This is a genomic window from Candidatus Doudnabacteria bacterium, from assembly GCA_037200925.1.
In the GTDB taxonomy this organism is placed as follows: Bacteria; Patescibacteriota; Doudnabacteria; order UBA920; family O2-02-FULL-48-8; genus JBDTSL01.
In genome coordinates, this window is record JBBCGO010000001.1 from 562,959 (window position 1) to 619,714 (window position 56,756).

Sequence of the window (56,756 nt, forward strand, 5' to 3'; positions counted from 1 at the left end):
AGCCTACAGGTGAACTGCATATCGGCAACTATCTTGGCTCGCTAAAAAATTTTGTCGAATTGCAAGACAAATTTGAGTGCTATTTTTTTATTGCAGACCTGCACTCGATCACCGAAGATTACGAGCCGGGCGAAGCTAAAACAAAACAGATCTTGGATTTAGTGGCCACATTCCTGGCCGCGGGCTTGGATCCCGAAAAATGTACGATCTTTATTCAATCACAAATATCGGCACACGCTGAGCTTGCCTGGATCTTTAATACTATTGTTCCCATGGGCGAACTTGAACGCATGACGCAATATAAAGACAAAGCTTCCCGCCAGGAAGCTAATATTAACGTTGGCCTTTTCGATTACCCTGTACTTATGGCGGCTGACATTTTGCTTTACAAAGCCACTTACGTACCTGTCGGCCATGATCAGCTCCAGCATTTGGAATTGACCAACACTATTGTCAGAAAATTCAACAATAAATTCGGCCAAACTTTCAATGAGATCAAACCTTACATGCAAAAACCGGTGCGGGTCATGAGTCTTTCTGAACCGGAACGTAAAATGAGCAAATCCGAACCGGGTTCTTTTATAAATATGTTTGACGAACCGGATGTAATCCGCAAAAAACTGGCCAAAGCGGTCACTGCCACCGATGCGCCGGCAGGTAAAATGCCCAGGGGCGTAAAAAATCTTTTTGACCTGCTCCAGGAATTTGCCGATAAAAAAACTGTTGATGATTTTACCAAACAATATCAGGCCGGCGCGATCAAATATTCCGAGTTGAAATCAGAACTGGCCGAATCCCTGATCAAATATTTCGAACCGTTCAGAACCAAAAAGGCGGAATTGGAAAAAGACAGCGCAAAACTGCAGACGATCATTACCGAAGGCGCCAAAAAAGCTCAAATTGTCGCAAACCAAACATTAACCGAAGTGAAACAGAAAATAGGTTTGATATAAACACGCAGTTAACGCGTGTTCGTGTTTTAAGGGGGGTCTATGAAAGTTTGGATCCAGTGCCGGACTGTTGCTGATGCGGAATTTTTTGTGCAAGCAGTTATCGAAGGTTATTTTGGAGATCCTCTGGCTTGCCAGATCAGCCCGCTCAACCCCTGTTCTGTGGATGTGAATTTCCATTCGCACCCACTTGACGATGAAAAGATTCGAATCATATCCTTCCTGGTCGACTGGGACAGGTATGAAGATGAATCTTGCATCGACGAGCGACACATAGTGAAAACATCCCTTTTGTTGCCTCCGGATCTAAGGCGAGGAGTTCTTCTTCCTATGCAAGAGCGAAAAAAGACGAACTGAAAACCAACAAAGACATTCGGCGGAAGTCGAATGTCCTTCTTTTTTTATTTCTGTATTAAATCCAAAAGTTCCTGGGTTTTTTGTTTCAAAGTTTCCGGGTCTTTCGTCTCTAAATTTAACCTGACCAAAGGTTCGGTATTTGAAGGCCTGACATTTGCCCGCCAGGTCGGGTATTCAATCGAGATCCCATCGATGAAGGAGAGTGAGCCATCTCTAAAATTATGTTTTAACTTTTCAATTACAGCATTCACATCCGGCACGCTCACACTTGTCTCGTCGATGGCAAAATATTTGGCGAATAAGGGTTCATAGATCTCGCTTAATTTTTTGCCGGTGTCCGAAAGGATTTCCAAGATCAGCAAAAAAGGGATCAAGCCGTTATCCAGGTAAAAATAGTCTTTGAAAAAATAATGGCCCGACACCTCACCGCCGAACACGGCATCTTCCGCGATCATGCGCTCTTTAAAAAAACTATGCCCGGTTTTATTCGGCAAAGCCGTTCCTCCGGCCGCATTGACCGTATCGATGATAGCCCAATTCAGCTTCATGTCCACCACGATCTTGGATTTCGGATATTTTTTCAAAAAATATCCGGCCAGGATCGCCGAAGTAAAATATCCGGAAAGGAATCTGCCGGTTTCATCGATAAAAAAACACCGGTCCGCATCCGAGTCCCACATTACCCCCAGGTCCGCTTTGTTTTGTTTTACCAAAGCCACGGTTTCGTTCCGATTTTCCGGGATCAAAGGATCCGGCCGGCCTTTGGGAAACTCGCCGTTCGGTTCGGCATTGATCACAGTTAAGTCCATCGGCAACTGCTCGGCCAATTTTTTCAGAACCGGTCCTGTAGTGCCAAAATTGGTATTAGCCACGACACGAAAACGCTTAATTTTAGTTTTATCAATTACGGATAAAACTTTGGCAAGATACTCGTCCAAAATTTCTTTGGGTTCCACTTTTCCTTTGACTTCTGATTGAAATTTATAGTCATTCAAAACCAGATCGCGGATATCCATGATCCCGCTGTCGCCTGAAATAGGAACTCCTTTTGCCCGCACCATTTTAAATCCGTTGAATTCGCGGGGATTATGGGAAGCTGTTACTGTCAGTCCTCCATCGTAACCGTAATTGGCAACCGCAAAATACATCATGTCAGTCGACACAACGCCGATGTCGACGACATTCACTCCGTGATCGATCAACCCCTGCTTAGCCGCTTCCCAAAGCTTGGGGCCTGAAAGTCTCACATCTCGGCCGAGAGCGACTGTTTTCGGATTTATAAATTTTGCGTAAGCCTGTCCGATTTTATATGCCACCTCTTCGTTTATCTGCCCGGGATAAATTCCGCGGATGTCGTAAGCTTTAAAAATTGTCGGGTCAATTTTATTCATAGCATACAAAGTCTATCAAATATGTATGTAAAATGCTAGAATTTGTTCATGTCATTCTCCGTAGGAATTGTTGGCTTACCCAACGTCGGCAAGTCTACTTTATTTAATGCGCTCACGAAGCAGCAGGCAGCTGCTTCGAATTTTCCGTTTACCACGATTGATCCGAATGTCGGCGTGATCGCGGTTCCGGATGAACGTTTGGCGAAACTGGCGGCATTGGAAAAATCGGAAAAGATCGTGCCGACTTCGATTCAATTCGTGGATATTGCCGGATTAGTTAAGGGTGCCGCTCAAGGAGAGGGCTTAGGCAATAAATTTCTCTCACACATCCGTGAAGTGGATGCGATCGTGCAAGTGGTGAGGTTTTTTGAAAGTGAAGATATCATCCATGTCGAGGGAACTGTTGATCCTGCGCGCGATATTGAAGTGATCAACATCGAATTGATGCTTGCGGATCTGGCTACAGTCAATAAACGGCTGGAAAGTCTGGGAAAAGAGATCAAAAGCGGCAATAAGGAAGCATTGATCCTTAAAACAGCTTTAGATAAAATCCAAAAAGCTTTGGAAGCAGGAAAACTTGCCCGCGAGGTCAGTTTAACCGAAGAAGAATTGCGGCCGGTCAAACAACTGCAGCTTCTAACCATGAAGCCGACGCTTTATGTGGCAAACACTAATGCTTCAAAAGTTAACCCAATGAACGGCATTGAATTTTTACCCATTGATGTTAAAATTGAATCAGAATTGGCCGAACTTTCGGATGAGGAGCGTGTGGACTATATGAAAGAGCTTGGCATTTCTGAATCAGGTTTGGATCGCTTGGCAGCCGCTTCTTACAAGTTGCTTAACTTGATCACCTTTATCACGGCAGGGCCCAAGGAAAGCAAAGCCTGGACGATTGTTGCCGGCACCAAAGCCCCGCAAGCCGCTGGCGTCATCCACACTGATTTTGAAAAAGGCTTTATCCGCGCAGAAATAATCCAGTGGGATAAGCTCTTGGAATCCCAAGGTTATGCCGGTGCACGCGACCGCGGCTGGCTGCGCGTGGAAGGCAAAGAATATGTGATGGCTGACGGAGATGTCGCGCATTTTCGCTTCAATGTCTGAACAAAAAACAATCTATGCTCTGGGGATAGTCGCTCATCCGGATGATGAGTCGTTTCTGTTTGCCGGCACTTGCCTGAAACTGGCTGCTGAAGGCAAAAACATGGCTGTCATCTGCGCAACCAAAGGGGAAAAAGGCGCGGACCGGCTCAAGCGCAAACTTTCCATGGCGCAAATGGCAAAACTTCGCCAGCTTGAAGGGAAGAAAGCTGCGAAGATAATCAAATTATCCAAATTAGAATTTTTTAATTACCCTGACGGCGGATTGGATCGGGTAGATTTCTTGAAACTCACTGCCAGGCTTGCCGAAAAAATTGAAAAATACCGGCCTGAAATTATTTTAACTTTCGGCAAAGAAGGAATTTCCGGCCACAAGGATCATATTGTGATCGGTAAAGCGACAATTACGGCGGTTAAAAGATCCAAGTACAAACCGCAAAAAATCCTATTGGCAAGCATTCCCGCCTCGGCCATCAAAGTGTTCAACAAACATTTAATTACCCGGAAAGTTCATCTTTCACATTTTTCGCCGCAAATTCTGAAAGGCGTTCCCGATAATAACCTTCTGAAAATTGATATACGAAAATACGCCAAACTAAAACACATGACATTAAAAGCCCACGAAAGCCAATTCTTGCCCTCTTTCGCCCTGGCCGCACTGCAAAAACAAGAATGCTTTGAAGTGATTGTGCCTTGACGCAAGCTCTTTTACTTGCTAAAATATCAAAGCTTTAACAAATCAATAAATTTAAGCACATATTCGGTCCGGGCTTGGCTTGGGCTGATAAAGAAAGGTTTCTTTATGCCAAAATATGAGCTGATGTATATTTTATCTTCAGCCGTCTCCGACAATGACGTGCCCACTGTCAGTTCAGAGGTCGACAAATTTTTGACTGACAATGGCGCGACGATCCTTACCCAAGAAATGTTGGGCAAGAAAAAATTGGCCTATCCAATTAAGAAAACCCGGAACGGTTTTTATGTTCTGGAAACTTTTAATATGGAAGGGTCCAAGCTGCAAAGCTTGGACAATAAACTTCGCTCCATGGAACCGATCATCCGCTATCTGGCCGTGAACGTGGATGATCAGGAACGGCGCGCGATCAAAGACCGGGGCATTCAAGACAAAATGAAAGCCGCACGCAAGCCTCAAAAGATCGAAACAGCAACGCCTTTGGTGCCGGAAGTCAAATTGACTGACACTGAACTCGAGAGCAAAATTGAAAAGGCAATTGAATCCGAAGATCTAGCTAAATAATTAATTCAAATATATGGACCTGAATAAAGTCATGATCATCGGCCGTCTGACGCGCGACCCGGAAGTCCGCACCACGCCAAGCGGCGCCAATGTTGCTTCGTTCTCAGTGGCGACCAGCTTTAACTGGACCGACCAGCAGGGGCAGAAAAAAGAACAGACCGAATTCCACAATGTCGTGGCCTGGCGCAAGCTGGCGGACATTGTCGGACAATACCTGAAAAAAGGAACCCAGGTCTATATCGAAGGGAGGCTTTCGACCACTTCCTGGGACGATAAGACCAGCGGACAGAAACGCTACCGCACAGAGATCGTGGCTGACAACATGATCATGCTCGCCCGCCCGGGCGGAGCTTCGCAAACGGGTTCGGGCAGTTACACTCCGCCTGCATCTACGCCCAATCAAACACGTTTGGCCGAACAGCCGGAACCCAAATCCGACATTCCGGAAATTCAAATTGACGACTCTGATATTCCTTTTTAATAATTAGAAATTTACATTATGGCAGCCCCAATAAATAATATTAAAAAACCTTGCCTGTTCTGCACGGAAAAGATCTCTTTCGTGGATTACAAAGACACGCAATTCATGCGCCGGTTCATGAGCCCGCATGCCAAAATTTTGTCGTCTAAAAAAACAGGCACTTGCGCCAAGCATCAGCGGATGGTATCAACCGCACTGAAGCGCGCCCGCCACATGGCACTGTTGCCATTCGTGAGCTCTTAAATTAATTACGAAAAAATTGAGTCGCAGTTCCGACTTGTCGGGACGAGAACAATTTTTTCGAGAGGAGCAATATGTAGACCGGAGCATAATCGCTGAAAGCGATTTGCGAAGTGTCTACCAATTGTGACGAAATGGCAGTTTTAGATTTTTCCGATCTCAAAGGGACGGGCCAGATCATCAAATATAACGGCGAACCCTACCAGATCATCTGGTCAAATTTTATGCGCACCGCGCAAAGAAAACCGGTGATCCAAGCTAAACTGAGAAACCTCATGACAGGCAAGGTCATGGAGTACTCATTTAAATACGGCGAAAAGATCCCTGAGGCTGACGTCATCAAACGAAAATGCCAATATCTCTACGCTGACGATGAGGGCGCACATTTCATGAACCCGGAAACCTTTGAAACCATCATGGTGCCGAAAGTCCTGGTGGAGGACCAGGTTAAATTTCTCAAAGAAGGCACAGATACCACGATCATGTTTTTTGAGGATAAGCCGATCGCGCTGGACCTGCCGGTCAAGATAGACCTCAAAGTCACGGAAACCGCGCCCGGCGTGAAAGGCGATACTGCCACGGGCGGCACGAAGCCCGCGACACTGGAAACCGGCCACGTGGTCAATGTGCCGCTGTTCATCAAAGAAGGCGATACGGTCAGAGTAGATACAAGGTCCGGTAATTACGTCGAAAGAGCTTCGCAATAATAATTTAATAAAAAACCGCCTCGTACATACGAGGCGGTTTTATTGCTATTATTAAATACTCAACTGATTATCCATGCGGGTAGTGATCGTTCCGCCGGACGGCAACGAAAGGTCCAAACTGTTCGCCGGTACAACTTCTTTCAGTTTCAATCCCCAGGAATTAAACACATCCATGCTGGGGATGCCGACCCTGCTGCTGTCCTTCGCCATATAGATCGTGCCGTGGTCATTGATAAGCGTTCCGTCCGGATGAGCAATGCTTGAATTTGATATTGGCGGCAAGGTGACCATAAATGAAGTGTCTCCGTCAGCCGCATTGGCAAATGAATAGCCCAATTCCAGGAACGCCGGGGCATTGGTGAAACCCGTGCGCAAACCATTGGTAATCAGATAGATCGTACCGTGGTCATTTATCAAAGAACCGTTCCTTGGCGGTATAAAATAAGTTGTGGTTGTATTTGCTCCTGTGGGTGTGTAAGTTGTCAGAGGTAAACTCATATCATCGGCAGTCGCGATGATGACCGTTTCCCACTGGTTAAAACCATATGACAAAAAAGCTCCGGCAGAAGTATACGGACTTCGGTGACCTGATTGAATTCTGTATACCGTCCCATCCGGTCCTAAGACGTTCGTATTATCGGGATGAGGAAATAAACTCGCCCCGTTCGCGTTCACGGTCAGACTAAATTGCTTTGTCTTCACCAAGCCCATATTATTATCCAAGCTCAAAGTGATATTATACGTTCCGGCAACCGTAGAGGTGCCGGCCAGACTGATATCATTCGTCGCATTGGCGCCTATTATCGTGGTAACAGAAGTGACGGGTGAAGGCCCGTCCACAATCGGCATGCCGATTCCCGGCGGAAGCCCTACATAACGGACAACGATCCCTGAATTGCCGGATTGAGCAAAGGATACGTTAGCTGAATACGGCTGGCCAACCACGGCATTGGGGAGAGGAGAGGAAGTGGTAATGGAAATACTGCCTGAATTCGGTGAAACTCCCGAACTGGATGAAAACGACGAATCGGCTGATGAAATCGTCATGGTCGGGCTGATAATTGAATTAAAACCTTGGGTCTGGACTTGATTTCCGGTATCATCGGAGGCGCTAAGTTGATCCAAGAGAAATTGAAATTGAGAGCCGATTGGTGCATTGCTTCCAAAAAATACCCAAACAACGAAATTTTTGTTTGCACCATTGGCAATAACCCGGGGTGGCGACAAAGTAAACACAGCCGAGCAATTCTCGTCCATACTTACGGTTTGTCCCAATCGGGACGCAGTATCAGCATCGTAAAGAGTTATCAAAGTAGCGTAATTGCAGAATGAAGTATTAAGAGCGTCCAAACCAAAACCGATCTGATTGATGGAAACATTGCCTCCCGTTGCTCTGGCATTAAATTTCAGAATTTCAGTGGACGTCCCTGCAATAATGGAAGCGGATGCGGGACTGAGCGGACTTAAGATGAGGCCGGCAGAAGAAGTTGTCTGAGCTTGCGCTGGCGTCCATCCTGAAATAATCAGCAAAATCAAGCAAGACGCAAAAATTCTGGAAAAAATAAATTTTTTCATTTTAAAAATTATGGGATGACTATCACGGAACCATGGGTTGTCGGATTCAAATGGTCATGGAACCCCCAGGTCCCGAGTTTCGTAAACGTGTAAGAATAGGTACTGCCGGGTGTTACGGGCTGCAAAGCGTCAAAGCCGGGCAGATCAGTATGGGTCGGGTGCGGGTTTGAGGCCGGCCAATGCCCTTCTGAGTCTGTATTTTTAAAAATAACGGTAGCTCCTTGTTTGATTGTAACCGCGGCCGGATTAAACCCTTTTGATGTCATGTCAATTTCCGGAGTTTGGCTCACGGCTTGAGTTGTAGTTTGGGCCTGTTTATTGCATGCAGCCGCCAGAAGCATGAGCCCGAAAACCGCAACAAATATTTTTTTCATTAAATTCCCCTGTCGCGCATGGCTTCCGCTATGCGATTAATCGCCAAAATAAATGCGGCCGTCCGAAAATCTGTATTGTATTTTTCTCTGGATGACAAAACATTTTGCCAAGCTTCTGTCATATAAACTGTCAATTTTTTCAAAACTTCCGTTTTGGTCCAGTAATAGCCGCTTAAGTTCTGCGACCACTCCAGATAGGAGGTCGCCACTCCCCCGGAGTTCGACAAGACATCCGGAATAACCCAGATCCCTTTCTTGTGCAAAATTATATCAGCTTCGGGCGTGGTCGGGCCATTGGCCATTTCAATAATCACTTTGGCCCTGATCTTTTTGGCGTTGCCTTTATGAATTTGGTTTTCCAAAGCGGCCGGCACCAGGACGTCCACGGGCAGTTCCAATAATTTTTCATTGCTCACATCAATTGTACCCGGAAATCCTTGCAGCATACGGTTTTCCTCTTTATATTGATGGATTTTTTTTATATCCAATCCGCGGGGATTATAAATTCCGCCTTTGGAATCTGACAAGGCCACGACTTTAAACGCGGCCGCAGAAGCAAGCTCGGCAAAAAATGAGCCGACATTACCGAAGCCCTGCACAGCCAGACTCGCATTTTTTTTAAGTCCGCCGGCTTTAATTGCCTGTTTCAAGATCTCAACCCCGCCAAATCCCGTGGCCTCTTCCCGCCCCTGTGAGCCTCCCATGGAAATTGGCTTGCCGGTGATCACAGCCGGCGTAAATTTCCCCACCAGCTTGGAGTATTCATCCACCATCCAACCCATGATCTCTGGGGTCGTGTTGACGTCCGGCGCCGGCACATCCACGTCCGGTCCGATATTTTTATAGATTAGATCGATAAATTTCCGGCTCATCCGCTCCAGCTCGGGTTTCGATAATTTTTTCGGATCAACTGCTATTCCGCCTTTGCCCCCGCCGTAAGGTACGCCGACCACGGCGTTTTTAATGCTCATCCAAAATGCCAAAGCCTTGACTTCGTCCAGATCCACCTGGGGATGATACCTAAGCCCTCCTTTGAACGGCCCCCGGGCGTCATTGTATTGCACCCGCAATCCCTGAAAAATTTTCACTTCTCCGTTATCCATCTTCAATGGTATCGAAACTGAAATAACGCGAGTCGGCTGTTTCAGCAAAGCTAAGACTTGCTTATCAAGCTTTAAAACTGCCGCGGCATTTTCCAGCTGCTGCATTGCTGATTTGAAGGGATTGATTTTTGGCATATTCCATTTCTTTCTTTAGTTCGGAGCGCCCTTATCCCTGATCCATATGCAGATATTTTTCCACGTCCATGGCTGCCATGCAGCCCATGCCGGCGGCTGTAACTGCTTGCCTGTAGCGGTAATCGCGCACATCTCCCGCTACGAACACTCCGTCAATGCTGGTCTTGGTTTGATCTTTAGGAACGATATAACCCTTGGCATCCAAATCAATTTGCCCGGCGAAAATTTCCGTGTTGGGTTTATGGCCGATAGCGATAAAAACTCCTTCGATAGGGCGTTCTTCGATTTGACCGGTTTTGATGTCCTTAACTTTCACCCCGGTCAAATGATCACCGCCCAAAAATTCTTCAACTGTTTTATTAAATTCAATGGTGATTTTTGAATTGGTTTTGGCGCGGTCCTGCATGATCTGGGATGCGCGTAACTTATCGCTGCGGTTTAAGACAGTTACTTTCTTGGCAAACTTGGTCAGGTACAAAGCCTCTTCCATGGCCGCATCCCCGCCGCCGACGACAATGATGTCTTTTTCCTTGAAAAAGAAACCGTCACAGGTGGCGCAGGAAGAAATGCCCTTGCCGCGAAATTTTTCTTCCGACGGCAACCCGAGCCAGATGGAAGAAGCGCCCGTCGCCGCGATAATGCTTTCGCCCTGGTAAGTTTTATCGCCGACAGTCACCTTAAAAGGTTTTTGGCCAAAATCAACTTTTGTCGCATCCTCAAAAATTATCTCCGCGCCAAAACGTTTCGCCTGTTCGATCATCTTCTGCATCAGTTCAGGGCCCTGGATGCCGGAAGGAAATCCCGGGAAATTTTCCACATCAGTAGTGATCATCAATTGCCCGCCATAAATAAGCCCCCCGATGACAAGAGGTTTCAGATTAGCCCTGGCCGCATATAAAGCCGCCGTCAGTCCCGCCGGGCCGGAACCGATGATTATTACTTTTCTTGTTTCTGTATCCATATTATTTAACTCTCTTAATTTGCGTCCAATCGCTGGTCAACCCAAAGTTGCCTTTTTTCCTCATCAGCCAATCATAGCACGCCAATGCCGCAGTGGCGCCTTCCCCCGCTGAGATCACCGCTTGCTTGTAGGTGCTGTTCGTGGCATCGCCGGCCGCAAAGATCCCGTCCGCAGAGGTCGCTTGGCTGGCATCCGCTATTATCTGCTCCTGCTCATCTAACTTTACTATATTTTTCACCAAATTGGAATCAACCACATACCCGAGCTCGACAAACAAACCGTCCAAAGGAAGTTCTACCTGCTTGCCTGTTTTTAAATCAAGAAGCTGCAAACCGCTAACCGCGGTTTGCCCCAAAATTTCCTGGATCTGGACGTGCGAAATAAATTCCACATTTTTTTTCTTGAACAAAGTCTTGACCAGTCCTGAATTGCCCAAAAACTTCTCGGTTTTCGATAAAACGTAAACTTTTCTTGCGAACTTCGCGCATAACAATCCCGCGTCCGCGGCAATATCACCGATGCCGGCGATGGCTACGGTTTTTCCTTTGAACAAAGGTGCATCACATGTGGCGCAATAAGAAATTCCCTTGCCTTTCAGCTCTTCTTCCCCAGGCACGCCCAGATCTTTGGGTTTTTTCCCATAAGCCAAAATCAGGCCTTCGGATTTGTACTGCTTACCGTAAGCTGTGACAATGAAACCTGCGGAAGAAGGTTTTATTCGGGAAACTTCCGCTTGAATATACTGTGCGCCGAATTTTTCCGCCTGCTTTTTGACCCCATTGACCAGCTCAAAACCGCCGATCGCTTCTATCCCGGGAAAATTTTGGATCTCATCGGTAAAATTGGCCTGTCCGGCCACATCTTTGCCGATGACCAGGGTTTTTAAGCCCCTGCGGGCTGAATACAAAGCTGCGGCGAATCCGGCCACTCCGGCCCCCACTATAATCACGTCAAACATAAAGCAAATTTCTAATATCTAATTTCTAAATCCTAAACAAATCGCAAATCCCAAGCCTTAAAACTTTTTGAAATATATCTTTTGTCATTTTGAATTTATTTAGAATTTAGGATTTAATGCTTAGGATTTCTTTTTGATATCTCATTCGCCACGACATTTTCCAATAACTTTGCCACTGTAATCGGTCCTACTCCGCCCGGAGTCGGAGTGATCAATGATGCTGTTTTCGCCACGTTTTGAAAATCTACATCTCCATGCATCTTCTTGCCTTTAAATGAAACCCCCGCATCAATGACGATCGCTCCTTTTTTGATCATATTCGCTTTGATCAATTTGGCTTTGCCCACACCGGAGATCAAAATGTCAGCAATAAGGGTAATCTTTCTAAGATTCCTGGTGTCTTTATTGCAGGTGGTCAGCGTCACCGGCATGTGGATCAATAAATTGGTCAATGGCCTGCCGATCAGGTCCCCCTGCCCGACCAAAACAATATGTTTACCGCGAAGATCGATCTTATAATACTTCAAAATTTCCAGTATCGCGCCCGGGCTCGGCGGAGTCAGGATGTTCTCGGCGATCACCAGTTTGCCCAAGGATTCCCAAGTCAAAAAATCAACATCTATCAAAGGATCAAGAGCATTAAGAACTTTTTTCTTATCCAGATTCTTGGGCAGCGGCAGCTGAACGATAATGCCGGACAAGTTTTGTTTCTGGATTTTTTTGATCTCAGCGATCAATTTTCCCTCTGAAATACTGTTTGGGAATTTGTAGAGTGAAAATTTGACGCCGATGCTTAGTGCCGCTTCCTGTTTTTTGCGGACATAGGTTTCCGAGGGTCTGTCATCTCCCACCAAAACCACTGCCAAATGCGGATGCAAACCCAAACTTCGGATCTGATCCTTCAACTTTTTTAAAAGCTTACCCGCGATGGTTTTACCCTCAGCTATTGTCGCCATACAGTTTTTATTGTACCATATTACTTTGGTAACTCTTAGGCTCTTCTATCGATTAATATATGCAAGAAAATGACGTACAAAACCTGATCCGCGCGGCCCAGCAGGGTGATTCGGACGCGTTTGGACAAATTTACAACTTGTACGCCAAACAGATTTATAATTTCTTGTTCAATAAGATCCGCCACCAGCAAACCTGCGAAGATCTGGTCCATACCGTGTTTCTTAAAGCCTGGACGAATTTGCGCTCTTACCAGCCCCGGGCGAATGCCAAATTTTCCACGTGGCTGTTCCAGATCGGCAATTTCACTCTTATCGACCACTGGCGGACCAAAAAAAACACAACCGAACTTTCCTCAGTTGAAAACCTGGCCCAATTTGCGCTGGATTCTCAGCTGTACGAAGAATATGATTATTTATGGTCAGCTTTAGCAAAACTTCCCCTTTTATATCAGTCAGTTTTGGATCTGAGATTCAAGCAGGATCTATCGGTAAATGAAACTGCAAAGATATTAGGCAAAAGCCCGGTCGGAGTGCGCGTCCTGCAGCACCGGGCACTGAAAGCATTGCGCGCCAAACTTAAAAATTTATGATATTTTTTAATTCCAAATCGAAAAAGAAGATGATCAAACTGCTGAAAGATTCAGAGCAGGATTTTCGATTTGACGAACAACGGGTCAAAGACCGGCTGCTGTATAGCTTGCGCGAAACTCCTATTAAAGCACCTGCACGAACATTCTTCACATTTAGATTCATGAAATATTCGGCTTTGGTTGCCGGCCTGGTTATTTTTCTTTCTGCCACTTTTGTGCTGGCGTTAAACGCCAATCCCGGTGACAGATTATTCGGCCTGAATAAATTCGGGGAAAACGTCATCTTAAGCCTGCCTTTGTCCATGGAACAAAAAGCCCAAGTCCAAGCCGGTATCGTGACCCGCAGGCTTGAAGCTTTACAGGAGATTGAAGCGCAACCCGCAGGTCCGGGCCTGGAAACGAAGCAATTGGAAACCATAAAGGAATCGGACGAAAGCATTCAGAATGCGATAGACACTGTCACAGCCAACAAAGTTAAACTTGAAAACTCCGGACAAACGGCCAGTGCCGAAAAACTGGGCAAAGTGCTGGATCAGATCGACACGCTGGCGAAAAAACACGAGGACAGGATCAAGACCATCGAGACCCAGATGCCCGACCAAAAAGCCCAGCAAACAATTGACAATCACCTTAATGGAATTAAAAATTCCCGCCAAAAGGCCAGCATTGAACTGCAATCGCAGAAAACCGATGATCCCGTTGATTCCGCTGACCCTCAGCCGCAAGAGCAGAAAACCGATGATCCGGCTGAACCACAACCGCAACAAATGAAAGACACCAATCCGGTTAAGGGGAGGCAGCAAAAAAAGACGAAAGACAACAATTCAGCAGAACCGCAACCGCAAAAGATGAAACCTGATGATCCGGTTAATTCAAGCGAGCAAAAATCGCAACAGCAAAAACCTGACAATTCAGTCGAACATAAATCGCGAAAAAGGACGAAAGACAACAATTCAGGAAACTAAAAACTGCCTCAGGGGAGATGCTAAAAACTGCCCAGTGGGCAGTTTTTAGCCTTCAAGATATTTTATCAAGCTTGCCAGAAATTCCTTGCGGATTTCCATCTGGCGCTTAACGCCTTCCCAAACCAGAAGCTTGGTTTCATGGTCAAACACGATCTTATCCAAAATATGATCGGCATTGGCCTTGTATTTTGTTCCGGAACCGATATCAACCGTAAAAATTTCAAAATCCTTAACGTTTAGAGAAGTGTTATTTTGCAGCATGGTCAATATTGCGCGATATTCTTCGGGGATTGCCCGCTCGAGGGCTGCCAATGCGCCGACCGCAGTTTGCCATTCGGAAGTGGAATAAACCTCGGATAATTCGGCAATATAGTTCCGCGTCGGTTCTTTCGCCTCGGCCCGTTCGATCTCTTCGGAAGACAGCCCCAGCGCCATAAGCAGTTTCAACCAAAGCTCCCGACCGGTAATTGTGACCGTTCCCCGCTCAATTTTGCGCCCGGCCAGTTCTTCCAGCCGTTTCTGTTCCAGAATTTCCAATGCGCTTTCCGCGGTCGGGTCGTCCGATTCGGACAAATTGGCGATCGCAAAACGCAGAAACCCAGGATCGCCCTCGCGGCTGCCCAAAAACGCCTCAGCTGCCAAAAATCTTTGAAGAATAAACTTTTTTATCTTTTCCGGCCGCACTTTCGCGGTCTTCAGGATCAAGATCTCAGGCATTACCAACATTTGCTGGCCGATATGATCCATCAGCCATTCAATGAACTGTTCCCCGACGAATTCAGCCACCGCCTGTTCGGGATTGTTCACTGTATTAGTGTTGTCAGTCAATTCGTTCATGCCCTAAGTTTAGGCTAATCTTGAGTGGGAATGCAACTGCCCTTTTTTATGGGAAACAACGCGCCTGTTGATTAAAAATTCTTTAATCGCTATCTTTAACATGTTGCGCATTAAAAATCCTTCATGATAGTTGAAATTTTACAGGGAATTTTGAACATAATAAAAAGCGCGTTCATTGTTTTGATCGTTAAAACAAAAACTATTCCTGTAAAACCTCCGGACGATCATAACAATCTCAGCGACCATAAGCATTAGCTTCTCATTTGAAAAAAACTGGTATGCCGCAAGTATCCCGAAAAATCATCAAAAGTCATGATGGCTTAGATCTCTACTATGAAATCCAGGCTGTCGGCGCCGACAAGCCGACTCTGTTTTTTTTACACGGCGTGGGCGGGGACCTGGATGCCTGGCGTTTTATCCAGAACTCTCTTCCGGACCAGGATTTTTCAACCATTGCCATGGATCTGCGGGGCCATGGCCACTCCGGCCATCCGCGTTCACCGGAAAATTACCAAATGGCCAATCTGGTCAGTGATATTATAACGATTATTGATCAGGAAAAATTAGAAAAAATAATTTTGATCGGCCATTCTTTTGGCGCAGTGGTGGCTTATCGTTTTGCCATAGAAAATCCTGAAAAAATCGAAAAACTTATACTAATTTCGCCGCTTTTTACTTCTCCCAGCTACCTTAAGCATCCGGCTGCAAAAAAAATTGCGCACAAGCTGACTAATTTTATTGCGAAAGTCTCGCCAAAGCCTGTCCGGCCGGGACATTCAATATATCCGGTTGGAAAATTTCATAAAGACTATGAATGGGCAGGGCTCATTCGGACCATCTTTCATAATTCATTGAACAGCTACCTTTTAAGTTCCAAATTAATGATCGATATCGACGACAAAATGGCTTTGGAAAAACTTCCGGAAAAAACCTTGATCATAGCTGGTGCGAAAGACAGCATCGCTCTGCTTGCCGATACCCAAAGGATGCAAAAAAGAATTCCCGGTTCCAAACTTGAAGTGATTCCCGAAGCCAATCACGTAGTCATACTCAACAATTCTGCACAAGTATCCGGTTTTTTGCTCGATTTCATACAATAAAGCCTGGTTGACAAAGCCGGCGCTTTCTGGTAAGATTGGCTGTACAATTTAATACAGCCATATGACACGACTTATCTTACTAATCTTACTGCTGACAGTCGTATATTCGTGGGAAGAGTTCAAATACGTCTTGGTTGTAATTTGGTCCAAACTTAGGAAACAAAAACAGAATTATCAGATAAATCCCGAAGCTGACGTTCTTGTGTCAGATATAGTTTTGATCGCCACAATTCCTGCGAGCTTGGCATACTTGATCCTGAACTCGGCTTCTCTCCCGCTAAAACTGCTGGTTCTTCTGGGAGAATTTATTTTCCTGGGACTGATAATAAAAGGAGTCGAACAATATGCCGCTCGCCGGCGTTTCACCCGGCACTATGAAGGCGCTGACAAAGCTATTGCCGTAATCTATAGCCTCTCCGGCCTTGTCTCGCCCTCGTGGAATTTTGTCTCGCAAACTGCCAGATCCACCAGCCGTCTGGGAAAATATCTATTTGCTTTTGCCCTCCCGCTGGCAACCGGGCTGGCTTTAACCATCGCGGTACACAAACTAGGTATGGATGAATTCACGGACCGCCTGGATCAGCTGACAGCGATTGCGGTCCTGGCTTTGACCATGAATGTTACGATCGAAATCCTGGAACAGATATTCAAATCAAATCGCCTGCACTTAACCGCTTTAATGCGGATAGTTTTGGGTATTGCCATCATCTTCATTCTGGGAAGAATGTGAAAAAATCCTGAAAATCTGATGATTGAAAAATCTTTGGAATTTTTGTATAATACCCAAGCTTTCTCAAGTTCACGAAAAAACTGAGTCGCAACCGCCGAAGGCGGTGAGAACAAATTTTTTGAGAGGAGCAGTATAGATTACTTCACAAAACATGAGGCGCAGCGAAGCGAGCACATGTTTTGTGAAAGAGGAACAACATGTCGACCGTAGCGCATCCCCAGCTGGGGATCGCGAAGGTTCGACCGGTTGCGACGAGAGGTCCCATCGTCTAACGGTTAGGACGCCAGGTTTTCATCCTGGCAATCCGGGTTCGATTCCCGGTGGGATCACCAAGAAAGAAATCCAGCTCGTATGGATTTTTTTCTTGGTCCGGGAATCGAACGGGCAGCAGTGAGCTAGCACATCAGTGCGTAGCGAACGCCGATGGAAGCGAGTGCCGCAGCTTCCGGCGCTGCCCCGGACGCGAGCGCATAAGCGCGAGCCTGAGATTCCCGGTGGGATCACCAGATACTAGAGATAAAAAAACACGGATATTTGATCCGTGATTTTTTTCGTCACCATATTATTCCACCATTATATGCACGTCAGTCCGTTCCTGGCCAACACGGATCCAGAGCGCAGTTATGGAACCGATAAACACTAAAATAGCAGCCAGCAGGAATACCTGGGCGTAGGCTGAGACCTGGGCTTTGAGGATGATCAGTTCAATAAAAGTTTTATAGTCCGCCGGATTGGTGCTGTGCAGAACGCTGTTGCGGCCAAGATTTAAAACATTATGGTTAGTAAGGTTCGTGAGGATGGTTCCAAAAATGGCTATGCCGAAAGCGCCGGCAATATTGCGGACCAAAGCCAGTACGGAAGATGCGATGCCGATCTCATCCTGCTCTACCACCGAAGCCACTATGTTGGTGCGCTGGGCCATGCCAAACCCTAGCCCAAAGGCCATCACAGCCAATGGCAACATAATATCCAAGGCGGTTGATTTGGGGTCAATAAAAACAGACAGCAGATAAATTCCTAGTGCCGTCACAAACGTACTGGCCGCGATCACAAGTCCCGGCTTGACCCTGCCGATCAAGCTACCGCCGATGGGAGCGGCAAGGATCAGGGCTGCGGCCAGCGGAATAAACAAATAGCCGCTTTGCGTGGCATTGTAGCCTAAATATGTTTGAGCAAAGATCGGGACTAAAAATATACCGCCCATAAGGCCCATGAAGACTATGAAATTGTTCCAGAGCGTGTTGACGAAGGCCGGAATTTTGAAAAATTTCAGATCGACAATCGGGTCGGGCGAACCATGCTCAATGCGGACAAAAATATATGTGAATGCAACGACGGCTATGTAGCACAAAACAGAGTTAAGGGAACTCCAGCCCCAAGCAGTACCCTGGTCAAGGACCAGGACCAGCGCGCTTAGGGCAATCCCTAAAGTTATGGCGCCCCACCAGTCAAAGTGGGTGGTAATTTTTTCCGAAACCGACTCGCGCACAAAAGTAATGGCCATAAAAAGTCCCACAACCCCTACCGGAATGTTGACCAGAAATACGGAACGCCAGCCGAAATTGTCTATCAGCGGGCCGCCGATGAGCGGACCAAATACGGCTGCGGCTGCAAACGAAGATGACCAGATGCCCAGAGCCTGGGCGCGTTCTTTTTGTCCCTTAAAAGTTACGGCCAAAATGGCCATGGCCGTAGGGTAGTCCGCGCTGCCGGCTATGGACTGGATCACCCGGAACACGATCATGGAGCTTAAATTCCAGGCCAGCCCCGCCAAGGCGGAGCCTAAAATAAAAATGGAAAAACCTAAAATATAAACTTTTTTCCGGCCGATAGTATCACCAAGTTTGCCCCAAATCGGCACAAAAATGGCATTGGCCAGAATATAGGCCGTGGCAATCCAGCCGGCCGCGGAAACTGAAATGCTGAAATCATTAATAATCTTCGGCAGAGCCAAATTAACGATCGTCTGGTCAAGACGGCCCAAAAACGTGCCCACGATCACGGTTAACAGGACCCACCATTTTAAGGACGGGGCTTCAGTCTGGATTTGTTCGGGGATCAAAGCCTCGGAATCCATTTAATTATTTGGTGAATATCGTCAGTTTCGCCGACATGCCGTTTTTAAGCTCCGGGTATTGGGTTGGATCAAATCTGACCTTGATATTGAACTGCTGGGTTTCGCGCTGGTCGGAAATATTGAAGACCACGCCGGACTGGTTGGAGGATGGGCTGATTTCATCCACGATCCCCTGGTAATTTTTGGAGCCGTAAGCATCTACTGAAAAAAAAGCTTCCTGGCCGACGCGGATCCTGTTCAAACCTTTGTTTTCGTCAATAGTCCCCACAACCCTCATCTGGTTTGGGTCGATCATAGTTACAACCATCTGGGTCGGATTGACGATCGTTCCTGCATTGTTCTGAATTGAAGTAATGATGCCTGCTATTTTGGTTTTGATCAGTTCTGTGCCGACCAAGGCTACCGGTGTATTGGCCGCAACCTCGTCGCCTTCATGAACGTAAACTTGCTGCAAGACTCCGGAAGCGTTCGGGGAAAGCACAATAGATGGCGCGTTGATTATCGAAGTATCAATGCCGACCCTGGAATTTGACATCTGCAAATACAAAACCCCGGCCGCTATAACCAAAGCCAGCACCACTAGCCCTGAGCTTTGCACCCATTTATTTTTCAGGACGGACTTTTTTTCCTCCGGCGCATTTGCTGTGCCGGCTGTGCTTATATTCTCTTTATCTTGTTCTGCTGACATAAATATTTTTTAAGGATATTTTTACTTCCCGAAATAAATAACCTGGTCGCCCTGGTTCAAGCCTGACGTAATTTCCACCATATTGTCCAAACCCGTAATGCCTGTTTGTACTTGTTGCTGGGTGACTGTGCCGTCCTGATTTTTCTTCAAAACTATTGCGGTTCCGTTTTGGGTAAACAACGCACTGGCCGGCACAGCCAGAACACCGGGATTGGTTTTATCGGTAATCGCTATATTGGCGCTCAAACCGTCTTTAATGCGGGCATCGTCGCTGGTAAATTGTAAGGTAATTTTATACCCCGAAACATTGTTGACAATCGTAGCCTTGGGATCTATGACAGCTACGGTTGCGGGGAACTTAACAGCACTGCCATAAGCGTCCGTGGTAATTTGGGCAGCATCGTTCAGATTGATCTTTCCCAGATCGGCTTCTGAAACATAACAAATTGCCTGAAATTTCTGGGCGGAAATCATGCTTATCTCTATCGTTCCGGCAGTGGCGGTTTGCCCGACCTTGGCCTCGACTTCTGTGACAGTGCCGTTAAACGGCGCGATGATCCTTGTTTTGCTGTAAGTGCTCAGTGCTGTTTCCAAATTCGCCCGCGCAGAATCAATTTGAGCCTTAGCCGCCGCTACATCTTCCGGCCGGGCTGCTGATTGGGTCAATTGCAAATTGGCTTCCGCCTGCGCCTCGGCTGCCTTGGCCGAATTCACTGCCGACTGTGAGGCGGTAACGTTCTGTGTCTGGGTTTGAAGTGCTGCTTGATAGGCGTTATAGTTGGGCACATAAGCCGGTGCGAAAGTGTTCGGAATTGTGACGGTCCAAGTATCCGCGGCAGAAGGAGTACTGCTGAACTGGATATATAAACCTTTTGTCCCGAGCACTGTGGGTGTGGTGGTAGTAGCATTTCCGGAAACCTCTTCCAATCCTAAAGTATGGAACTGTGTACCGCCGCCTGTGGCGTAAAGGCTGATATTGTACACTCCCTCAATTGTGCCGGTATAAGTCCCGGAAACGGTAATGGCCGAGCTATCAACATTGCCGGTGCCAGGAACCGCCGTAATGGAAGTATTCAATAATGCATTGTAGGCGTTTTGCACGGCAGTAGCCTGCTGGGTTTGAGTGGCAGCCAGAGTGTTGTTGGCATTTGCTAACGCGGTTTGAGCACTGGTTACCGTGGCTTGTGCCACCGCAGTCTGCGCATTGGTGGCGCCGGCAAGGACTTTTTGGTAATTGGCCTGGGCTACGGCAACCGCGGCATTGGCCTGATCCACCGAGGCACCGGCATCCCGGGCATTGAGTGAGGCCAGGATCCTGCCAATCTTGACCTGATTGCCCACCTGTACGGGCACCGAACTAATTGTGCCGTTTCCTTGGAAAGACAGGCTGACATTTTGCCCCGCTTGTACAGTACCATTGGTGGAAATCCCCCGCACTACATTGGCAGGCTTTACTTCTATAAAGCCGTATTGCGGACGGCTATTGAGCGCATGGCTTAAATAGATACCCGTTCCGGCAATGATGACAACAGCAACAACCACAAATATAGTGTATTTATTCATAAATATTTAGGCTTTTAGTTTTCTGATTATACACTTTTAACCAGAAAAAAGATAGAGGCCGTGGTTTGACTAACGGCCGTGATTTAATTTCCGATACAATGGGGTGAATTTGTCATACGCAAAGTTCACCAAAAAAATCCGACCTGATGATCGGATTTTTTTTAATATTTATTTTGCTATGTTTGTTTATTTCTCAATCGTAATCGTGGTAACATTTTGGGATTTGTCGCAATCTACGGCAATCTTGTGCGGCAATACCGAGCTCGATAACGTCACAGTGGTAAAATCATATGCGCCGAGGGTATATGTTTTAGAGTCAAATTTTATCGCATGCGATACAGATGCCCTGTTGTCTAGCATAATGGTCGTGCCATTTTTGAATACACCGGCGACGGGGAGAGCCTGGCAATTTTCCTGAAACTGGATCCGATTCTTGCCGTATTTCAGCAAAGCCGCATCGTAGGCCGGGTTACCGTTGGCCGAAGGTGTGGTGGCGACAGGAGTCGGGGCGGGAGTTGGCGTGGTGGTTGTGTTGCCGACAAGTGCCGCATTTTGGGAGTTATTATAACTGACTACCGCCCAAATAATGCCTACGACGACGATGATCCCCAGAACAACCCAAAGTGTTTTCTTATTGTCCATAAGTTTTAATATTAATCATTATGGTCTAATGATAGCGCTTAATTAAAATTCCGGCAATAGGCAATCTGGGCTATAATGTCTATGCGATACCATGAAAAAATCCCTGACAATCTTGGCAATTGAAACCAGCTGCGACGAAACTGCGGCCGCGGTAATTTGCGGCGGCAAAGTTAAATCCAATGTCATCGCCTCGCAAGCGAGGCTACATGCCAAATTCGGCGGCGTAGTGCCTGAGGTAGCGGCCAGATCCCATATCACGGCGATTATCCCGACCATTGACCTTGCCTTAAAACAAGCGAAAACCAAATTAGCTGATCTGGATTATATTGCGGTGACCCAGGGTCCGGGCTTGGCCACTTCCCTTATGGTAGGTATAGACACGGCGAGTGCGCTGGGTGCGGCTTTGGGCATCCCGGTCGTTCCGATCAATCATTTGGAAGCGCATATCTATGCCAACTTCGTTGGTACGCGAATAAAATTTCCGGCAATCGCCCTGATAGTCTCAGGCGGGCATACTTTATTGGTCCAAATGAAAAAACACGGCACATACCATGTTGTCGGCGAAACTGTAGATGATGCCGCCGGCGAGGCGTTTGATAAAACCGCCAAGATGCTGGGTCTTGGTTACCCGGGAGGCCCATTAATAAGCAAATTGGCAAAAAAAGGGAATCCGACCGCTTTTAATTTTCCGCGGCCCATGATCAACTCGAAAAATTTCGAATTCAGTTTCTCCGGACTTAAAACCGCGGTGCTTTATACTCTGCAGAAACGCAGAAAAATATCGCAGCAAGATAAAGCTGATGTCGCCGCATCGGTTCAACAGGCGATCGTGGATGTCCTGATCAATAAACTGGAAAAAACCATCATTCGCTACAAACCAAAAACGATCATGCTCGGCGGCGGCGTCGCTGCCAACGAAATGCTGCGCAATGAATTTACAAAACTGGCAAAAAAATATAAGTTTGCGTATTCCATTCCCAAATTTGAATATTGCACGGACAATGCCGCCATGATCGGCCTGGCTGCTTTTTATAGGCTGAAAAATATGCAATTGCGTGCAATTAATTTCAGCGCTAACCCTAATTTAAAACTAAAATAAAGCGAACTTCGTGCCCTTGTTATTTTTTAGATTTTCGGGGTATAATAAGCATCCGGACCCTGGGAGGCTTTGGTCATGATATTAGGTGTCAAGTTCGAGACGTCGTTCGATCTAATCCCCGAGATTGAGCTGAGAACCGAGCTTGATCTAAGGTTCAGCGGCCCTTTCCCGCTGGCACCTTCTAACCTTGGAGGCGAGGTTGACAGCAGAGAATACCGCAGGCAGAACAATCGATTCGGGCAAGGCGTTTCTGACTTCCTGCTCGAAGAAATGTCCGCCTTGAATTATTCTGATCTGAGAGGCGGCACGCTGCTGCACTTGGGCACAGGAGAGGGACATGACTTGGGGTACATCCCGAAAGCCATGGAAAATTACCTGAATATCATGCTGGTGGACGCGAGTAAAGTTGTATGTAGGCGAACCAAAATGCGTTTGCGCCGCATGCTCTCAAAAGAAAAGCTCCGCCTGGACAGATTCAACCAACCGGAGGTAGTGTTCGCAGATGCTGAAAAGCTCATTTTAGGAGGAGAATTCAGCCCGGGACTGATATCACTCGTCCTCGCATCGAGAATATTCCAGTTGATGTCGCTGGATAAAGTACAGAGGACACTGTTGGGATTAGGGCCTGTGCTCAGTCACAATGGCCGCATCGTGCTGGTCCACCCTTTTCCTGAGGACAACCAGGATATAAAGTGGGGACACACCACGCCTCATCAGCTAGCTGAAATTCTCAAACCATTGGAAGATGGGGCGAGAATGGCAGTGACGGTCGTCCGGGAGAAGAAACTCGTTTATTACGGCCAAGTCTACACAGGGATTGTCTTGGCCGGCGTGCTATAAGAGAGGGCAAGCATCGTCTTTCCCTCTCCATTTTTTTAGATTTATGAAATCATTTATTACAATTTTAAACCAGGCGACACTGGAGCTTCTGGAAAAACGGGATATGAGTTTGGTTACGGAAGTTTTTACCCAGACTGGAATGAAAATTCTGGGTGCTGATTTCGGTTTCATCTGGATAAAAATGCCAAATAATCATGGGCATTATAGCCTGGCTTATAAAAGTCCCGGGACGCCTTATGTTCCTCAACCGCCGCGAACTCGAGGTATCAATGCCCGGGTTAGTAAAAATCGACTTCCTTTTTTTGCAACAAAGATTCCCAAAGAACGCAACCAAAAATATGACGTAGGCGCGCACATGAAAAGTTTTGTGATTATTCCGATCGCGTATAAGAACCATCTGTATGGAAATGCTGTATTTTGTTTTAAAAAAATCCGTTATTTTTCACAAACAGATCGTGACTTGAGTATTGCTTTAGGTAATTCTTTAGCTCAAGCCATGACCATCAATAAATTAAACAGCAGCTTACAAGATATAAAGCACACGCTCGACCATACGCCTCAGCCAATATTAATATTTAACCCCAATACCCTCAAAATATCATATTTTAATCAAGGTTTGCTCAAGCAAACCGGCCTGAATAAATTTATTTTAAGGCGAGCAAGCATAAACCAAATTATTCACCCTTCTTTTCACAAAATATTTGAAAAAAAACTCAAACGTATTTTAAAAGAAAAAATCCTGTCTTCGGTTTTCGAAGTTGCAATTAAAACAATAAATAACCGGAAGCTTCCGGTCGAATCTTTGATCCAATATGTGGAAACGCCGGGACAAAACCCCCATTTGTTGACGATTTTCAGTGACCTTCGGGAACGAAAAAAAAACGAGGAACAAATTAAACGCGCAGCGTTCCACGATACCCTGACCAGGCTGCCAAATAGATTTTTATTCACCCAACGGCTGGATGCATTGCTCAAAGCCAGCGCCCGATATGGTCGAAAATTTGCCGTGATCTTCCTCGACTTGGATCGGTTCAAAGAGATCAACGACACAGCCGGGCACTTGATCGGAGATCTGCTCCTGCGGCAGGTGGCATCACGCCTAAAAAAGAATATTAAGCATAATGATATTATATCGCGCTTTGGCGGCGATGAATTTGTAATTCTTGTGCCCAATCTTAATTCAACTCGCCAGGCGGATCAAGTAGTCAGCCGGATCCGGAAAGCTTTTAAAAAACCATTCGATCTGACACCGCACCAAGAAGCTTATATCAATTTTTCTGCCGGCATTAGCACTTTCCCCAAGAACGGCGTAGATGCAGAAACCCTGCTAAAAAATGCCGATAACGCTTTATATAGAGCCAAGCACCGATATGGCAATAGCTTTGTGCGTGTACATTGACCCAACCTTATACTTTGCTTATAATTTAGACAGGTTTAAATCAGCAATAGCGACCCAGCAAAGCTGTCACTTTGCATGCCCATCAACGGGCTAGCTGCGGGAAGAAATAAGTAGACCCCGCCGGAAGTCCTCCGTAAAAACCGTAATTAAGATAAAGTTAAGATGGCACCGTCCGAGAGGACTCTTAGCACCAATTATTAATGGTGTTTTTTTATGCAAGAAATTCCGAAAACTTACGATCAATCAAAAGAATCCGAGATCTATAAACTCTGGGAAGAGTCGGGTTTTTTCAATCCGGATAATTTAGAAGGCGAGCCGTTCACGATCATCATGCCCCCTCTGAATGCCAATGCCTCTCCTCACGTTGGTCACGCTTTGGGCATGACTTTGGAAGACATTATGATCCGCTACCAGCGCATGCTTGGTAAAAAAACCTTGTGGCTGCCCGGGACCGACCACGCGGGCTTTGAAACCCAGGTGGTGTTTGAAAAAAAACTTGAAAAAGAAGATCGGTCCAGGTTCCAAATGACTCGGGAAGAATTCTACCGTGAAGTCTGGGACTTTGTCCAAACCAACAAACATATCACGGAAGAAGGCATCCGCCGCCTGGGCGCATCTGCCGACTGGTCCAGGAACACTTTCACTTTGGATCCCAAGATAGTAAAAATAGTTTATGAAACATTCAAGCAAATGTACGATGATGGCTTGATCTATCGCGGCAACCGCATCTGCAACTGGTGTCCCAAACACCAGACCGCGCTTTCGGACCTGGAAACCAAATATGAAGAGCGCGAGGACATTCTCTATTATCTGAAATACGGTCCCTTCACCATTGCCACTGCCAGGCCGGAAACAAAATTCGGCGACAAGTTCGTGGTCATGCATCCGGATGACAAGCGCTATGCCAAATATAAAGACGGGCAAAAGATAGATCTGGAATGGATCAACGGCCCGATCACGGCAACCGTGGTCAAAGACGACTCCATAGACATGGAATTCGGCACCGGCGCCATGACCATCACGCCGTGGCACGATGCGGCTGATTTTGACATTGCCCAGCGCCATAATCTTCCTTTTGAGCAGATCATAGACAAAACCGGAAAACTTCTGCCCATCGCCGGCGAGTTCGTAGGCCAGCATATCAAAAAAGCGAGGCCCTTAATAGTGGAAAAACTTCGCGATAAAGGATTGCTTGATGAAAGCAAAACCAATGAGCATTACAAGCACAATGTTCAGGTCTGCTATAAATGCGGCACCATCATTGAGCCGCAAGTCATCCTCCAATGGTTCGTGGCCATGACCAAGGAATTTAACGGCAAACCGAGCCTGCGGGACATGGCGGTCAAGGCTGTGACGGACGGGAGCATCAAGATCATTCCTGCTAACTTTGAAAAGATCTTCATGCATTGGATGAATAATATCAAAGACTGGCCCATCTCCCGCCAGATCTGGTGGGGCATCCCGATCCCGGTGTGGTACAAAGGTGAGGAAATAAAAATTTCAGAAAATTCACCTGGCGAGGGCTGGACACAAGATCCTGATACATTTGATACCTGGTTTTCTTCGGGCCAATGGCCTTATGCAACTCTGATGGCGCACGGAAAAAAAGATTTTGAGACTTTTTATCCGACGCAGGTCATGGAAACCGGCTGGGATATCCTGTTCTTCTGGGTCGCGCGCATGATCATGTTCGGCCTCTATAAAACCGGCAAGGTGCCGTTTGAGAACGTCTACCTCCACGGCCTGGTGCGCGACAAAGACAAACAAAAAATGAGCAAGTCCAAAGGCAATGTGGTTGACCCCTTAGGCGTCATTGACCAATTTGGCGTGGATGCCCTGCGCATGGCTCTGACCGTGGGTAACTTGCCCGGCAATGATTTGCCGCTGTCCGAAGACAAGGTCCGCGGCTACCGCAACTTTGCCAATAAGATCTGGAACGCGGCCAGGTTTGTCCTGCAAAACTCCGATGGTTTTGATTCGTCCGCAACCATTTTGCCTGAGGACCAAAAAATCCTGGATGAGATGGATCAAATCATCTCTGACACCACCAAGCTCATGGATAAATTTGATTTTGCCCATGCTTCGGAAAATCTTTATCATTACTTCTGGCACACTTTTGCTGATAAGATCATTGAAGAATCCAAATCCAAACTGGCAAATCCCGAAACAAAAAAATCAGCGCAACTGATGCTGATTACGGTTCTGGAAACTTCCCTCAAGCTTCTGCATCCGTTTATGCCATTTGTGACGGAAACGATTTGGCAGATGAATCACAAGGATCTTCTGATGATCCAGAAGTGGCCGGGTAAAAAATAACTAAAAAAGAGCCGTAAGGCTCTTTTTTAGTTTTCCATCGTATTCCAGATCCCTTTGAACACCTCGCGCATATTGTGCGCCAGAACCGCATCATGGATCTCCACCAGATAATGCGGTTTTTGATTGGTCACAATCATAACTACGTAATCGCCCATAACCCAGTTCGTTGCCGTAAAATTTTTACTTTGATCCCAAAACTTAATTTGCCGTTTGGCAAATTTTTTCTTTTTGATTTGTTCTTCCGCATTGTTACTGATTAAATGCAATCCTTTAATTTCCGGTTTGGCTGTTTCCCAAGACCAGTCTATCCATTTTTCATAATTTTCTACAAATGTGTGATCCTGAAATCCCCAAAAAAAACCATCGTATTTGTTTATACTCTGATTCCAAGACGGAAGGCGCTTATACAAGAATGCTTCCAACTCAGCTTCCGGAATGAACACAATTTTAGGCAAAGCAAATGTTTGAGTTTTAACTACTGATTGCAGTTCATGGATAGCTCTCTTAGCCAACTCTTTTTTTCCGCGCACTTCCCGTTCTTCTTTTGCAACCATTGTTTCCAGTTCTTCCAATGGCTTGGCGATCAAACTGATTGTCGGGCTTCCCAAGTCTTCCGAAATCAAACCCTTGGCCACCAGCTCTTTGGCAACACTATAAACCGTGGTCCGGTTAAGACCCACGACTTTCGACAAAGCCGTAGGGCTGATTTTGCCCTGTTGTAATACAGTCAGATAAACCTGGATTTCTTTGTCATTCAGGCCGATTTTAGTTAGAAGTTCATTGATCATGCTTATATTATACTCTGTTGTTAGACTATTGTCAACAACAAAATAGTCCATTTATATGGGTATTTTAGGTTATTTAAGCTTTTTTCGTTGAAAATCTATAGACAATCCTCTCTTTTCTTGATAAACTTCCTAGTTAAGCTCGATAACCGAGCTGACAATAACAGCCCAAGGAGGGCAAAATGCAATTCAATGGCCTCAAACCGCCGGCTGGTCCGGGCTTGGTAATCGAAGTTCACGCCGACCTCATTCAGCCAAGCCATGACTTCTCTTCGTTTCTGAGAAGCTGCGGCTTCGAAGACGATCCGTTCAGCATCTTCTTTCCTCGCGAGTACACAGATCATATGACTGGCCGGATACGGGTACAAAAATCCGATCTGCCTCCGGTAGTGGCAGATGTGCGCCGCACAGTCGAAACCATTCTCGCGGCCGCAGGAAACGAGCCTGGAGTCTATATGGAAATCGAACTGGTCAAAGACAAGGTCAGTTTCCCTGCTCCAATCTCAGATCAAACAATGTATGAGATCTTGGAGAGCTTCAATTTCTCAAGCACTGGTCGGTGTGGCGAAGCCAAAGCAGACATCCATGTGAAATTCCTGCAAGGACAGGTTCTGCCAGAGGTTCGGGAGTATCTTGTGCGGAAACACTTCTACTGGGTCGCAACGCCTCCGAATGAACATATCGGAGCCAAAGAAATCTGCACCCTTCAAACGGACACGTACGAAAGCGCTCAAGCAGTCTTCGCCGCGTTATGTCAGCATCCATTGCCGAATTGCATTGGTCTGCATCTTGAGCAAAAACTTGGCATGGTTCCCAATCGAGCCAATCTACCCATGCCCGAAGTAATTGCAGTAAAAAAGATCCGCTAAAACCAAGCGGTATCAACTCCTAAGGTATGAGTATAAAGTGCCTGCCCCGTACTGAACGCTTTAAACGTTTTGGTGCGGGGCCTTTTTATATCTAAAAAATTGTCCAATGTTTTGCTCGTACGAGCAGAAAGTGGGACAAAATAAAAAAACCGCCAATTCGGCGGCTTTTTTTATTTATCAAATCCTACTTAAACCTCACCGGGATTGCGACTGAGGAATCGTTCGCCGGATCGCCGGAAGGGTTGTCTTTGCTGATTATCAGAACTCCGTATGGAGCTGCGCCCGGATCAAAGGTCATAGTGCCGGAAAAATTCACAAAATCCGTGGTCTGCCAGTCGCCATCGGCATGCATCGGGCCTTGGGTTAAGATATTGCCCTGGTCATCTTTCAAAACCGCGGGCATGGTCGCTTCAAAGAACCAGGTGCCGCGGGCTTTGCCCGAAATTTTCATGGGACTGGAAACCAGATCTCCGTATTGGGGAGTATCAAAGGTTACTTCAGGCGCGGGATTTGTATCTTCGGTAAAAGTCTGGCCGTTGAACGTGCACTGCACCGGCTCGCTTTGCAAAAGCTGACCGCCGGCCGCTGAGCACGATTGAAAATCCGTGACTTGCGGCATCGTTTGCGGTTTGCGCTTGATAATAAATAAAGCTACGGCTGCTAAGACGACCAGAACTGCGATTTGTAAATATTTTTTATTATCCATAAAGATAGTATAACGGGCGAATAGAAAGTAGTAAATAGAAGGAATCGCATCTGCGAGCGACTGCTATTTTATCAAGCCTAAGTCTGGGCAGTCGCGTGGCAGTCAAACCCTTGGAATAGATTGCTTCGTCGCCGCCAAGACTAACCCTAACTAAAATAAAAGCGGCTCCTCGCAAATGCGACAGAGCCGATTCTATTTACTATTATTTATATTGCAGCATTATCCGCCACCTCAGCGGCTTCTTTTTCCGCCAAAGCCTCAGGCCGGTAGCCCGTGCCAGCGGGAATGAGCTTGCCGATGATGACGTTCTCCTTGAGTCCCCGCAGATAATCTGTTTTGGCCGTCACAGCAGCTTCTATCAAGACTCTGGTGGTTTCCTGGAAACTTGCCGCGGCCAGGAAGCTTTCAGTGTTTAAAGAAGATTTGGTAATACCCATCAGGAGCTGTTCTACCTCAGCCTTGCGCCCCTTGGGCCCGATCTTGGCATTAGCCAGCATCAACCGGGATTTGTCTATCAGATCCCCGGTCAAAAGATCAGCATCCCCGGGCTCTGTGACGCGCACCTTAGAGAACATCTGCCGGACAATGATCTCAATATGCTTTTCATTGACGTTCTGTCCTTGGGAAGAATAGATCTCCTGCACATCCTTGATGATGTAATCCTGGCAGGCTTCAATGCCGCGCAAGGTGAACACTTGATGCAGATTTAAGTTACCTTCGGTCAAAGGCTGGCCTTTGACGACCAGATCTTTTTCCCTGACCAAAAGGCTGTAGCCTGCAGGCACGGAATATTCCTTAAAGTTTTCTGATTCACGGACCACGGTCAAAGTATCAGATGACAATTTCACGATGCCGGCTGATTTGGCTTTCACGGTTTCGCCCTTAGCGTTGACGAACAGCGGATCGCCTTCGTCCACTTTCTCGCCGTCGGTCAGCTGCAGCTTGGGCGTATCCAATACATATTCATCTTTGGCAATGTCTTTGGCTTCCACTCGGATGGTCGATTCTTTGCTGGTAATTTTCACGCTTGAAACAAACCCGTCAATTTCCGAAACGATTGCCTGCCCTTTGGGCTCGCGCGCTTCCAGCAATTCTTCCACGCGCGGAAGGCCCTGGGTAATATCCAAGCCGGCCACGCCGCCGGTATGGAAAGTTCTCATGGTCAATTGTGTTCCCGGCTCGCCGATGGCTTGCGCCGCCACAATGCCCACAGCCGCGCCCAGTTCCACCGGTTTGTTAAAGCCCAAGTCGTAACCGTAGCATTTGGCGCAAATGCCGCGGGTCAAAGTACAGCGCAGCACTGTGCGCACTTCCACTTCCGAAGCCGTGGACTTTTCGATCTGCAATGCCAGTTTGTCGTCGATCAAAGTCTGGGCTTTCGCGACGACATTCCCTTCAGCGTCAACAACGTCGCGGGCAGCCACGCGGCCAAAGATCCGGCGCGACAAAGGCCTTCCCAAAGCTTCTGAGGAAGCGCGGGTGATCAGGCGCCCTGATTTGGCTCCGCAGTCTTCGGCATTGATGACAATATCCTGCGCCACGTCAACCAGGCGGCGGGTCAAGTATCCCGCATCCGCTGTCCTAAGAGCCGTGTCAGTCATACCTTTTCTGGAGCCATGAGTGGAAATGAAATATTCCAAAATGTTCAGGCCTTCTTTGAACGAATCTCTGGCCGGCAGTTCAATAACGTCTCCGGCCGGGTTGGTCACAAGACCCTTCATGCCTGCCATCTGGGCGATCTGGGACACGGAACCTCTGGCGCCGGAATTCACCATCTGGTAAACTGTGCCAAATTCATCCAATGTCGTAGTGATCGCTTCCGTCACCCTGTCCCGCACTTCCGCCCAGATTTCAATAACGCGATTATAGCGCTCCTGGGCTGTAAGCAGACCCTGCTGGTATTGTTCAAAAGTTTTGAGCACTTCTTCATCGGCTTTTTTCAGCAAGCCGGCCTTGACCGCGGGCACAGTCAGATCATCCATGCCCCAGGAAATGCCGGACTTGGTCACGTAATGGAAGCCCACGCCCTTAATGTCATCCAAAAGCTGAGCGGTGCGGTCAATGCCAAAGTCGCGATAACAAACCTGGACCACCTGCTGCAGCCGTTTCTTATCCATAACGTCGTTCACAAACCGCATGCCTTGAGGCAGGACTTCATTAAAAATGATCCGGCCGACGCAAGTTTCAGTCAGGCCCTTGTCTCCCCACTCGCCGGTGAGGCGCACATGGATCTTAGCTTTCAAAGTGATCAATTCCGACTGATACGCGAGCAGGGCTTCTTCCGCGGAGCCAAAATATTTGCCTTCGCCTTTTTGGTTCGGATGGATCCGGGTCAGCCAGTAACAGCCCAAAACCATATCCTGGTTCGGGCCCATGATCGGTTCGCCTGAAGCCGGCTTCAGAAGATTTTTAGCAGACAACATGATGTTGCGCGCCTCATCTTGAGCAGCAGCGGTTAAGGATACGTGCACTGCCATCTGGTCCCCGTCAAAGTCCGCGTTGAACGCCGGACACACCAAAGGATGGATCTGAATGGCCTTGCCTTCGATCAACACCGGCAGGAACGCCTGGAAACCCAGACGATGCAGCGTTGGCGCTCTGTTCAGCAGGACATAATGGTCTTTCGTGACTTCTTCCAAAATATCATAAACTTCGGTGCGGCCTTGCTCGATCAGGCGGTTCGCGGATCTTACATTATGGGCGTATTCGCGGGAGATGAGTTTGGAGATGACGAACGGCTTGAATAGTTCCAAAGCCATTTTTTTCGGCAAGCCGCACTGATGCAATTTCAGCTTCGGACCGCCGACGATAACGCTGCGTCCGGAATAGTCCACGCGCTTGCCCAGCAGGTTTTGGCGGAACCGCCCCTGTTTGCCTTTGAGCATGTCAGCCAGTGAGCGCAGTTTGCGTTTCTGGCCGGTGGACGCCGTTACTTCCTTGCCGTGGCGGATGGAATTGTCTATTAATGCGTCTACGGCTTCCTGCAGCATGCGCTTTTCGTTCCTGGTAATAACTTCCGGCGCTCCGATTTCCAAAAGTTTCTTCAAACGGTTGTTGCGGTTAATGACGCGGCGATACAGATCATTGAGATCGGATGCGGCAAACCGGCCGCCATCCAACTGCACCATAGGGCGCAGGTCAGGCGGGATAACAGGCAGGTTGGCAATTATCATCCACTCCGGCCTGATCCCTGATTTGATCATGGATTTGACCAGCTTTAAACGCTTGGTCAGTTTTCTTTTATTCACTCCTTCAGCCGGTAAGATCTCTTCCTGGAGCTGGGTGAATAATTTTTCCAGATCGATCTCTTCCACCAGCTGAGAGATGGCCGCAGCGCCAATGCCTGCAGCAAACACAGGGCCGTATTTCAACGACAGGTCGCGGTATTCCAGTTCGGAAATGATCTGATATTTTTTTATGGATTTAAGCTCACTGCGGGCCAGGTCGCGGATGGATTCCAAATGCTCGATCTCTTTGGCCCACATGTCGCGCACGCGCAAAGTTTCAGTATCTTCTTTGGCAGCAGCGACATCCTTGTCTTCCGAAGGCTTAGCCGGCTGTTTCTTCTGATTGAGCAAATTTTCGTAGCGGCTGTCGATCTCGCGGCGCTTGGCTTTGAATTCCCGCTCGATCTGTTCCATGGTGGAAGCGCGCGCCTCTTCGTCAACGCTGGTGATAATATATGAGGCAAAATAAACAACTTTTTCCAGTTCCTGTACTGACAGATCCAGCACTAACCCCAGGCGCGAAGGAACGCCGCGCAAAAACCAGATGTGCGCTACCGGTGCTGCCAGCCTGATATGGGCCATGCGCTCGCGCCTAACCGCTGCTCTGGTGACTTCCACTCCGCACTTGTCGCAGATGATCCCTTTATAGCGGATGCGCTTGTATTTGCCGCAGTAGCATTCCCAGTCTTTGATCGGGCCGAAGATCTTTTCATCGAACAAGCCGTCTTTTTCCGGGCGCTGCGTTCTGTAATTGATGGTTTCCGGCTTGGTGACCTCGCCGTAAGACCAATTCAAAATATCCTGGGGACTGGCCAGTTTCAAACGGACGGCTTTAAATTCTTCTGTTTGCTGTACCATTCGTCGCGTCGGGTAGACACTTCGCGATTTGCTTCGCAAATACGCTTCGGTCTACTTGCCGCTCCTCTCGAAAAAATTGTTCTCGTCCCGACAAGTCGGGACTGCGACTCAATTTTTTCGTATTAAATAATTAGCTATCTCTTTAGCTTTTTCTTTTTGCCCGCTTTATCTTCGGCCATTTCCAACATCTTATCCTTTTCTTCGACACGATCTGTGGTTGTCATTTCCCGCAATTCTGCCGCATCATCCAAAGCCAATTTTTCGCCGATCAACTCAACATTCAGGCAGAGCGATTGCAGTTCCTTCACCAACACGCGGAAAGATTCCGGTACGTTCGGTTTTTTGATAGGCTCGCCTTTCACTATCGATTCGTAAGTTTTGGCTCGGCCTACCACATCGTCTGATTTGATCGTCAGCATTTCCTGCAGCGTGTGCGCTGCGCCATAGCCTTCCAGGGCCCAGACTTCCATTTCGCCGAATCGCTGTCCGCCGAACTGCGCTTTGCCGCCAAGAGGCTGCTGGGTGATCAGAGAATAAGGACCGGTGGACCTAGCATGCATCTTGTCATCCACCAAATGGTGGAGTTTTAACATATAAATGATCCCGACCGTGACTTTTTCAATGAATTGCGTGCCGGTCTTGCCGTCATACAAATAAACCTTGCCGTCTTCCGGATATCCTGCGCGTTTGAGCTCGGATTTGATCGTTTCCTCAGGCACCCCGTCCAGAGCAGGAGATGCAACTTTATAGCCTAATTTTTTGGCAGCCAACCCGAGATGCGTTTCCAGTATCTGTCCGATGTTCATACGCGATGCCACTCCCAGGGGATTTAAAATAATATCCACTGGCGTGCCGTCGGCCATGAACGGCATATTTTCGATCGGAATGACCTGAGAGATAACGCCCTTGTTGCCGTGCCGGCCGGCCATTTTGTCGCCGACCTGGATCTTGCGGAGCACGGCCACGGAAACCTGAATGGACCGGATGACGCCGGACTGCAGCTTGTCGCCCTGCTCCCTTGAAAACTCGCGGATATTGACGACTTTGCCGTATTCGCCGTGCGGCAGGGTCAAGGATGTGTCTTTCACATCGCGGGATTTTTCGCCGAAGATCACGCGCAGCAATTTTTCTTCCGCTGTCAGGTCAGTCTCGCCTTTGGGAGTGATCTTGCCAACCAGAATGTCGCCGGCTTTGACCTGGGCGCCGATGCGGATGACGCCGTTCTCGTCCAGGTCCTTCAATTTTTCTTCGCCGACATTCGGAATGTCGCGGGTGATGATCTCCGGTCCCAATTTGGTGTCGCGGACATCAACTTTAAAATCTTCAATATGGATCGAGGAATAACGGTCTTTTTCCACCACGCGGGATGAGATCAGGATCGCGTCTTCGTAATTGCCGCCTTCCCATGACATGAATGCCACGAGCATGTTCTGACCCAGGGCCAGTTCGCCTTTTTCGATCGCCGCACCGTCAGCAATCGGCTGGCCGGCCTTGATGACCTGGCCTTTGGTCACGGTCGGATGCTGGTTAATGGAGGTGGAAGTGTTGGAACGGATAAATTTCTGCAGTAAGTATTCTTTTTTCTTGCCGCTTTTTTCGGCCAGGATGATCTTTTCACCGGAAACCGAGGAAACCACTCCGTCGGTTTCCGCAATGACCACCTGTCCCGAATCATAAGCTGCTTTGGCCTCAACGCCGGTGCCTACTACCGGGGAATCAGGCTTGATGCATGACACAGCCTGGCGCTGCATGTTTGAACCCATCAAAGCGCGGTTGGCGTCATCGTGTTCCAAAAAAGGGATGAGGGAAGTTGTGACGGAAATGATCTGTTTCGGAGAAACTTCAACGTAATCAATGTCCTGGGTTTCGGCAATTGAAGGCTCGGCATGCACGCGCGCTGAGGTCCGCTGTTCGGTGAAAAAACCATTCTCATCCACCAGCGCTGTAGCTTGGGCGATGACCGTGAACTGCTCTTCATAAGCATCCAAATATATGATCTCTTCCGTCATCCGGGCTCTGACCCGCAGAGTGATCACCGCTTTGTTGGCGGATAATTTTTCGGCCGCATCTTTGGTGATCTTCTCGCCGGCGGCAACGATGGTTTTTTCATTCTCATCTTTCAAATCATTCAAAGCTATTTCGCCGACAGCTGTTTTGCCGTCATTCGGCAGATTCTTTATGACTTTGCGGTAAGGCGTTTCGATAAAACCAAAATCATTGATCCGAGCATAGCTGGCCAGGTGCGCTACCAGGCCGATGTTCGGGCCTTCCGGCGTAGTGATAGGGCAAAGCCGGCCGTAATGCGAACGGTGCACGTCGCGGACCTCAAAACCGGCGCGTTCGCGAGACAACCCGCCCGGGCCCATGGCCGAAAGCCTGCGTTTATGCTCCAGTTCGGCCAAAGGATTGGTCTGGTCCATGAACTGGGAAAGCTGGGAAGAAGAGAAAAATTCCTGGATCACGGCCACTATCGGGCGGACATGGATCAGCTGGGCCGGAGTTACGGTTTCGATCTCAGCCAAGCTCATGCGGTCTTTGGCAATTCTGCTCATGCGAGCCAGCCCGATGCGGAATTTGCCCTGGATCAGCTCGCCGACTGCGCGGACGCGGCGGTTGGACAGATGGTCAATATCATCCCACAGGCCCTGCGAATTATTGAGGCGGATGACTTCGCGGATGATGTCGGTCAAATCTTCTTTCGTCAAGATACGGTCTTCCCGGCCTTTAATATTCAAACGCTGATTCAGTTTGTACCGGCCGACCTCCGACAGATCATAGCGGTCAGAATGGAAAAACATGGCTTCGATCAAAGAACGCGCATTATCAACAGTGGCCAGGTCCCCGGGGCGGATCCTTTTGTAAACTTCCTTATATCCTTCATCCGCGTTCTTGGACGGGTCTTTTTCCAGGGTATTTTGGATGTAGCGCATATCCGGATTGGTATCAACATCCGCAAATGCGGCTAAAATTTCCTCGTCAGTGCCGAATTTGAACACGCGCATCAAAGCCGTGATCGGGATGCGGCGCTTGCGGTCGATCTTGACGCTGATCACGCCGTTTATGTCAGTTTCAACTTCCAGCCAGGCGCCGCGGTTGGGAATGATCTTGGCGCCATACCAGTTGCGGCCGCGCGCCGGCTCGCCCGTGAAAAATACGCCGGGAGATTTGACCAGCTGGGATACGACCACGCGCTCCACGCCGTTGATGACAAAGGTTCCCCTGGGCGTCATCAATGGAAAATCACCCAAGTAAACATCTTGGGTCTTTGTCTTCCCGGTCACTTTATTCACCAATTTCACGGAAACATAGAGCGGCGCTTCGTAAGTGGTATTGCGCTCTTTGGCGGTTTTTTCGTCGTATTTCGGTTTATCCAAATAGTGTTCGCCAAAAAACAATTCGAGATTCTTGCCTGTAAAATCTTTGATGGAATTAATCTCTTCCAAAAGTTCTTTCAAACCCTTTTCCCAAAACCACTTATAGGACCGGATCTGCGCTTCGATCAAATTTGGCATTTCTAAGACCTCGTGGAAGGGTGTGAAGAACTTCCGGAGGCCCTGCTGCCGGGTCGGACCTGTTAAATTAAGGCTTAAGTTAGCCATTTTTTTAAATTTAGGGACTAAAATAATTTCTCTTTTTGCAAACGCAAAAAGAGCCGCTGGTTGGCTAGACTTTTATTAAATTAGATATCACTAACTTATTTTAACCATTTTTAGGAACTTGTCAAATGGCTAGGCCGGATAGATAATCCGAAGATCAGCAGCAGCACACCCAAGCCCCCCACGATCAGGCTTAAACTGATCCTATCAGCAAGCAAACCAATAATGATCGTAGGCATAGTTGCGGCCACCTGAAGCAGTACATATAAGGTTCCGTAGATCCGGCCGCGGATGTGCGCTAAAGCGTAAGTTTGGATCAATGAATGGCTCGGGGCAAAAATATGGGCATTAGAAAACCCGATGATCAGCGCTATGGCGGAGTAATAAAAATATTTATAGGTAATAAAATTTATAAAAGATAAAGCGAATATCATAACGCCCATTCCCAGAAATCCGGCAAATATCAGGTCTTTTTTGCGGAAACGCCGTTCTTCTAGCCCTAGGAATAACGCGCCGATCAGGATTCCCAAGCCCAATGGGGCCACAACCAACAACGATCCTTCGTTCAGGTTTATCCCGATCGCCTGTTGTATAAAGACCGGCGCTATGGTGACCATCATACCCGTCACAATTTGAATGGCGATAAGGCTTAACAACGGGAAGTGGAGCTGTTTGTTCTCCCAAAGATGTACAACGCCTTCTTTAAATTCATGCCAGACGCGGTCCAATGAATAAGGATTGTTCACTTTTTTCGCCGGCGGCAATGATGGCAGAGATAATGTCGACAAACCCGCCAGCAGCAGCAATAAAACTGCCGTCAAATATGGCGCGCTGGGGCCGAAGATCACAGTGATGGGGCCTGCTGCGGCAAAGCCCAGGATCAAAGCCGCGCTTCCGGTGAAAGCAAAGTAGCTGTTTGCGATCAAAAGCTGGTTTTTGGGGACTAAAATCGGAATGGAAGGAGCTTCGGCCGGAAGATAGAACTGGTTCAATGATGCGTATAAAAAAGTGACAATCACCAATCCCCATAAACTGCCCCCGACCACAAAATATAAAGCCACGCTGCCGGCCTGCAAAAAATTTATCAGGGTCAAAAGCCATTTCCGGTCAAACCGGTCCGCATACACTCCGGCAACGCCGCCGAAAAAAACCGTACCAAGGCCAAACGCAATAATGATCGATGAAACTGCGGCGGACGAATTGGTCAGTTGGAAAACTTTGATCAGAATGGCAAAACTCAAAAGATAATTGGTCAACTGGGACGCCGCCTGGGAGATCCAAAGCTTAGTAAAATCGATATTCTTCAGCACATCAAGATAAGATTTGAACGTCATGATCTTTTTTTCGGCAAAGTAATATTCGGCTCCCGGCCGTATTGCGGCTGTGTCATTCTTTTGCCCTTCTGTTTTGCAAGCTGCTGCCAATCGATCTTAAGGCCTGCAGAAATACTAACCACCGGGATACCCAAGCCGTAAGCCAAGGCATTCGCGGCCGCTACTGCTGTGCGGATCTTGGAAAAATGACCGGGACCTGTTACCACAGCGATCTTGTCCAGGTCAGCAAATTTTATTTTTTGTTTCTTTAAGAAAGTTTGGATCTGCCCGATCAATACTTCTGATAAATTATGGCTGACTTTAAAAATGTGATCTATTGTTTTGCTGTTCGAGATCAAAGTTAATTTCGCAGAATCTTGATCAGTAGTATCTATAAATAGCAGCATTAGAAATTAGAAATTTTTTTAAGATGCTTCCTTCCATTTCATGCTCTTTTGTTTGTCGTTGACGCGGATCAGCTTGATGACCTTATCCACCAGGCGCTTCGGATCATCATCGAACACGATCCGCCTCCGGCCGCGCTCGGCCAGTTTCAAGATCCGGTCAATATCCTGTTCAATCCCCCCGGTTTTGGTCAAAACCCCGACCACCCGCTTGTCTTCAAACGCGGTGGTGAATTCATTAAGAGTGCCGATACGGCCGCAAACCACTATCACGCCGTCGGCGGATCGCGTCATCAGCATGTTGCGCCCCGAATAATCAAACCCCGTATAAATGATAAGATCCATATACCGGGTCGGCAGATGATAGGTGTGAATGTGGGCCTGCTTGGAAACGGCGGGCGACAGTCCGATAGAAATTCCGCCTACGGATTTCGCACCTCGGGTTGCCCATTCCGGTACGCCGACCGTGGCGCCCGTAACCAAAACGCAGCCGTGGAGCGCGACTTGCCGGCCGATCTCATAAGATTTTTTATACGCGCCTCTTGTGCAATTGTTAGTGGCAGAACCTGAAACAGCTATTTTATAATGCATGAACTAAAAAATTTCTTTAGAAATTAGGATTTAGTACTTAGGATTTTTTTAAGTGTTCGTCCCTGCTTATATACATTATACCAGATGGGGGAAAAAATAAGATCAAAACTGCCGGGATACTTAACTTCAAATCCGCCAAAGCCTTTTTTGAACCGGCTGATCCCGGCCCAGGCATGACTCTCTTCTTTTGCAGGCGCCACGCCGCCAAAATCATAGTGTTTGAATCCCAAATTCCGCGCGAGCCTGATCGCTTCCCAATGCAGTAAGTGCGGGGCCATGGCTTCTTTCATTTTTTGTGAAGTTCCTCCGTGCAAAAAAGTCGCGGTATCGCCAAATAAACTCAAAAGTAAGCCGGCAAGAGGCTGGCCCTTATATTCAGCGATCAGAATCTTTAAATATTTTGGCGCCAGATGGTCCCACATCTGAAAGTAATAACTTTGCGGATGCAATCTAATTTTATTGCGGTTCGCAGTTTCCAAAAGCAGCTGCCAGACCGTGATCAGATCAGCTTGAGTTCCTTCCCGCACGACCACACCTTTGCGCTGGGACAAGTTGATGTTGTAGCGGGTTTTGGGTTTCATGCCGATCAGCAATTCTTCCTCGGTTTTTTCCAGATCCAGGACCCAGTCAATTGCCGGTTGCGTATCTTTGACAGCGCGCGGCAATTTTACAGATTGCAACGGTTCAATGCGCGAAAAAATAATTGAATGGTCCTCGTCCAGTTTTTTTAGATCAACTAAAGCCGGATCAATATTGCCCAAAGGGCCTCTGGGACAATAGGCGTATTTTTTACCAAACGGCAAAGCTGTTTCAATAGCCAAGCAAGCAAAATCCTCGCCCGAAAACCTGTGGATTTTTTGTCCCAGCGATTCCTGAAATTCCCCCCATACCCAGCTTTGCAAAATCGAGCCTCCAAGCTCGATGACTTTTTCATCCCAAGCGTCTTGTGATAGCGGGGTTATCATTTTTGCAGAGCTTTCAGAGCCATTTTAACTTTTACTTGCAGATTTGCAACGTCCTTAGGAACATTTTTCAGCGCATCGCGCGCTTCCTGCTGACTGTAACCTAGAGCAACAAGGGCATCCATGGCATCGGAGTGTTCGCGCGCCACCGGCATGGCAGATTTTTCGTCTTTGAGTTTTTCTTTCAACTCCACGATCACACGTTCTGCGGTTTTGCGGCCGATACCGGAAACTTTGGTGAACACGGAAGGGTCTTCTGAAACAATGGCAGATTTAAGCATATCAATGCTGGCCAAAGACATGATCGCCAATGCTGATTTGGGGCCTACTCCCGAAACTGTGAGCAGCATTTCAAAAAATTCCAATTCCGAAAAAGTTTGAAAGCCGTATAAAGTGATCTGATCTTCCCTCACATACGTATGAATGACCAGACTCAGTTCCTGGTTCAGCTTAAATGGCACCAGCAGCACGGGCGGAACAAAAACTTTATATCCCACACCCGCGGTTTCGAGGATAATATAGTTTGCTGATTTATGAGTAATTTTACCTTTGAGTGAACCGATCATGTCTTGATTATATCGTATATGTTAGCATTGACAAAGTTCCGAAAAGTAAGTTAATTTACAACTGAAGATCCAGAAGTTTATGGAGGAAGTTATGTTGGATTGGCATACTTCGGACCAAAACCGGCTTTTCTACACGCTCTATACGCTTGTATGTTTAGCAAGCACTTTACTGATCAAATCCGGAGGGCCGGGTGGAAAATCCAGGAGTTCAGACGACTGGTGGGGAATCATTTGCGGCCTGATTTACACTACAGGATGGTTGGCGATGCCGGCCATCATGAATATCAAAGGAGTAGGAGAATTTCTGGCTGGTTTGTTTTTGGTATCGTGCGCATTAGTTCTGCCTGGCCTATTATTTATAGCACTCAGCTTCACTCTTCTTGCTTTTTGGATCTGTCCATTCGCTGTCGTTTATAATCTCCTTCGAAAACCGGAGCAATGGCACTGCAATCCATTCGATTGGGTTATATAGAACCCTGACCTGCCGTGCCACTGGCGCTGCCGGTTTTTTTTTGCCAAAAAAAAGAAGCCGAACTGCGAAGTTCGACTCATTTGGTTTTCCGCCTCGGGGTTATAGACAATCCGATCATATCGACCTGCGTCTGGATTTCCGGCATCCAGACCTTGATAATATTGACGTGGGCTCTGCCTGGAATTTTGAAATAGGGAATTTCAAAATCAAACAGCCTGATCGCAAACCCCCAATCATATCCGATCGTGATGATTTGCTTCCCGTCCCAGTTGGGTACTCTAACTGCGAGGACTCCCGGGAAAGCGTACATCTGCCACCTGCCATGTATATCAATCGTCATGTGAAGCCCTGCCAAGCCATAGGCTCTGGGGCTGGGCTGGGCTTGCATGTTTGTTCCAAGACCGGCCACGTGAAGGTGCTCGTAGAGAACGGTCTTGACCGTTCGCTCGTTTTGAATGCTGGTTGCCGACATCTGCCGCCGGATCCGCTGGACGACATACCCGTCTTTCCAGTCAGAGAAAAGTTTGCAGGCTTCAGCGAGCAGATCATCAGCGGCCAGCAATCCCTCCGACTCGACGCATGCTGACTCTAGCCAGTCAGGAGGCAAAGGCTCGATCCGACGAGGCGATTTGTAGCTGAACAAATCCGGCTCATCTTTCCAAAATGGATACGGAAACGGATACAACACCCACTGGGGTCTATCGAGCCATTCCGCAGCCCACTTCTGCCAGGCTTTGTACTCCTTAATCCAGGGCTGCGGATCAGGCAATGGCGGCGCTGGAATGTCCAGTCTTAGGTCCTGGGGCAGGATCGACCGGGATGGCAATAAATCATCCGAGCCTTGCGCCAGCAATATGGCACTTTTGAGCAGTAAACAGGCCAAAACAAGCGTTACGAGGCGCATAGGTCCACCTTTTCCTTTGACGTATCTTAAACCCTATACAGGTTATTGCCAAGTCTGCTAAAATGAAGATTGCTATGAAATTCCAGCTTCAATCCGAATTCAAACCGGCTGGCGATCAGCCGCAGGCAATAGAAAAACTGATCAAAGGCCTGGAAAAAAAATACCGCTACCAAACCCTGCTTGGCGTCACCGGCTCAGGCAAGACTTTTACCATGGCCAATGTCATCCAAAAGATCCAGAAACCGACTCTGATCATTTCCCATAATAAAACTTTGGCAGCGCAACTGGCGAGCGAGTTCCAGGATTTCTTTCCGGAAAACGCCGTGCATTACTTTGTCTCTTACTATGATTACTACCAGCCGGAAGCTTACATCCCCCGCTCTGATACTTACATTGAAAAGGAGACCGAGATCAATGAAGAAATAGATAAATTGAGAAACGCGGCCACGCAAAGTCTGTTGTCGCGCAAAGACGTGCTCATCGTCGCGTCCGTATCTTGCATTTACGGCTTGGGCAATCCGGCCAATTATCTGGAGCTGTCCATGCCCATCAAAACCGGGGAAACTTTTAAGCGCGATAAGTTCCTGCGGCGCCTGACGGACCTGCAATTCATGCGCAACGACGTCAACCTGACCCGCGGCACGTTCCGCGTCCGCGGCGATGTGGTGGAACTCATCCCGGCTTCCGCGGACAAGATCCTGCGCCTGAATTTCAATGGCGACGAGATAGAAAAGATCTCGGAGCATGATCCACTCACCGGCCAGGATTTCGGGGTTCATGAGGAAATAACTATTTTCCCAGCCAAGCATTTCGTCACGCCCAAAGAAAAATTATTCGCAGCCATCGGCAACATTCGCAATGAACTGGCCGATCAGGTCAAATTTTTCAAATCCCAGGATAAACTTGTTGAAGCCCAGAGAATTGAACAGCGCACCAATTTTGACATTGAAATGATGCTTGAAACGGGCTTTGTGGCAGGCATTGAAAACTACTCCAGGCAACTGGATTTCCGCAAACCCGGCGAGCCGCCGTCCACGCTGCTGGATTATTTCCCGGATGATTTTTTGCTGTTCATTGACGAGTCGCATATTACCGTTCCCCAGATCGGCAGCATGTACCTCGGGGATCAGTCGCGGAAAAAAAACCCTCATCGATTACGGCTTCCGTCTGCCGTCTGCCGCTGATAACAGGCCTTTGCAATTTGAAGAGTTTGAGAAAAGGATCGGCCAGACCATCTTTGTTTCCGCAACACCGAACAAAGAGCGGGAATTGGCTGTTTCCAAGCAAGTGGCCGAGCAGCTCATCCGGCCGACCGGACTTTTGGACCCGGAAATAGAGATCCGCCCGACGAAAAACCAGATCGACGACCTTATGGAAGAGATCCAAAAAAGAGTTAAACAAAAACAGCGCGTACTGGTAACGACATTGACCAAAAATATGGCGGAAGAACTGTCCAACTATTTGGTTGAATACGGCATCCGCGGACAATATCTGCATGCGGACATTGAAACCCTGGAGCGGCTGGAGATCCTGCGCGACCTGCGCTTGGGAGTTTATGATGTGGTCGTGGGCATCAATCTTTTGCGTGAAGGATTGGACCTGCCGGAAGTTTCCCTGGTCGCCATCCTGGATGCGGACAAGGAAGGCTACTTGCGTTCAGAAACTTCGCTCATCCAAACCATGGGCCGGGCCGCCAGGCACGTGGATGGCCACGTCATTATGTATGCGGACAAGATCACCGGCTCCATGCAGCGCGCCATGGATGAAGTAACCCGCCGCCGGAAGATCCAGCAAGACTACAATAAAGAACACGGCATCACTCCTGCCGGGATCATCAAAGGCATCAAAGAAACGCGCCTGGCCGGCATGAAAGTCGCGGAAGAAAAAACAGTCGGACGAGATGGATCTGAGCAAAATGAGCAAGCAGGATATCGCCTATGCCATTGAAGAACTGCGGGACCAGATGGACTTGGCTGCGCGCAACCTGGATTTTGAAAAAGCCGCGTCTCTTCGCGACCGCATCACCGCCATCCGCGCCAAAACGCGGATGAAAAAACATAAATTCAAATAACCCGCCTTATTGGAGGCGTCCATGGCAAAAAAGAAATGCACTGATCCGGAAGCTGCTAAACTTTTGGGAGCTTATTTGCTAGAAGACAATGTGCTGACAAAACGGCAACTCGCGAAATTCGAAAAGCATGTACTCGAATGTGAAGCTTGTTGGGCAAAAATCAAACGGCATCAGCAAAGGGAGGATCGAACGCCGAAAGACAAAGATCAGCCTTGATGCGCATCAAGGCTCTTTTTATTGTCTTGAACAAACTCCAATTACCTGCTATTATCCAAAAGCTTATTACTAATCCCACCTCGTATGCCCAACACTAAATCAGCGATCAAAGCCGCCAGACAGAATATAAAACGCCGCATCAATAACCTCAAATCCTTGGAAGTCGTCCGGAAAACGGGCAAGGCGGTCAAGAAATTTGTAGCGGCTGCCGATAAATCCGAAGCCCATAAAGCTTTATCCGCCGCCTTTGCCGCCCTGGACAAAGCTGCCAAGAAAAACATCATTCACAAGAACAACGCCAACCGGCATAAATCAAGGTTATCGGCCATGGTGGCGAAAATGAAATAGTACCCAAGCATGCTCAGTAGCAAGAACCGCCTCGTCGGCGGTTTTTTTATACTTCCCTTAGATCAAACTTTTCAAAGCCGGTGTTGTCATCATTGAAATAAAATTCTCCTTCCAGTTTTTGGCCTGCCAAAACCTTTGGCAGCCAATATTTATCGTCCGGCCACATTTGATCATATGGTATTTCCTTGAACTTGAACCATTGCGGTTTCATTTCCTCGGTTTCAACAGGCTCGCTAGTCCATTTCCTAGCAACAAAGATGCTGACTTCCTGGTCCCATTCTTTCTTGGTCTTAAAATAAAACTCCAGACAAGCAACTTTTGTCAGATCAGCAGATTCTACTGTCACGCCGATCTCTTCCTGCATTTCGCGCAGCGCGGTTTGTTCGATATTTTCACCATCCAAAGGCTTGCCCCCGTAACCATTCCACTTACCCGCCCCAAATCCGCGCTTTTTCATGGCCAAGAGAATTTCATCATCTCTAACCAATAAACAAAGCGTGGACTGCCGCATGCTAGATCTTTATCTTCTCCATCTCCGACCAGTTGTCGCCGGATTTGGCATGGACCTCGATCGGGACTTTGAGCTTATAGACATTCTCCATGATATTTTTGATATATTTGGCCTGCTGTTCAGCTTTATTTTTCTCGGTCTCAAACACCAATTCATCGTGAACTGATAATAGCATTTGCGCATCCGGGTGTTTTTTATCAATTTCTATCATGGCCATTTTGATTATGTCCGCGGCCAGGGATTGCAGAGGCATATTGAAAGCCTGCCGCTCTGCGGCTCCCCGCACCGCAAAGTTTGAGGCGTTGATCTCCGGCAAATACCTGATACGGCCCAGAGAATTTGTAATAAATCCCTGCTTGCGGGTTTTTTCGATCGTGCCGTCAATATATTTTTTGAGTTTTTTGAAAACTTCAAAGTATTGTTTAATGTGCTCGCCGGCTTCAGCGCGGCTCATGTCGGATCGTGACGAAAGTCCGAATGCTGATACTCCGTACAAGACACTAAAGTTAATGGTTTTCGCATCGCGGCGCTGATTAGGCGTTACCTTGTCTTCCGGAACATTAAAAATTCTGGCTGCGGTGGCGGTGTGAAAATCCCCGCCTGATTTGAAGATCTTGATCATCTCCGGATCTTCGGAAAGAGAGGCTGCAATGCGCAATTCGATCTGCGAATAATCCAGCGACAGCAACACTTTTCCTTTTTCCGCGATAAAAGCTTTCCGCACTTCGTTCCCCAGATCCGTACGGATAGGGATGTTCTGCAAATTAGGATTAATTGAAGACAATCTCCCGGTCGCGGCAATGGTCTGGCTGTAAGTTGTATGGATGCGGCCGTCTGCTTTGGATACAAGCAATGGCAACGCATCGACGTAAGTGGATTTTAATTTTGTCAGTTCGCGGTATTCAAAGATCAGCTCAATGATCGGATGAAGCTTGCGCATTTTTTCCAGCTCGTTGGCGGCCGTGGACATGCCGCCGGATTTTTTGTTCTTCTTGATGTTTTCCGTCGGGATCTGCAATGTTTCAAATAATACTTCCTGCAATTGCTTGGGAGAAGAAATATTGAACTCGCCTCCGGCGTGCTTATGAATTTCTTTTTCTAGCTGTTTAATGCGTTTATCAAGCTGCTTGGATAGATCCGAAAGCCAGACCAGATCTATTTTAATGCCCCGCTTCTGCATATTTTTAAGCACAGATATCAGAGGCACTTCAATATCCTGGAAAATTTTCAGGACATTTTTTTCTTTTAACTCGGTCGCCAAATCAGCCCAATCACCAACTTCATAACTGCGCTGGCCCGGATTACACAAATATGCGGCGATCAAGGCTTCTTCAGCCGTTTTGATCACAGCATTTGGTTTGCCCGGAATAACCGGAGCTGCGACCAATTCTGCCTGCGAACCTTTGGAAACTTTGGGCAGGCGGGCATTCAAAGCCTTGATTCCGAGACTGTTCAAAAGCCGGACGACTTTCGTTTGATCGTAATCGCCAAGCTTGGTTTTCTCAAAATCAAAATTCAGCTCGCCTTTTTGGTCTATGAAAGCCAGTTTATACGACAAGTACGCTTTAGCCTTGCCGTCGATCAATTTTTGCAGAGTCCCGGCTTTGATCTTTTTTGCTTTGTTTTTCCACGGCTTCGTACACGCCATCCAAACTGCCAAATTGCTTGATGAGTTCTAACGCTCCTTTCTCTCCGATCCCCGGCACTCCCGGAATATTGTCGGAGGTATCTCCACGAATAGCTTTGTAATCCACCCATTGCGACGGATGCAGGCCCGTGACCTCAACCATCTTATCAATATCAAAGATCTGAATATCTGAAAATCCGGTTTTGAACCGGTAAACTTGAGTATGATTATCTATCAGCTGCAGCAGGTCCATGTCTCCGGTGACAATGATATTCAGAACATCTTTCGGGGTTTTATGAGCAATGATCCCTAGCAGGTCGTCAGCTTCAAATCCCTCTTTTTCATAAATAGGAATATCCAAAGCCGTCAAAATCTCTTTGATCTTCGGCAATTGCACCAACAACTCATCAGGTGCGGCTTTCCGCGTGGCTTTATAATCGGTTGTGAGTTTGTCGCGGAAAGTCGGCCCCTTCACGTCAAAAGTAACCAGAGTATGAGATGGTTTAATATCTTCCAATGCTTTAAAGAACATGGAAAAAAATCCGAAAATGGCGCCGGTGGAAATCCGTCCTTGTTCGACATCGCCGGCAGAGCGTGGAAGGCGCGATGAAACAGCGCATGCCCGTCGATCAATAAAAGTTTTCGTTTGGATTCAGCCATAAAAGTATGGTAATCATACCAAAAAACCGCCTTCCTGTCCGACGCTTATTTTTTAGACGTTATAATTATACTAAGATGCAAATTTGATTTGTTTGCAGGAGGAATAATGCCAAGGACAAAGAAACCTGCTGATTTGCCCATGCTCGAACCTGAGGATGCGGCAATTGTCGTGGGCTATGATCTGGATGAGATGGTGCGCCAGCGCTACTGCGAATGGTGCCTGTTCTGGGATTTTAACCAAGCTTTGGAAACCAGCATCTTTCCAGAGTCCGCAAGATTAGTGCTGATCAACGCTGCGCTGGGTTCGTCAGGCGAGAAGCTGAAGAACATTTTCGAACAGAAGGGTCTTAAGGTACAGGTCGTATCAAGCGGAGTGCCCGCCATCCAATCCCTCATGGAAAAATTATTCGGGCCAAACATCAGTAAGGGCAACCGTGGGCCATTTATGCGACGAGTTATTGCTGAACCCGAACCTGATGCGGAGCTCGTACCCATAGAAGCGATGAAACGCGAACCTACCAGGCCTGCTCCAGATATTAAGAATTCTGGACAGGGCCTGCCCGTCAAGTCAAAAGACAATGCTGGCGACCTCGAAACGGTAACTCACTCGGATGAGGAATGGCAAGAGCGGCTCGGAGATGCTTTGACAGCACAAAAAAATGTTGAAAAAACATCTGACCAAGATAAGTAATTTGTCTTGGTTTTTTTATGCTCGGCGTTTTCCGCTCTGTTCCCGCCTGCGGGTTTCGTCATCCCGGCGCTTTTGGTCAGCATCCCTTCTGGCCTTGTCTTCTTCCTGTCTTTTGCGGCTTTGCAGATCCGCGATCTTTCTTTTATCCTGTACGATTTTCGGTTCTAGCCTGCGGACATCGTCTTGCGCACGCTTAAGATCTGTTTCGTCTTTTCGAAGCTCATCCTCCTGCCAGCGGAGCTCGCTGTTGGTATCCATAAATTTATTATTATTTATTCTTCAGTTACGCGGAAAACTTCCTCGACATCGGTGATGCCCTGCAAAGCTTTCAAGATCCCATCCTGCGCCATGGTGATCATGCCGTCCGCGACAGCCTGATTCTTGATCTCCGTGGTGGTCGCGCCGCTGGTGATCAATTTTTCTATCTCATCATTGATCGTAAAAACCTCATAAACCCCCAACCGGCCCTTATACCCCAAGCCTTTGCATTTTTCACAGCCCGGGCTGTGAAAAAAAACCAGTTTTTTCGGGACTTCAACTTTTGAATTTTCGGAACCGTTTTCAGGATCATCTCCACGCGGGACTGCAGGTTATCGGCCAATTTATATTCTATTTTACAAAACGGACAGATCTTGCGGATCAAACGCTGGCCGATGATCGCATTAATGGCCGGAGCCAGAGTATACGGCCTGATCCCCAGGTCCAAAAGCCTCGGGACTGCGGCGGGTGCGTTGTTTGTGTGAAGGGTGGAAAGCACGATATGGCCGGTCAGGGCCGCCTGGCAGGCGGTTTCCGCGGTCTCCAGATCGCGCATTTCGCCGATCATGACAATATCCGGGTCCTGGCGCAAAATAGCCCGAAGGCCTGAGGCAAAAGTCATGCCGGCCCGCACGTCGATCGGAGTTTGTGTAATGCCGGCTATCCTATATTCCACCGGATCTTCCAGAGTGATGATCTTCAATCCCGGTTCGTTAAGTTTATTTAAGATCGCATAGAGCGTGGTCGTTTTACCGCTGCCGGTCGGGCCTGTGGCCAGGATCATGCCGTTGGGCTTGTCCATTTCATGCCTTAATCTTTCTAATGCGATGCCTGTGAATCCCAGATCCTCAAACTTCAGGCTGCCCTTATCTTGCCGCAGGATTCGCAAGACGATCGATTCGCCGAAAGCCGAAGGAATTATGGAAACGCGAATGTCGATGGGCGCGTCATCATAGGTAAAACTAAAGCTGCCGTCCTGCGGAGTGGCAGTCACATTCAGCTTGAGCTTGGAAAGAATTTTAATGCGCGAGATGATCTGGTGATGCAGATCCAAATGCAGAGAAGCGGCATCCTGCAACACCCCGTCAATGCGGAAACGCACCTTCACGTCGCCTGCTTCCGGTTCCACGTGGACGTCGGATGCCTCCAAGTGCAGAGCCGCGCCTAAAATTTGCTCGATGATCTCTGTTGCTGAAACTTCGGAAAATTTAGTAGCCAGTTCCTTCAAAGAACTGACCTGGTAATCGCTGCTTGCAAGCTTAATTGAGCCGGATTTATGGATCGTTTTTACGACCTTTCTATACTCATCAAGAATGCGCTTAAAACTCGAAAGCGAGATCAGATAACTCTCGACAAAATAACCCTGTTCTGTAAGCTGCTTGACCAGAGGCTGGATCGGCAGCGGAGAGCCCACAACCCCGATCTTGAGGTTGCGGCCTTCCATATAAAATACTGCGGCATGCAGATCCGCAGCCTGCTCGCGGCTGATCATATTCAAAGCCTGAGTATCAACCGGAAATCCGTAAAGATTGATGTACCCGATATTTTGTTCTGCTGCTAATTTTTCGGTTTCTTGCTCTTCGAATTTGCGGTCAAGTTCAGAATAAACCTGCTTGACATGCATCGCCTTATCCGAGGTATAAAGCATAGATTTGGCTTTAATTCTATGCTTAGTATAACACAATTCGCTTATTGATTTATATTCCTAAATTGTGCTTTTGAACTTCGTCACTTCCTTGCCAAGGAGGGCCAAAATCTGTTTTTCAGTATTAACCGCCGAATCCGGGACCGTAAATTTCACGGCCTGCGCAGTTACCTCATCGGAGTGAAATTGGCTGAACAAACCGGTCAAATTCAGGGGGATCAAGGTATGGCAAAACACTGTCGTGCTGGTTGCCGATTCTTCCTTCAAGAACAAAAAGATCTTGGCAAAGGAGAGCTGCGAAACCATTTCCTTAATGATCCCCTTCGCGTCCTCTTCAGAAGCGCCGGCCTTAACCAAGTCCGATTGGTTAACCACGGAATAAACAAGCAGATTATCAAAATCTTGTTTGAGCCTGGCCAAAACCCTCCCCCATAACTTCAACAGGCCCAAACTCTTGCTCTTATACAAATGCCCGACGATCTCCTGCTGATTGGCGCCCAAAGACACAAGCTGGGAAGCCTTGAGGAATGTCTGGGGAGTTGTCCTAATATGCTGGAAGCTGTTGGTCTCAGTAATAATTCCGGTCAGCAGCTGTGTAGCGATGTTCTCATCGAGCAGGCTGCTTTCAAATTTATTGATCAGATCCAAAATAATTTCCGATGCCGAGGTCGCGGTCAGGTCCACGAAATTCAATTGGCCGTAATTCTCGTTGCTGCCCCTAAAATCAATGTTCAGGATCGGGGTTTGGAAGAACAATTGTGCGTTCTGGCTGTAAAATTCGCCTAGCTGTTCCAGACTTGAAATGCCGATCAGGGCCACCAGCTCAAATGGAAAAGCGGAAGTGTCAAAAGAAATGTCATCAGTGCTAAATTCTCCTTTTTTTGGCTTGATATAGATAGAGAGCTGGTCCGAATTTTTCTTATAGCTCAATTCCGACATCTGGGTTCTGTTCGTGGCAACATTTATGACCAAGCTTTTGGTAAGATCGATCCGGGTTATCACTTCGGAATAATCGGGCAAAAAATCAAACCGGGAAGATACTTCCGTAAAGCTTAACAGAGTGACTTCTTTTTCCAATTTTTTCAGAAACGCCCGCAAAGCCAAAGAAGCCGATAAACCATCGCCGCTTGAGCCTGCGGCAATGATCAGAATGTTTTTGGCCTGGGAAATTTTGGCAATAATTTGCTGGGGTAGATCCATATATTTATCAAATCATAATACTATATCAGATTCGGCAAACTTGGTCAACCGCCTATCTGCCCGCTGGCCTTACTCTCGACCGATTTTTGGCTTAAATGCTAGAATAGCTTATGACTGCGTACAAGAATCTAGATTTGAACCAGGTAAAAAAACTGGCAAGAGAACTGGCACGACAATTGCGCGGACGGCCCCGCATTGGTTGGTTTAACCGGTCCACTGGGCAGCGGCAAAACCACGTTCATCAAAGCCTTTGCCAAAAGCCTCGGCGTCAAACATGTGACCAGCCCGACGTTTGTGGTCACGCACGAATATCCAGTTGCGCAAGGTATTTTTTATCATATAGACTTTTATCGGCTGAAAAAACAAACCGAACTGCACCCGCTGGGGCTTTCCGATATGATCAAAAACAAAAATTTGGTATTGATCGAATGGGCGGACCGTTTCCCGCAAATATACAGGCAATGTGATATACTGATTAACTTAAAAGTTAAAAAAGACAACAAACGTGATGTCAGCATTAAAATCGGCTAAATTAATTTTCATAAGCCTGCTGCTGTTTTTGCCGGCGGTTTTAGCGCATGCCAAAACGTTGACGTTTCAAGATAAACACTGGGAAGTGCCGGCGGATCAAGCTCAATTAGTGAACCAGGGTTTTGTCCGCAATGACTTTGATCTGCCGGATGTGGCCCAAGCCGCACTCTTCGGTAATGCCGTAAAACAATCGACCCGATTACTGGATGAAACTTCCGTCAACGATATTGAGCAGATAGAACAAGAAGTTGACCAGCAGGCGCATCAGGCGGTGCTTGAAATTACAGATAGTGTAGCTACTAAGTTTGATCCGGGCCAGAACGGGCAGGTCATAGATCTATATGCTTTGCGCGCCCTTTTGACATCAGATATGATCTTGATCGACCTGCCGGTTGTGGAAACTTCCGGAAAGGGCTCCCTGGCTGACACCAATGATCTGGGGATCAAGGAGCTGGTCGCAACGGGTGAGTCAAACTTTGCAGGCTCTCCAAGCAATCGCATCCACAACATTAAAGTGGGTGCCGATAAGTTCAACGGTCTGATAATCTCGCCCGGGCAGGAATTTTCCTTCGATAAATATCTTGGAGATGTGGATGACGTCCACGGTTTTTTGCCGGAGCTGGTGATCAAGCCTGAAGGCGTGCTCCCCGAATTTGGCGGCGGCTTGTGCCAGGTTTCGACTACAACTTTTCGGGCTGCCATGAATGCGGGTCTGCCGGTCACTGCACGCAGAAACCATTCATTTGCCGTGCAGTACTATGCGCCGCAGGGAACAGATGCCACAATTTATCCCGGCTCAGCTGACCTGAAATTCGTGAACAACCTGCCCAGTTCCCTGCTGATCCGGACCCGAGTGGAGGGGAAAAAATTATACTTTGATTTTTTTGGCACGAAAGACGACCGGGTAGTGGCTTTTGACGGCCCAACCGTATACGATAAAAAACCGGATGGGTCCATGAAAGCCGATTGGACCAGGCATGTCACTCTAAATGGCCAGACCACGAATCAGACTTTCAAAAGCACTTATTTGCCGCCTGCGCTTTTCACCATGATTCTGTCGTTGCTCCCGCAACGCCAAATCCGCAAGTAGCAGGTCAACAATTAACCCACTAATAACTATGTATCTACCTAGCAAAACAATACTTGACCGTTATGCCAAAGTGCTGGTCCGCTTCGCGCTCGGTAGCGGCAAGGGGATAAAAAAAGGAGAGGTCGTCAGGGTCAGCGCCAACGAATCGGCAAAGCCGCTGTTTTTGGCAGTCTGCAACGCGGTCGTGGATGCTGGAGGCCACGTCATCTCTCATTATTCCCCGGATGACGAGCAGGGCGACAAACGACGTAATGAGAGTTTTACCCGCTATTTTTACGAACAAGCGGAACAACACCAATTGGATTTTTTTCCCGACAAATATCTGAAAGGCCTGGTCAACCAGATGGATCATTCCATATTTCTTCTGTCTACGATTGATCCTCACGCCTTAAGAGGCGTTGATCCCAAAAAAAATCATGCGCCGGGGAGAGGCGCTGAAGCCTTTCATGGATTGGCGGCATGAAAAAGAGTGGAAAGGAATTTTCACCTGGACAATTGCCCTTTACGGAACAAAAGCCATGGCTGCTGAAGCCGGTCTTTCGGAAAAAGCTTATTGGGACCAGATCATCAAGGCCTGCTTTCTGGATCAATCAGATCCCATCGCAAAATGGAAACAGGTTTACAGGGATTTGGAGAGTTACCGTTCCAAGCTTAACAAATTAGCGCCCAAAACCGACCGTTTGCATGCGGTGGGTCCTGACATGGACCTTTGGAATCAAGCTTGGAGAAAAGCGCAACTGGCTCGGGGGCAGCGGCCGCAACATTCCGAGCTTCGAACTGTTCACTTCCCCTGATTGGCGCGGAACAAACGGCTGGATCCGCTTTAATCAGCCGCTCTACCGCTACAGTAATAAGATCACGGGGATTCAGCTTTGGTTCAAAAACGGCAGGGTGGTTAAAAGCAGTGCTTCGTCGAACGAAAAATTACTGAAACAAATGATCGCAACAAAGGGCGCCGACAAAATCGGAGAATACTCGCTGACCGACAAGCGCTTCTCGCGCATCACCAAATTCATGGCAGAAACGCTGTTTGACGAGAACATGGGCGGCCCAAATGGCAACACACACTTAGCTCTCGGCATGTCCTATCGCGACACTTTCTCAGGCGATGTATCTAAACTTAATAAAAAACAGGCGGCAGCATTGGGATTCAACGACTCATCCGTGCATACGGACATCATTTCCACCACCCCGCGGACCGTGACCGCACATCTGAAAAACGGACAGGAAAAAATCATCTACACACAAGGTAAATTCGTGATTTGATGCCGGTTTCAGGGTAGCCTATACTACCATTATGGCGATTGAAACCAATGACATTGAAATAGACATCATCAGCCCGGCTCCCGTTTCTGAAGAAACGCTGTTTGAGGCAACTCTCCGTCCCCAAAAACTGTCGGACTACGTCGGTCAGGAAAAGATCAAAGAAAATTTGAAGATTTTGGTTGATGCAGCATCCGCCCGCAACGAAACATTGGAGCACATTCTGCTTTACGGACCTCCCGGCCTCGGCAAAACCACGCTCGCCCATATCATCGCCCGCGAGATCGGCTCCAACATCAAGATCACTTCAGGTCCGGCCATTGAAAAAGCCGGAGACCTCGCTTCTCTGCTGACCAATCTGACCGAGAACGACGTATTGTTCATTGATGAGATCCATCGCCTGAATAAAACCGTGGAAGAAATTCTTTACCCGGCGATGGAAGATTATTGCCTGGACATCGTGCTCGGCAAAGGAGCCGGGGCCAAAGCGCTGCGTCTGGATCTGCCGAAGTTCACGCTGATCGGCGCCACCACCAGGATCGGCCTTTTGACCGCACCCTTCCGCGACCGGTTCGGCATGACTTACCGGCTGGACTATTATGAAGAGCCGGAGATCGGACAGATCATTGAGCGGGCGGCCAAAATTCTGAATATCAAGATCGATGAGATGGGCAAACAGGAAATTGCCAAGCGCGCCCGGCGAACTCCCAGGGTGGCTAACCGCCTGCTCAAACGCGTCCCGCGATTTTGCCCAAGTCAAAGCCGGTGGTAAAATTAATCAGTCAGTGGCGCAGCAGGCGCTGGCCCAGCTGGAGGTTGACGATCTGGGCCTCGACGGCAACGACCGCAGGATCCTCCTGGCGCTGATCGAAAAATTTGCCGGCGGCCCGGTCGGCATCTCCTCTATTGCCGCCGCCACTTCTGAAGACGCAGGCACGATAGAAGAAATTTATGAGCCGTATCTGCTGCGGCTCGGATTGATCGCGAGAACCCCCAAGGGCCGGGTGGCCACGCCTGCCGCATATGACCATCTTAAGAAACCTTTGAAAAAAACAGAGATACAAACACTGTTGTAAAAATTCTTATGACCGCTTACCAACCAACCTCGCTGGGGCGCCACAATTTTAGCCTTAGTATTTTATCTGCTCATGGCCGGGTTTGCGTTATACAGTCTTTTGGCCGTTTATGCGCTTATCCGCTTCGGCCAGTCGAAGGTTCTGGCATTCATTGTTTCATTCCTATATTTGCTAATTTCGGCCAGCTTATACGCTGCCGCGGTCATCAATCTCAATGCCATTAGATTTTAAACACAGGATCTTATTTCCGGGCCAGCAGGAAAACGAAGAGATCTGTCTGGTCGTGCGCGAACACTGGATGGTCTTCTTTTTTCGTCTCTTCGCGTGGCTGTTATTTGCAGCTATTCTGCTGCTGTCGAGTTGGGCGATCAATAGTTTTGCTCCGGTGTTAAATACCATGCCTTATCTCGGATATGTCAATTTAATTAAAAGCGTCTATTTCATGTTTCTGATGCTGGGCCTTCTGATGATCTGGATAATTTATTATTTAAATGTGCAGATCATAACCGATGAACGCGTAGTGGATATTGTCCAGGAATCTTTGATCAGACGAACAGTTTCCGAGCTTCACTTAAGCAGAGTGGAAGACGTTACCCTCCGATGTATCGGGAATTTTCGGCACTTTTCTTGATTATGGCAACGTATACATTCAAACTGCTGGCCAAACGGAACGGTTCACTTTCTCGCGCGTGCCCAATCCCGCCCGTATTGAAAAATTGATCCTGGATCTGTACGAACAGCTGCCGGATACGGAAAAAATCAACAAAGGACCGTTGAAAAAATAGACTTATAAAATGCGGAGTTGCTTTATATGACATTTTCCGGTGTATCTGCTATAATTTAATTCCAAGGTGATTTGAAATATGAGCGAGTTCGTAAAAATGGATCTTTTCTTCTTTATAACAAGTTTGGTCACGGTCGTT

56 protein-coding genes, 1 tRNA gene and 3 pseudogenes (2 of these 60 cut by a window edge) are annotated in these 56,756 nt (G+C 47.7%); 31 read left to right on the forward strand and 29 right to left on the reverse strand.

Annotation, left to right across the window (positions count from 1 at the left end):
* On the forward strand, positions 1-953 hold the 3' portion of the coding sequence (gene trpS, locus WDN47_03265) for a tryptophan--tRNA ligase (GenBank protein MEJ0021579.1). 28 nt of this gene lie to the left of the window's left edge; 953 of the gene's 981 nt are visible here — the last part of the coding sequence; the start codon falls outside the window, past its left edge; it ends in the stop codon at positions 951-953.
* A gap of 39 nt (positions 954-992) precedes the next feature.
* Entirely contained in the window at positions 993-1,307 is a 315-nt protein-coding gene (locus WDN47_03270; protein MEJ0021580.1) for a hypothetical protein, read from the forward strand.
* Positions 1,308-1,351: 44 nt separating this feature from the next.
* Here WDN47_03270 and WDN47_03275 read toward each other — a convergent pair whose 3' ends face one another.
* Positions 1,352-2,698 carry a phosphomannomutase/phosphoglucomutase gene (locus WDN47_03275; protein ID MEJ0021581.1) on the reverse strand — a complete coding sequence of 449 codons (1,347 nt, stop codon included), beginning with the start codon at positions 2,696-2,698 and terminating at the stop codon, positions 1,352-1,354.
* Between the two features lie 48 nt (positions 2,699-2,746).
* Between WDN47_03275 and ychF the strand changes: the two genes are divergently transcribed.
* From ychF to efp, 6 genes are all read left to right on the forward strand, one after another.
* Positions 2,747-3,802 carry a redox-regulated ATPase YchF gene (gene ychF / locus WDN47_03280; GenBank protein ID MEJ0021582.1) on the forward strand — a complete coding sequence of 352 codons (1,056 nt, stop codon included), beginning with the start codon at positions 2,747-2,749 and terminating at the stop codon, positions 3,800-3,802.
* Positions 3,795-4,496: a PIG-L family deacetylase gene (locus WDN47_03285; GenBank protein MEJ0021583.1), complete on the forward strand. Its 702-nt coding sequence runs from the start codon at positions 3,795-3,797 to the stop codon at positions 4,494-4,496. Before ychF ends, WDN47_03285 begins: the two co-directional genes overlap by 8 nt.
* A gap of 105 nt (positions 4,497-4,601) precedes the next feature.
* Complete coding sequence (gene rpsF, locus WDN47_03290; protein MEJ0021584.1) at positions 4,602-5,057, forward strand: 30S ribosomal protein S6; 456 nt, start codon at positions 4,602-4,604, stop codon at positions 5,055-5,057.
* Between the two features lie 13 nt (positions 5,058-5,070).
* Positions 5,071-5,538, forward strand: a complete 468-nt coding sequence (locus WDN47_03295; protein MEJ0021585.1) for a single-stranded DNA-binding protein — start codon at positions 5,071-5,073, stop codon at positions 5,536-5,538.
* 18 nt (positions 5,539-5,556) lie between these two features.
* On the forward strand, positions 5,557-5,781 hold the full coding sequence (rpsR, locus tag WDN47_03300) for a 30S ribosomal protein S18 (GenBank protein MEJ0021586.1): 225 nt from the start codon (positions 5,557-5,559) through the stop codon (positions 5,779-5,781).
* Between the two features lie 131 nt (positions 5,782-5,912).
* Complete coding sequence (efp, locus tag WDN47_03305; GenBank protein ID MEJ0021587.1) at positions 5,913-6,485, forward strand: elongation factor P; 573 nt, start codon at positions 5,913-5,915, stop codon at positions 6,483-6,485.
* A 51-nt stretch (positions 6,486-6,536) separates the two neighbouring features.
* Here the strand turns inward: efp and WDN47_03310 are convergent, their stop codons facing one another.
* The 6 genes from WDN47_03310 to WDN47_03335 form a co-directional block, all read right to left on the reverse strand.
* Positions 6,537-8,060: a hypothetical protein gene (locus WDN47_03310; protein ID MEJ0021588.1), complete on the reverse strand. Its 1,524-nt coding sequence runs from the start codon at positions 8,058-8,060 to the stop codon at positions 6,537-6,539.
* An 8-nt stretch (positions 8,061-8,068) separates the two neighbouring features.
* Complete coding sequence (locus tag WDN47_03315) at positions 8,069-8,434, reverse strand: cupredoxin domain-containing protein (GenBank protein ID MEJ0021589.1); 366 nt, start codon at positions 8,432-8,434, stop codon at positions 8,069-8,071.
* The gene (locus WDN47_03320) at positions 8,434-9,672 is read right to left on the reverse strand and encodes a Glu/Leu/Phe/Val dehydrogenase (protein MEJ0021590.1); all 1,239 of its coding nucleotides are present in this window, start codon (positions 9,670-9,672) and stop codon (positions 8,434-8,436) included. The genes WDN47_03315 and WDN47_03320 overlap by 1 nt, the downstream gene beginning before the upstream one ends.
* A gap of 31 nt (positions 9,673-9,703) precedes the next feature.
* Complete coding sequence (gene trxB / locus WDN47_03325; protein ID MEJ0021591.1) at positions 9,704-10,633, reverse strand: thioredoxin-disulfide reductase; 930 nt, start codon at positions 10,631-10,633, stop codon at positions 9,704-9,706.
* 1 nt (position 10,634) lies between these two features.
* On the reverse strand, positions 10,635-11,591 hold the full coding sequence (locus tag WDN47_03330) for an FAD-dependent oxidoreductase (protein MEJ0021592.1): 957 nt from the start codon (positions 11,589-11,591) through the stop codon (positions 10,635-10,637).
* A gap of 113 nt (positions 11,592-11,704) precedes the next feature.
* Positions 11,705-12,547 (reverse strand): bifunctional 5,10-methylenetetrahydrofolate dehydrogenase/5,10-methenyltetrahydrofolate cyclohydrolase, encoded by an 843-nt coding sequence (locus WDN47_03335; GenBank protein ID MEJ0021593.1) that lies wholly within the window; start codon positions 12,545-12,547, stop codon positions 11,705-11,707.
* A gap of 59 nt (positions 12,548-12,606) precedes the next feature.
* Between WDN47_03335 and WDN47_03340 the strand changes: the two genes are divergently transcribed.
* On the forward strand, positions 12,607-13,137 hold the full coding sequence (locus tag WDN47_03340) for an RNA polymerase sigma factor (protein MEJ0021594.1): 531 nt from the start codon (positions 12,607-12,609) through the stop codon (positions 13,135-13,137).
* Positions 13,134-14,102 carry a hypothetical protein gene (locus WDN47_03345; protein ID MEJ0021595.1) on the forward strand — a complete coding sequence of 323 codons (969 nt, stop codon included), beginning with the start codon at positions 13,134-13,136 and terminating at the stop codon, positions 14,100-14,102. The genes WDN47_03340 and WDN47_03345 overlap by 4 nt, the downstream gene beginning before the upstream one ends.
* Before the next feature lie 45 nt (positions 14,103-14,147).
* Here the strand turns inward: WDN47_03345 and WDN47_03350 are convergent, their stop codons facing one another.
* Complete coding sequence (locus WDN47_03350) at positions 14,148-14,939, reverse strand: hypothetical protein (protein MEJ0021596.1); 792 nt, start codon at positions 14,937-14,939, stop codon at positions 14,148-14,150.
* Between the two features lie 123 nt (positions 14,940-15,062).
* On the opposite strand from WDN47_03350, the gene WDN47_03355 reads away from it, so the two are divergent.
* The 4 genes from WDN47_03355 to WDN47_03370 all read left to right on the forward strand — a co-directional run bounded on the left by WDN47_03355 (position 15,063) and on the right by WDN47_03370 (position 17,101).
* Positions 15,063-15,194, forward strand: a complete 132-nt coding sequence (locus WDN47_03355) for a hypothetical protein (GenBank protein ID MEJ0021597.1) — start codon at positions 15,063-15,065, stop codon at positions 15,192-15,194.
* An 8-nt stretch (positions 15,195-15,202) separates the two neighbouring features.
* Entirely contained in the window at positions 15,203-16,039 is an 837-nt protein-coding gene (locus tag WDN47_03360) for an alpha/beta hydrolase (protein ID MEJ0021598.1), read from the forward strand.
* 61 nt (positions 16,040-16,100) lie between these two features.
* Positions 16,101-16,769 (forward strand): hypothetical protein, encoded by a 669-nt coding sequence (locus tag WDN47_03365; protein MEJ0021599.1) that lies wholly within the window; start codon positions 16,101-16,103, stop codon positions 16,767-16,769.
* A gap of 257 nt (positions 16,770-17,026) precedes the next feature.
* Positions 17,027-17,101, forward strand: a tRNA-Glu gene (locus WDN47_03370).
* A 230-nt stretch (positions 17,102-17,331) separates the two neighbouring features.
* Here WDN47_03370 and WDN47_03375 read toward each other — a convergent pair.
* The 4 genes from WDN47_03375 to WDN47_03390 form a co-directional block, all read right to left on the reverse strand.
* On the reverse strand, positions 17,332-18,846 hold the full coding sequence (locus WDN47_03375; GenBank protein ID MEJ0021600.1) for a DHA2 family efflux MFS transporter permease subunit: 1,515 nt from the start codon (positions 18,844-18,846) through the stop codon (positions 17,332-17,334).
* Positions 18,847-18,850: 4 nt separating this feature from the next.
* Positions 18,851-19,534: an HlyD family efflux transporter periplasmic adaptor subunit gene (locus WDN47_03380; GenBank protein ID MEJ0021601.1), complete on the reverse strand. Its 684-nt coding sequence runs from the start codon at positions 19,532-19,534 to the stop codon at positions 18,851-18,853.
* 21 nt (positions 19,535-19,555) lie between these two features.
* A complete protein-coding gene (locus WDN47_03385; GenBank protein ID MEJ0021602.1) occupies positions 19,556-21,097 on the reverse strand; it encodes an efflux RND transporter periplasmic adaptor subunit in 1,542 nt (513 codons plus the stop codon).
* Between the two features lie 186 nt (positions 21,098-21,283).
* The gene (locus WDN47_03390) at positions 21,284-21,739 is read right to left on the reverse strand and encodes a hypothetical protein (protein MEJ0021603.1); all 456 of its coding nucleotides are present in this window, start codon (positions 21,737-21,739) and stop codon (positions 21,284-21,286) included.
* A gap of 91 nt (positions 21,740-21,830) precedes the next feature.
* Between WDN47_03390 and tsaD the strand changes: the two genes are divergently transcribed.
* The 4 genes from tsaD (at position 21,831) to WDN47_03410 (ending at position 27,393) form a co-directional block, all read left to right on the forward strand.
* Complete coding sequence (gene tsaD, locus WDN47_03395; protein MEJ0021604.1) at positions 21,831-22,838, forward strand: tRNA (adenosine(37)-N6)-threonylcarbamoyltransferase complex transferase subunit TsaD; 1,008 nt, start codon at positions 21,831-21,833, stop codon at positions 22,836-22,838.
* Between the two features lie 75 nt (positions 22,839-22,913).
* Positions 22,914-23,678, forward strand: a complete 765-nt coding sequence (locus WDN47_03400; GenBank protein ID MEJ0021605.1) for a hypothetical protein — start codon at positions 22,914-22,916, stop codon at positions 23,676-23,678.
* 43 nt (positions 23,679-23,721) lie between these two features.
* Positions 23,722-25,077, forward strand: a complete 1,356-nt coding sequence (locus tag WDN47_03405; protein ID MEJ0021606.1) for a diguanylate cyclase — start codon at positions 23,722-23,724, stop codon at positions 25,075-25,077.
* Positions 25,078-25,290: 213 nt separating this feature from the next.
* Positions 25,291-27,393, forward strand: a complete 2,103-nt coding sequence (locus WDN47_03410; protein ID MEJ0021607.1) for a valine--tRNA ligase — start codon at positions 25,291-25,293, stop codon at positions 27,391-27,393.
* Between the two features lie 26 nt (positions 27,394-27,419).
* Here the strand turns inward: WDN47_03410 and WDN47_03415 are convergent, their stop codons facing one another.
* A complete protein-coding gene (locus tag WDN47_03415) occupies positions 27,420-28,181 on the reverse strand; it encodes a helix-turn-helix domain-containing protein (protein ID MEJ0021608.1) in 762 nt (253 codons plus the stop codon).
* A 179-nt stretch (positions 28,182-28,360) separates the two neighbouring features.
* Here WDN47_03415 and WDN47_03420 point away from each other — a divergent pair, with 179 nt between their 5' ends.
* Positions 28,361-29,047, forward strand: coding sequence for a hypothetical protein (locus WDN47_03420; protein ID MEJ0021609.1), 687 nt, complete (start codon positions 28,361-28,363; stop codon positions 29,045-29,047).
* Positions 29,048-29,231: 184 nt separating this feature from the next.
* Here the strand turns inward: WDN47_03420 and WDN47_03425 are convergent, their stop codons facing one another.
* The 9 genes and pseudogenes from WDN47_03425 to WDN47_03465 form a co-directional block, all read right to left on the reverse strand.
* The gene (locus WDN47_03425) at positions 29,232-29,753 is read right to left on the reverse strand and encodes a Gmad2 immunoglobulin-like domain-containing protein (GenBank protein ID MEJ0021610.1); all 522 of its coding nucleotides are present in this window, start codon (positions 29,751-29,753) and stop codon (positions 29,232-29,234) included.
* Positions 29,754-29,959: 206 nt separating this feature from the next.
* Positions 29,960-33,838, reverse strand: a complete 3,879-nt coding sequence (gene rpoC, locus WDN47_03430) for a DNA-directed RNA polymerase subunit beta' (protein MEJ0021611.1) — start codon at positions 33,836-33,838, stop codon at positions 29,960-29,962.
* A 134-nt stretch (positions 33,839-33,972) separates the two neighbouring features.
* Positions 33,973-37,362, reverse strand: a pseudogene (locus tag WDN47_03435) (DNA-directed RNA polymerase subunit beta).
* A gap of 185 nt (positions 37,363-37,547) precedes the next feature.
* On the reverse strand, positions 37,548-38,768 hold the full coding sequence (locus WDN47_03440; GenBank protein ID MEJ0021612.1) for an MFS transporter: 1,221 nt from the start codon (positions 38,766-38,768) through the stop codon (positions 37,548-37,550).
* A complete protein-coding gene (gene tsaB / locus WDN47_03445) occupies positions 38,765-39,154 on the reverse strand; it encodes a tRNA (adenosine(37)-N6)-threonylcarbamoyltransferase complex dimerization subunit type 1 TsaB (GenBank protein ID MEJ0021613.1) in 390 nt (129 codons plus the stop codon). Before tsaB ends, WDN47_03440 begins: the two co-directional genes overlap by 4 nt.
* An 18-nt stretch (positions 39,155-39,172) precedes the next feature.
* Complete coding sequence (locus tag WDN47_03450) at positions 39,173-39,742, reverse strand: hypothetical protein (GenBank protein MEJ0021614.1); 570 nt, start codon at positions 39,740-39,742, stop codon at positions 39,173-39,175.
* Positions 39,743-39,765: 23 nt separating this feature from the next.
* The gene (locus tag WDN47_03455; protein ID MEJ0021615.1) at positions 39,766-40,707 is read right to left on the reverse strand and encodes a peptidoglycan bridge formation glycyltransferase FemA/FemB family protein; all 942 of its coding nucleotides are present in this window, start codon (positions 40,705-40,707) and stop codon (positions 39,766-39,768) included.
* Positions 40,704-41,270, reverse strand: a complete 567-nt coding sequence (gene ruvA / locus WDN47_03460; protein ID MEJ0021616.1) for a Holliday junction branch migration protein RuvA — start codon at positions 41,268-41,270, stop codon at positions 40,704-40,706. Before ruvA ends, WDN47_03455 begins: the two co-directional genes overlap by 4 nt.
* A gap of 548 nt (positions 41,271-41,818) precedes the next feature.
* Positions 41,819-42,646, reverse strand: coding sequence for a hypothetical protein (locus tag WDN47_03465; protein ID MEJ0021617.1), 828 nt, complete (start codon positions 42,644-42,646; stop codon positions 41,819-41,821).
* A gap of 74 nt (positions 42,647-42,720) precedes the next feature.
* Here WDN47_03465 and uvrB point away from each other — a divergent pair.
* From uvrB to rpsT, 3 genes and pseudogenes are all read left to right on the forward strand, one after another.
* A pseudogene (gene uvrB, locus WDN47_03470) lies at positions 42,721-44,717 on the forward strand (excinuclease ABC subunit UvrB).
* A gap of 21 nt (positions 44,718-44,738) precedes the next feature.
* Positions 44,739-44,933: a zf-HC2 domain-containing protein gene (locus tag WDN47_03475; GenBank protein MEJ0021618.1), complete on the forward strand. Its 195-nt coding sequence runs from the start codon at positions 44,739-44,741 to the stop codon at positions 44,931-44,933.
* 84 nt (positions 44,934-45,017) lie between these two features.
* Positions 45,018-45,281: a 30S ribosomal protein S20 gene (gene rpsT / locus WDN47_03480; protein MEJ0021619.1), complete on the forward strand. Its 264-nt coding sequence runs from the start codon at positions 45,018-45,020 to the stop codon at positions 45,279-45,281.
* 46 nt (positions 45,282-45,327) lie between these two features.
* Here the strand turns inward: rpsT and WDN47_03485 are convergent, their stop codons facing one another.
* Genes WDN47_03485 through WDN47_03495 form a run of 3 tightly spaced genes read right to left on the reverse strand, consistent with a single transcriptional unit; the run spans position 45,328 to position 48,071 of the window.
* The gene (locus WDN47_03485) at positions 45,328-45,792 is read right to left on the reverse strand and encodes an 8-oxo-dGTP diphosphatase (protein MEJ0021620.1); all 465 of its coding nucleotides are present in this window, start codon (positions 45,790-45,792) and stop codon (positions 45,328-45,330) included.
* 1 nt (position 45,793) lies between these two features.
* Complete coding sequence (locus tag WDN47_03490) at positions 45,794-47,440, reverse strand: DNA polymerase (protein MEJ0021621.1); 1,647 nt, start codon at positions 47,438-47,440, stop codon at positions 45,794-45,796.
* Positions 47,358-48,071, reverse strand: coding sequence for a 5'-3' exonuclease H3TH domain-containing protein (locus WDN47_03495; protein ID MEJ0021622.1), 714 nt, complete (start codon positions 48,069-48,071; stop codon positions 47,358-47,360). Before WDN47_03495 ends, WDN47_03490 begins: the two co-directional genes overlap by 83 nt.
* 114 nt (positions 48,072-48,185) lie before the next feature.
* Here WDN47_03495 and WDN47_03500 point away from each other — a divergent pair, with 114 nt between their 5' ends.
* On the forward strand, positions 48,186-48,770 hold the full coding sequence (locus WDN47_03500) for a hypothetical protein (GenBank protein MEJ0021623.1): 585 nt from the start codon (positions 48,186-48,188) through the stop codon (positions 48,768-48,770).
* A 15-nt stretch (positions 48,771-48,785) separates the two neighbouring features.
* On the opposite strand, the gene WDN47_03505 is transcribed toward WDN47_03500, so the two are convergent.
* From WDN47_03505 to WDN47_03520, 4 genes are read right to left on the reverse strand one after another with little or no spacing between them, the layout of a single operon-like run.
* Positions 48,786-49,028 (reverse strand): hypothetical protein, encoded by a 243-nt coding sequence (locus WDN47_03505; protein ID MEJ0021624.1) that lies wholly within the window; start codon positions 49,026-49,028, stop codon positions 48,786-48,788.
* Between the two features lie 14 nt (positions 49,029-49,042).
* On the reverse strand, positions 49,043-49,231 hold the full coding sequence (locus WDN47_03510) for a hypothetical protein (GenBank protein ID MEJ0021625.1): 189 nt from the start codon (positions 49,229-49,231) through the stop codon (positions 49,043-49,045).
* Entirely contained in the window at positions 49,192-50,676 is a 1,485-nt protein-coding gene (locus WDN47_03515) for a GspE/PulE family protein (protein MEJ0021626.1), read from the reverse strand. The genes WDN47_03510 and WDN47_03515 overlap by 40 nt, the downstream gene beginning before the upstream one ends.
* 57 nt (positions 50,677-50,733) lie before the next feature.
* Complete coding sequence (locus WDN47_03520) at positions 50,734-51,873, reverse strand: hypothetical protein (GenBank protein MEJ0021627.1); 1,140 nt, start codon at positions 51,871-51,873, stop codon at positions 50,734-50,736.
* A 195-nt stretch (positions 51,874-52,068) separates the two neighbouring features.
* Here WDN47_03520 and tsaE point away from each other — a divergent pair, with 195 nt between their 5' ends.
* The 8 genes and pseudogenes from tsaE to WDN47_03560 form a co-directional block, all read left to right on the forward strand.
* Positions 52,069-52,404, forward strand: coding sequence for a tRNA (adenosine(37)-N6)-threonylcarbamoyltransferase complex ATPase subunit type 1 TsaE (gene tsaE, locus WDN47_03525; GenBank protein MEJ0021628.1), 336 nt, complete (start codon positions 52,069-52,071; stop codon positions 52,402-52,404).
* Positions 52,382-53,494 (forward strand): VanW family protein, encoded by a 1,113-nt coding sequence (locus WDN47_03530; GenBank protein MEJ0021629.1) that lies wholly within the window; start codon positions 52,382-52,384, stop codon positions 53,492-53,494. The genes tsaE and WDN47_03530 overlap by 23 nt, the downstream gene beginning before the upstream one ends.
* Positions 53,495-53,522: 28 nt before the next feature.
* Positions 53,523-53,957 (forward strand): aminopeptidase, encoded by a 435-nt coding sequence (locus WDN47_03535; protein ID MEJ0021630.1) that lies wholly within the window; start codon positions 53,523-53,525, stop codon positions 53,955-53,957.
* Entirely contained in the window at positions 53,941-54,288 is a 348-nt protein-coding gene (locus WDN47_03540) for an aminopeptidase (protein MEJ0021631.1), read from the forward strand. Before WDN47_03535 ends, WDN47_03540 begins: the two co-directional genes overlap by 17 nt.
* The gene (locus tag WDN47_03545; GenBank protein MEJ0021632.1) at positions 54,179-54,760 is read left to right on the forward strand and encodes an aminopeptidase; all 582 of its coding nucleotides are present in this window, start codon (positions 54,179-54,181) and stop codon (positions 54,758-54,760) included. The genes WDN47_03540 and WDN47_03545 overlap by 110 nt, the downstream gene beginning before the upstream one ends.
* Positions 54,761-54,791: 31 nt before the next feature.
* Positions 54,792-55,833: pseudogene (gene ruvB, locus WDN47_03550) on the forward strand (Holliday junction branch migration DNA helicase RuvB).
* A 214-nt stretch (positions 55,834-56,047) separates the two neighbouring features.
* Positions 56,048-56,464: a hypothetical protein gene (locus WDN47_03555; protein MEJ0021633.1), complete on the forward strand. Its 417-nt coding sequence runs from the start codon at positions 56,048-56,050 to the stop codon at positions 56,462-56,464.
* A gap of 232 nt (positions 56,465-56,696) precedes the next feature.
* Positions 56,697-56,756, forward strand: partial view of a hypothetical protein gene (locus WDN47_03560; GenBank protein ID MEJ0021634.1) — the 5' portion only. The gene runs 219 nt beyond the window's last position; the window shows 60 of its 279 coding nt (coding positions 1-60); its start codon is at positions 56,697-56,699; its stop codon lies off the right edge, out of view.

Coding starts and splice junctions, on each gene's coding strand:
- WDN47_03545 (MEJ0021632.1), top strand. CDS start 54,179: ATGCGGTGGGTCCTGACATGGACCTTTGGAATCAAGCTTGGAGAAAAG.
- WDN47_03455 (MEJ0021615.1), bottom strand. CDS start 40,707: ATGATAACCCCGCTATCACAAGACGCTTGGGATGAAAAAGTCATCGAG.
- WDN47_03530 (MEJ0021629.1), top strand. CDS start 52,382: ATGTCAGCATTAAAATCGGCTAAATTAATTTTCATAAGCCTGCTGCTG.
- WDN47_03500 (MEJ0021623.1), top strand. CDS start 48,186: ATGCCAAGGACAAAGAAACCTGCTGATTTGCCCATGCTCGAACCTGAG.
- WDN47_03490 (MEJ0021621.1), bottom strand. CDS start 47,440: ATGGCGTGTACGAAGCCGTGGAAAAACAAAGCAAAAAAGATCAAAGCC.
- WDN47_03515 (MEJ0021626.1), bottom strand. CDS start 50,676: ATGCTTTATACCTCGGATAAGGCGATGCATGTCAAGCAGGTTTATTCT.
- WDN47_03535 (MEJ0021630.1), top strand. CDS start 53,523: ATGTATCTACCTAGCAAAACAATACTTGACCGTTATGCCAAAGTGCTG.
- WDN47_03440 (MEJ0021612.1), bottom strand. CDS start 38,768: ATGACGTTCAAATCTTATCTTGATGTGCTGAAGAATATCGATTTTACT.
- WDN47_03520 (MEJ0021627.1), bottom strand. CDS start 51,873: ATGGATCTACCCCAGCAAATTATTGCCAAAATTTCCCAGGCCAAAAAC.
- WDN47_03475 (MEJ0021618.1), top strand. CDS start 44,739: ATGGCAAAAAAGAAATGCACTGATCCGGAAGCTGCTAAACTTTTGGGA.
- WDN47_03465 (MEJ0021617.1), bottom strand. CDS start 42,646: ATGCGCCTCGTAACGCTTGTTTTGGCCTGTTTACTGCTCAAAAGTGCC.
- WDN47_03485 (MEJ0021620.1), bottom strand. CDS start 45,792: ATGCGGCAGTCCACGCTTTGTTTATTGGTTAGAGATGATGAAATTCTC.
- ruvA (MEJ0021616.1), bottom strand. CDS start 41,270: ATGATCGGTTCACTCAAAGGTAAAATTACTCATAAATCAGCAAACTAT.
- WDN47_03375 (MEJ0021600.1), bottom strand. CDS start 18,846: ATGGATTCCGAGGCTTTGATCCCCGAACAAATCCAGACTGAAGCCCCG.
- WDN47_03555 (MEJ0021633.1), top strand. CDS start 56,048: ATGCCATTAGATTTTAAACACAGGATCTTATTTCCGGGCCAGCAGGAA.
- rpoC (MEJ0021611.1), bottom strand. CDS start 33,838: ATGGTACAGCAAACAGAAGAATTTAAAGCCGTCCGTTTGAAACTGGCC.
- WDN47_03315 (MEJ0021589.1), bottom strand. CDS start 8,434: ATGAAAAAAATATTTGTTGCGGTTTTCGGGCTCATGCTTCTGGCGGCT.
- ychF (MEJ0021582.1), top strand. CDS start 2,747: ATGTCATTCTCCGTAGGAATTGTTGGCTTACCCAACGTCGGCAAGTCT.
- efp (MEJ0021587.1), top strand. CDS start 5,913: ATGGCAGTTTTAGATTTTTCCGATCTCAAAGGGACGGGCCAGATCATC.
- WDN47_03320 (MEJ0021590.1), bottom strand. CDS start 9,672: ATGCCAAAAATCAATCCCTTCAAATCAGCAATGCAGCAGCTGGAAAAT.
- tsaB (MEJ0021613.1), bottom strand. CDS start 39,154: ATGCTGCTATTTATAGATACTACTGATCAAGATTCTGCGAAATTAACT.
- rpsR (MEJ0021586.1), top strand. CDS start 5,557: ATGGCAGCCCCAATAAATAATATTAAAAAACCTTGCCTGTTCTGCACG.
- WDN47_03350 (MEJ0021596.1), bottom strand. CDS start 14,939: ATGAACGAATTGACTGACAACACTAATACAGTGAACAATCCCGAACAG.
- tsaD (MEJ0021604.1), top strand. CDS start 21,831: ATGAAAAAATCCCTGACAATCTTGGCAATTGAAACCAGCTGCGACGAA.
- rpsF (MEJ0021584.1), top strand. CDS start 4,602: ATGCCAAAATATGAGCTGATGTATATTTTATCTTCAGCCGTCTCCGAC.
- WDN47_03310 (MEJ0021588.1), bottom strand. CDS start 8,060: ATGAAAAAATTTATTTTTTCCAGAATTTTTGCGTCTTGCTTGATTTTG.
- WDN47_03275 (MEJ0021581.1), bottom strand. CDS start 2,698: ATGAATAAAATTGACCCGACAATTTTTAAAGCTTACGACATCCGCGGA.
- WDN47_03335 (MEJ0021593.1), bottom strand. CDS start 12,547: ATGGCGACAATAGCTGAGGGTAAAACCATCGCGGGTAAGCTTTTAAAA.
- WDN47_03425 (MEJ0021610.1), bottom strand. CDS start 29,753: ATGGATAATAAAAAATATTTACAAATCGCAGTTCTGGTCGTCTTAGCA.
- WDN47_03400 (MEJ0021605.1), top strand. CDS start 22,914: ATGATATTAGGTGTCAAGTTCGAGACGTCGTTCGATCTAATCCCCGAG.
- WDN47_03340 (MEJ0021594.1), top strand. CDS start 12,607: ATGCAAGAAAATGACGTACAAAACCTGATCCGCGCGGCCCAGCAGGGT.
- WDN47_03295 (MEJ0021585.1), top strand. CDS start 5,071: ATGGACCTGAATAAAGTCATGATCATCGGCCGTCTGACGCGCGACCCG.
- WDN47_03330 (MEJ0021592.1), bottom strand. CDS start 11,591: ATGTTTGACGTGATTATAGTGGGGGCCGGAGTGGCCGGATTCGCCGCA.
- WDN47_03420 (MEJ0021609.1), top strand. CDS start 28,361: ATGCAATTCAATGGCCTCAAACCGCCGGCTGGTCCGGGCTTGGTAATC.
- WDN47_03540 (MEJ0021631.1), top strand. CDS start 53,941: ATGGATTGGCGGCATGAAAAAGAGTGGAAAGGAATTTTCACCTGGACA.
- trxB (MEJ0021591.1), bottom strand. CDS start 10,633: ATGGATACAGAAACAAGAAAAGTAATAATCATCGGTTCCGGCCCGGCG.
- WDN47_03385 (MEJ0021602.1), bottom strand. CDS start 21,097: ATGAATAAATACACTATATTTGTGGTTGTTGCTGTTGTCATCATTGCC.
- WDN47_03380 (MEJ0021601.1), bottom strand. CDS start 19,534: ATGTCAGCAGAACAAGATAAAGAGAATATAAGCACAGCCGGCACAGCA.
- WDN47_03415 (MEJ0021608.1), bottom strand. CDS start 28,181: ATGATCAATGAACTTCTAACTAAAATCGGCCTGAATGACAAAGAAATC.
- WDN47_03270 (MEJ0021580.1), top strand. CDS start 993: ATGAAAGTTTGGATCCAGTGCCGGACTGTTGCTGATGCGGAATTTTTT.
- WDN47_03405 (MEJ0021606.1), top strand. CDS start 23,722: ATGAAATCATTTATTACAATTTTAAACCAGGCGACACTGGAGCTTCTG.
- WDN47_03355 (MEJ0021597.1), top strand. CDS start 15,063: ATGATAGTTGAAATTTTACAGGGAATTTTGAACATAATAAAAAGCGCG.
- WDN47_03345 (MEJ0021595.1), top strand. CDS start 13,134: ATGATATTTTTTAATTCCAAATCGAAAAAGAAGATGATCAAACTGCTG.
- rpsT (MEJ0021619.1), top strand. CDS start 45,018: ATGCCCAACACTAAATCAGCGATCAAAGCCGCCAGACAGAATATAAAA.
- WDN47_03410 (MEJ0021607.1), top strand. CDS start 25,291: ATGCAAGAAATTCCGAAAACTTACGATCAATCAAAAGAATCCGAGATC.
- WDN47_03450 (MEJ0021614.1), bottom strand. CDS start 39,742: ATGCATTATAAAATAGCTGTTTCAGGTTCTGCCACTAACAATTGCACA.
- WDN47_03285 (MEJ0021583.1), top strand. CDS start 3,795: ATGTCTGAACAAAAAACAATCTATGCTCTGGGGATAGTCGCTCATCCG.
- WDN47_03390 (MEJ0021603.1), bottom strand. CDS start 21,739: ATGGACAATAAGAAAACACTTTGGGTTGTTCTGGGGATCATCGTCGTC.
- WDN47_03365 (MEJ0021599.1), top strand. CDS start 16,101: ATGACACGACTTATCTTACTAATCTTACTGCTGACAGTCGTATATTCG.
- WDN47_03505 (MEJ0021624.1), bottom strand. CDS start 49,028: ATGGATACCAACAGCGAGCTCCGCTGGCAGGAGGATGAGCTTCGAAAA.